A 57,671-nucleotide genomic window follows, 5' to 3' on the forward strand; every position below is an offset into this window, starting at 1 on the left:
TCGGCGTCGACGCTGTACCCGAGGACGCGACGCCGCAATTGATCTCGTTGCTCCGGCTCCTGGGTGGGCCGATGCTGGGCATCGCCGTGTTGAACTGGATGGCACGCCGAGCCGCGCCGACGGCCATCCGCGATACGGTCCTCCTGGCGAATCTCGTCGGATTCGGCGTGGTCGCCGCCAACGACGTCTGGGGCGTGGCCACCGGTGAGGCACGCGATCTCGCCAAACTCTTCCTCCTCGTACACCTGGCTTTCGTTGCCGCGTTCGGCACCGCGTGGGTGCGGGCGGGCCGCAACCGGCTCCCCGCCGTTCGCGGATAGGACCGCAGAATGTTGCCGAGTCGAGTGCCGATGCCGGGAAGACGTGCTCGGAGGGACGAAGTTCCCGCAGGTGACAAGCGATTCCCGGCTCTGGATGCGGCTAGTCTCGTACGCGTGCTGGTCGGTCGCGAGAAGGAACTGGCGGTGCTGACGGCCCTGCTGGAACAAGCCCGGGCCGGGCACGGTGCGGCCGTGGTCGTGCACGGGGAACCCGGTATCGGGAAGAGCGCGCTGCTGGACCACCTCGCCGCCGAGTCCATCGACCGGCGAGTGCTGCGCGCGACCGGTGTGGCACAGGAGAGCGAATTCGGTTACGCGACACTGCATCAGCTGCTGCTACCGATATTGGATGAGGTCGATCGGTTACCACAGCCGCTCGCGGCGGCCCTGCGAATCGTCTTCGGGCTTGCGGTCGGTCCCCCGCCGGGCCGGTTCCGTGTCGGTCTGGCGACGCTGTCGCTGCTGTCGGAGCTGGCCGGGGAGGGGCCCGTGCTGTGCCTGGTCGACGACGCACACTGGACCGACCGGCCCTCGCGGGAGGTACTGGAGTTCGTCGCGAGACGGCTCGACACGGAACCGATCGCGCTGGTGCTGACCTCGCGGACGGCCGAACACCCGCCGGGCGTGCTGGAACTGCCGTTGCGTGCCTTGGACCGGGAAGCGGCCACTCGGCTGCTGATCGAGCGGACTGGTTCGCGACTGTCCGCGGCCGAGCGGGACGCCGTCCTGGACGCGACGGCGGGAAATCCACTGGCGATCCTCGAACTTCCGGACGAGGTTGTCCGCGACGGCGTACCACCGTCCACGCCGCTACTCCTCGCCGAACGGTTGCGTGCCGTTTTCCGGGCGCGAGTCGAGCAGCTCACCGAGTCCCAGCAGCGGTTGCTGTTGCTGATCGCGACCGCCGGACAGCTCCGGCTCGACGTCCTGGCTCGCGCGGCTACCGAGTTCGATTCTGCGGCAGCAGAACTCGGCGCGTTGGACGAGTTCGTGGTCGAGACGGGCGCGGCGACCATCGCATTCCGGCACCCGCTGCTCTGCTCGGCCGTCTATCACGGCGCCAGCGCCGCGGGTCGCCGCGACGCGCACCGGGCGCTGGCGGTGGCGATGAGTACTGGCGCCGACGACATCGAGCGGCGCGCTTGGCATCTGGGCCAGTCGGTTGACGGACCGGACGAGGAACTGGCCGAGCAACTCGATCGAGCGGCCGAGGTGGCCGCACGGACCAGCTCGGTCACTTCCGCGGTGCTGTTCGCCCGCGCGGGTGAGCTGAGCACGGACGGATCGCGGCGCTCGCGGCGGTGCTACGAATCGGCGGCCGCGTGGTGGTACGCCGGGGACCTCGACCGTGCCGGGAAGATGCTCGACCTGATCGATCGGGAAGGCCCGCTCGACGATTCGTTACGCCGGGACGTGACATGGTTGCGGGCGTCGGTGGAGTTGCACACCGGTATGCCCGCGGACGCGGTCGCCATGCTCCGTCCGCTGATTCCGGCTGTGCTGGAAACCGAACCGCAGCAGGCGATTCCACTGTTGATGCTGTTCGGCGAGGCCGGCTACCACGCGAATCTGGCTGCCGCGTCGTCGGAGGTCGTGGAGATCGCGGAGCAGCTGCCGCTCACCGGGTCGAGTGCCCATGATGCGCTGCTCAGATTGTTCCGAGGAGCATTCCGGGTACGTGCGGGCAAGGCCGCCGGGTTGTCACCGGGGGATGTGGAGATCGTGGCGCAGCTGTCCGACCCAGCTCTGCTCTGCTGGGCCAGCGGAATTCTGTGGGGTCTGGGCGATCGAGCACGAGGGCGCGAGCTGAACCGGGCAGCCGTGCGGAACGCGCGACGAATCGGTGCGGTCGGCATACTGGTCTGGGCCTTGGAACGGGCAGTGAGTGACGACATCGCCGGTGGGCGCTTCCGTTCGGCGGAGGCGAGCGCGGAGGAGGGGTACCGGCTCGCCACCGAGATCGGGCAACTCAACGCGAGCTGCTGGCATCGCGGAGCCTTGGCCCTGCTAGCCGCGCTGCAGGGACAAGAAGAACGGGCGCGCGACCTCGCCTATGAGGTCCTGGCCGAAGCGGTGCCGCGGCGGCTGGTGCATATCATTCTCACCGCCAGGCGAGCGCTCGGCCTGATCGACCTCGCCGCTGGTCGAGCCGAGGCGGCACTGGCACATCTCCAGCCGCCGGGCGACCTCGTTCATCCGGGGGTCGTGGTGGCATTCACACCGGATCTGGTCGAGGCAGCCGCGCAAGCGGGCAAGACCGATCTGGCCGCCAGGGCGCTCGAACCGCTCGTCCGCCGGACGGCATCGGCGCATTCGTCCGAATTGCGCGCCGTGGCGGCGCGGTGCCAGGCATTACTGGCCGCGCCCGACGCCGCGGCGGACGAGTTCCGGCGCGCGCTCGCGCTGCACGAAAGTGCCGATCAGCCAATGGAATACGGCCGGACGCAACTGTTGTTCGGCGAGTTCCTGCGTCGTCGGCGGCGCAAGGCCGAGGCCCGGGACCCGCTGCGGGCCGCGTTCGAGATATTCCGCTCGCTCGGCGCTCACGCGTGGGCCGATCGTGCTCGCGCCGAGTTGCGCGCGGCGGGCGAGGCCGTCGAGACCGCGTCGGTATCGATCCGGACCGACAAACTGACGCCGCAGGAAATGCGGATAGTCGAGGCTGTCGCGGCCGGTTGCACCAATCGTGAGATCGCGGCTCAGATGTTCCTCAGCGCCCGGACGGTGGATTATCACCTGAGAAAGATCTTCGACAAGCTGAAAGTGCGATCGCGCGGCGAACTCATCCGCGTGGTCCTCACCGAGCACGAACTGCCGAGCTGATCGTCTGCGCGGCTAGGCTAGATTTCCGGCGATTCTACCGATCCGAAGTATGCGCAATCATCGCTACGTTACGAACACGGGACGAAAGGCCACGAGCCTGCCGATTCGCGTCCTGGAGTAACTGGTAGATCACCGAGGTATGCCATGGCCAGACAATCGCCGGTCGTTCGCCGCCTGAGCGACGGGAGCATAGCCGTCTACTTCACTGCCGTCGGCCCCGACGGGGATTTCAGCGCAGGGCGCCTGACGTTCGAGCCCGGACACGAGGATTTCGAATTCTGGGCATCGATGGCATCGCCGTGCGTTCGAGAATGATTCGGATGACATTCACGCTGTCGCACGACGTGTGTGGCGCCGATCTCTGCGCCACATAGCAGGAAATCGCGCCAGGGGGAAAGGTCGGCGGGCCCGTGACATCGCGGACCCTTCCGCCTTCTCCCGTCACCGCAGCAGGTCTGCCACGGGCCCCATCCGGTCCTCCCAGTCGCGGGGAGGCGGATTGTTTCCGGGCGGATGGAGGGCGTTCCATGGTGTGTGGTGTACTCCGGAAGCCCATTGGTCGGTGTCGGTGGCGGCGACGATCGCGGCTCTGGCGTCGCGTATGCGTTGTGGGTCGGTCGGGTCGGCCAGTAGCCGGTTGACACGTTGCTGGACCCGCATCGCGTGCTCGTTGCCGATCCAGGTCAGCATCCGGGCCGCGCCCCTTTGGTCGATCCCGGCGAGATTCATCCCGGTCGGTGGTGTCTCCCCGCTGGCCAACTTCTGCAAGGCCTTGATTTTCGGCAGCGTGGGGGTGGTCATGTAGTCGTCGACCCAGGCGCGTTGTGGGCCGCCGGGCAGTCCGCCGTCCAGCGTGACCCCGCCAGGATTGGCGCGGCGAAACCGGAAGGTCGAGGCTTGCAGCGTCGCCAGATCGGCGGCTGCCTCCGTCGCGTCTCCCCGGCCGCGCGCGACCAGGTTGGCGGAATGCTGCGCGCGCTCCATCGCGGCGACGACGTGACCGAGGTGTTTGTCGGCCAATGTTTCGTCCTCGGCGTTGGCGTCCACGATGCCCCAGGAGCGCAGGCCGTATTGGATGAGTTTCTGGTTGGTGAAGCCGGCTCCGAGTAGTGCGCCGCGGGCGTCGGCGAGTGTCCCACCGACATCTTGGATGCCTTGCAAGGCTGCGGCCACGCCTCGGGCGGTGTCGATGCCGCCGTAACGTTTCGCGGCCGTTCGCGCGGCTTCGGCGAATTGCTGGCGGTTGAGGTAGGACTGGCGGTACCAGCCCTGTGCTCCGCCGAAACCTGGACTGTTCCACACGTTCCAGCTGGCGAGCTGTGCTTTGCGTTCGGTCCGGGAGAAGGGGCGCAGCGGTGAGCGGGTCCGCCCGGCGAGCCATTCGGTGGCGGGTGAATTGCTGATCGTGCTCACCGCGGCGAGCCCAGCCAGCATGCCGGCCCCGAGTGATCCGTTCGCGCGTGTGGTGCCCATTCCCATCACGGCGCCGGTTACACCGGCGCCCGGCCGGTCCCCGAGCGCTGCTCCCGCTACTCGCTGCGATATCCACTCGTGCCCGCGGTCCATGCCTTTGCTCAGCTGTGCCAGCTGGAAGATCGCGACGACCATGACGACGGCGGCGATGAACATCACCGAGGTGACCTGTCCCGGCGCCTGCCGGAAGAGGTTGCCGATGAACAACGTGTAGATGCCGACGAACACGATATAGGCGAACATGCGCGCCGCGCCGATCAGCGCGTCGGTCACATCGCGAACGAGAGCGATCTGCGTGGGACCGTAGACGAAACCACCGAACGCGAATCCGAGGATGGCGCGGAACAGGTGATAGATGGTTCGCATCGTCGATCCGAAGACCTTCCCGGTCAGATACACCGAGAACCCCAGCAGAACGACCACGGAAACCAGCAGGATCAGTCCCGCGCCCACCTGTCCCATCCCGGGGTTCTTCGCATGCGCGTAGGCCTGCGCGTCACCGCACGCGTTCATCGCCTCGAGGACTCGGTCGCCGCTGCCCGACCGCACGCCCGCGGTCCATGCGGCGCCGCAGCCCGGCCGCTCGTCGATGACGTGCCCGAAGTTCCATACCTGCACCGGTTTCCGCGCGAAGTTGTCGGCGAGCGTCTCCTGCATCGTCGCCACCACCTGGTCCGGGTCCGGGTTGCTGTTACCGTTCACTCCGGCGGCGACCGCGATGCCGACATCTCGGGCCTGGGCGAAGAACCCGTCGGCCGACAGCACCTCGCCGAGTGGATCGGCGAGGAACACCGGACCCAGCACCGCCACGATGAACATCGTCACCACCTGCACCTTCGCCTTCGCGAAGTGGCCACGGATGACGAAGATGCCCACGATGAGCGCGCCTATGGTGACACCGGTGACGAGCGCGGCCGTCGTCGCGAGCTGTCCCGTCATCCCCTCGGCGACGCCCTCCAGGGCCACGCCCACCGTGCTCAACCAGCCGAGGCCGAGCACGAATCCGATCATCCAGATCGCGGAGGTCACCAGCGCCATATAGCCCACGAATTCCAGTTCCAGCAGGGCCGACACCACCGTCTTGCCCGGACTGAACAAGCTGTAATCGGTCACGATCAGATAATTCGACAGGGAGACGCCCGAAGAATCGCGCACCTCCATCCACGCCAGTTCCTGATTCGCGGACGCACCGGACTGAGCCGCGGCAACCGCGCCGATTATCCCCGGGAACACGAACAACGCGAATAAGACGAAATAGACAGTGACAGCCCGCCGACTCCACAAGATATGCAGCATGCCGATGCCGCCGGGCTCGAATATTGTAGATGCGGCCGTCGGCCCCGTTCTTTTCCGTGGGGAACGGCACGTCGATCTCATCGGTTTCTCGTACCTTGCTCGCTCGAAAAGCGGAACTGTGCTTATGACTTGATTGAGCGTCGACGAATGACGGGCGGCACCGACCGAAACTCGCTTCGTTACTACGACAAAGAGCTAGCGTGACCGTAGTCGCCTGGGTGGTATCCCGGACAGTTCACGTTCGGCGCAACGTTCCAGCAATACGGGAATGTAATCGCGTACGGCGGCTTTGGATAGACGATCATGAATTCGCTCAACGGTTGCCGCCACGGCCTCGAAAGGAGTCTCGGGGTGACTCGCGGCGAGTCGTGTGACAACAGATTTGATCTTCGAAGATTCGTTGTTACGCATGGCCGTCCTCGTGCCGGAATGGAAGCACTATACCGCTGACTAGCGGCTCGGTGGGTGGCGGCACATTGATTCGCGCGCTGTTCCGGGCGATACCGGTGATTTCGCCTATCCGACGCTTCCGTGGCCCGCGCCCGCCGGTTGAACTCGTCGGTGGCCGCTGGCGGCCGAAGACTGGCGATTCGCGTGGTGCGCGCGCTCGGCGAGACCTTCGACAATGTGGACGATGGTTCCGACCCTCCACGAGGGGTGTGCTGGCGGGAGTGCGTTGTGAGCGGGGCGATGTGGGTCGATCCGGAGGCTCTCCGGGTGCGGGGGGCGGCGTTTCGGGAGGTCGGCGAGGAGGTCCGGCAGGCGGTGTCGCAGCTGCGGGCCGTGGTGTCCGCGCAGGGCCGATGGTGGGGCGATGACGAGTCCGGCGCGGCATTCGGCCAGACCTACGCACCGGACGTGGAGAAGGCGATCGCCGCTCTGCACGAACTCGCCGCCGCGCTACAAGGTTTCGGTGCGCAGGTGTCCGGTGTGTCCGACCGGGTGGCGACTGTTGATCGAGCGCTCGGGCAGCAGATCCAGAACACCACGGCCGCAAGCCATTTCGATCGGCCATGGTCGAGTGCCGATCGGGTTCCCGGGGCGTCGGGAAACCAGTCCGCCGCCGCGACACCGGTTCTCACGCCCGATGACCCAGCGGGTCCGTCGAGCGCAGTCGCCGATCAGGGTTCGCCGGTGGACTCAGGAGGCATGGACCGCGTGCCGGTAGACGGCGGTCGCTCCGACCCTGTGGCACATCGCGACCGGTCCGCACCAGCGGAAGAGAAGTCCGACTCCGCGGGAGAGAGTCCCGGCGCAGCGCGTGCGAACCAGGCGGACGGACCGACCGACCTCGACGAGGCGGAGGGCGGTGGTGTCGGACCGACCCGTAGTGACCAGCCTGCGTGGGCACGGGGCCGCGGCCCGGAAGCCGGGGCACGGTCGGCTGGTGGACAGCCCGCTGGACAGGGCGGACCCGGATCCGCGCCCGACAGGAACACCGGCGCCGCTCCCGGTGGACCGCGCGCCGCTGCCCGGCCCCCTGCGGTCGCCGCCGCGGGTGACCGGACACCGCCGGGCACCCCTTGGTCCGGCAATCCCGACCCGTCTGCCCCGCCGCCTGGTCGCCCGTCGGCGCCTGCCCGGCGTGACGACGGCAAGCCCGTGGCGGACAACAGGTCCACGTCGCCGCGTAACCCGTCCGAAGGCCGGCCGCGGCCGGTCGCGGCCGGGTCGACCGCGGGCCCGCGTCCAGGCAGTGGACCGGCGCGGATCGCGCGCGGCCTGGCCGACCGGCACGGTGTCGTCGTGTCCGGTTTCGACAAACCCGGCCTCGACGAAGCAGTGGTGGGTGAGTTCCTCGCAGCGGTCGATGACGTGCTCACGAGATATCCGGTGATCGACCTTCGCAGCGTCGGGTGCGGCGAGGTGGACGGCGACAGCCCCGTCCGGGTGGGGCAACTCGAACGGGACCCCGCCGGTGAGCATTCGCCCTCGGAATGGGCCGTGGTCCTCGACGGCGAGCTGGCGGCGAATCCGGACGCGCTCGCCGAAATCCTTCGGCGGCAATGCCGTCCCGGTGCCGCTGTGCCGGGCACGGAGTCCCGAGCGGTGTATGCGGTGACGGTCCGGGAGTTCGGTCGTGCGATCGATCGTGCGGGCGATCGGCGCGCCCGCGGCGTTGCTCAGCGCACCCTGATCGCCGAGTACCTGAGCGGCGGCGCAGCCGACGAGATGAGCTTCGGTCAGGTCGTGGCCGGGTATCGGCGCTGGCGCGATCAGCTCAGCGGAAGCGGTTTCGACAGGGGTGTCCTCGCGCCCGCGGATGCGCTCGCGGATGCCTTCACCGACGTGATGCTCAACGACGGCAAGGCCAGCGAACCGGCGAAGACCTTGTGCCGCTTGCTCATCGACACCGCCGAGGCCGCGGCCCGGCCGCGGGCGGCGAGCGAGGGCGGGCACCGATAGGGCGCATGGATTGAAGAAATCGAGCACTCAGGGTTCGGACGACCGGGACGCGGCCACCGTAACGACGACGGAACCGGGCGCGCACCAGCGTGAGCTGGATCGGCTGGCGGAGCAGATCGGCGCGGCGATCTCGGCCACGGCACCGGACGAGTGGCGGTGGGACGCGGTGTTCGTACTGACGACAAGCGCGGAGACCGCGGAAATCGTGTGCGCCGAAGGCGATCAGGTCGTGCGCGTCGAGCCGCCGGAATCGGTCTGGGCGGCGGTGCGGCGGCACCGCGAGATATCGGCACGGCTCGAGCGCGGACCGTGGTGGCGGCTGCTGTTGTGGTCGGCTGAGGTCGGACCGGAGTTCCACTACGACTTCGGCGCGGAGCCGTTTCCGGAGGGACAGCTGTTCGCGCCGGAGGTCTATCGCGCGGATCTGCGGGCCTATCCGAGGTCCCGGTTGCCGGTGTGGCTGGCGGCGTACATCGGTCACCACGACCGGCAGGTCCGCTCGCCCCGGCAGGCCGTCGCGGCGGCCCGCGCCGATCGGGCGGCCGGCGCACAGCCGATTCGGCTGACGGACGAACTGCCGAACCTCCCGGTGCTGTGGGCGCGGTGGGCGGTGCTGTCGGCGGCGTTCGTGGCCGTGGGTTCGGACCGCGGCCCGCGTATCCTGCCGTCACTGGGGCGGTTCGAAAGCCCCCGGCGGCACGGCTCGACGCTGTATCTGCTACCGCCCGGGCGGGCGGTGCTGTCGGGCGGGGTGTGGGATTCGCCCATGTTGGACGCGGTGTACAACGACGGTGCCGAGATGCCGAAACTGTATGCCGGAGCGCCGGATTGGGTGACGGATCCCGTGCTGAACCGGCGAGCCGCGGTCGGGCTGCTGTCATTCTGCTACTGGTGGGACGGTGAGGCGTGGTACCGGGGGGAGTCGTCGTCGGAGCAGGCCGGCCCGGCCGTTCCCGGGGTGTGGAGTGCGGCGACGGTTGCCGAAATCGTCAAGAGTTTGCTTCCGGAAGTATCCGAGGTCTCGCTGCGTTCGGCGGTCGACACTCTCCTGGCCGCGGCGCAGGTGGGCGCGGCGTCTCATGACCATCTGGTCGCGATATTCGGTGATCCCGAGCGCTTCGATATCGATGGCGCCTTGTCGCAACTGACGTTGTCGGGTGCCGCGACCGCGACCCGGCGGCTACCGATGTCGGAGGCATTGGAGCGGGTCCGCGCCTACATTCTCGAGCGTGACTTGGATACGACGGACTATCCGCTGTCGCGACTGACCGCGACCCGGATCGGCGTCGGCTGGGCGGTGTCAGTACCGGCATCCACCGGTGAAATCGTCTTGGACCGAGCTGTTTTCTATGTGGCGGACGACGGCGTGGTGGAGCGTTCGTCCGCATCGATCGCCGCGGAGGAATACGCGCCCGGGTTCGAGCGGCGTTATCGGCAACGACTGGGGGTCTCGACCTGAACACACTGCGTGGTGCGCACGGTCGGGATGAGTCATGACGACGCCGTTTCAATTGCTGGCCGAGTTGCCGGAGCCGGTTCAGGTCGTGGTATTCGGCTCGGAGGTTCCGGCAGCGGATACCGGGAGTGGTGGCCGGGCCGCTGCGGCTCTCGAACAGACGGCCGCCGCGCTGGCCCGGGCGGTCGAGCGGATCGATGCGGAGATCGCGGCACTGCCGGACGGTGTGGGGGCGGAACTGCACGACCGAATCTCGGATGCCGCGCGCCGGTTGTCCGAGGCTACGGCCGGTTCCGGGGAGTTCTGCCGCCGGCTGGCCGAGAGCACCACGCAATTCAACGCCGACACCGAGAAAGAGGTGGCCTCGATGGCCGCCTTCGGTCTCATGACGGTCTACCAGATCATGGTCGCCGGAGGCTGGCACCCGATCCGAGCGTTCCAGATTCTGTCGGAGGCCAGGGCGAGGCATCTGGCCCGCTGGGCGGAATTCGTGGCGATGCGTGTCGGGAAGGGCGCCGCGGCGGCTGTCGAGCGGGCCGGTCTGCTGGCGACCCAGGTTGGTGGTTTCGCCGCGTTCGCCGGCGGGGTCGACGCCGGAATTCAGGCGTGGCAGGTGGGTGCGGGGCGACGCGACGGCATGGACTGGGAATCGGTCGCCGTGGCTACGGTCGCCGGTGCGGGCGCCGCGGCGGGTGGTGCGCTGGGTGCCGGGTTGGCCATGCCCGCGTTGCCGCGCATTCAGCGGTTGTTGCCCGGCACCGCCTCGCTGCTCGTGGGCGGGTCGGTGATCGCCGTGGCGGGTGGTCTCGGCGGCGCGATCGGTGGCGCGCTGGGTGGCTATGCGATGACCGGCCAGTTCCAGCTGACGTGGAACGAGGTCGGCAGCAACGTCCTGCTCGGTGTCGCCGAAGCCGCCGCGCATACGCGTACGCGTCTGGAAACGCCGGGGGGACTCGCCGCGTCGGCGAGCGACGACCTTCCGAAAATCCCTGGCGCCGAGGAGCTTTCGTCCGGTCTGCGGGTACAGCCGCCCGATCCGACGGTCTCCGGTCCCGTCGACTCGCGGCCCGGCGGTCTCCACGGACACCAGAACGGCGATCACTCGCCGCGTGGGGCAGGTGACAGCGGGTATCTCGCTCCCGCCGCGGATGGTGGCGACGACGCCCGGGCGCTACTCCAGGAAGCCACCGAGCCGGTCGCTACTTCTGTGCCCGCACAGCGACGGGGAGAGGCCGCGACCGCCACCGGGTCGACCGCCGAGGAACCCAGCGGTGTGCGGGCGGGTTCGGATGCGGCCACGATGGGAGACCGGGCCGTCCCTGTCGAGACGCGTCCATCGGATGCCGAACCCACGCCGGGTAGTGCGCCGACCGGAGCGACCACGCCCGCGCGGGGCGGTGACGGTGCGACACTGTCCGGCAGCAGTGCTGCTGTCGCGACGCCGGATACGTTCGGCGGCAGGGTGCAGGGCGGTGACGGTGCGGCGACGCCGGACGGGTCCGGTGGGAGAGCGCGCGGTGGCGGGCCGCGGGGTGGTGATGGTGCGGTGGCGCCGGATGGGTCGGGCGGCAGGGTGCGGGGTGGTGAGGGGGCGGTGGCGCCGGATGGGTCCGGCGGGAGAGTGCGGGGTGGTGAGGGGGCGGTGCTGCCGCCCAAGGTGCCCGGTTGGGTGCCGCGGGTCGGGGCGGGGGGTGGTGACGGTGCGACCGCGGCAGGGTCGTCCGGTACGGAAGGTGCGCCGAACGCGGGATCGACGACGGGGGTGGCGGAACCCGTTTCCGCGCCGCAAGGCGGTAGCGGGCGCCCGATCGACGGTGCGAGCGCACATGTTTCGCCGGTCGAGGGGAGCACGACTACCGAAGGCGAGTCCGCGCGCGAACCGGCGGCGGGAGAAGCGAACCGGATCGATCCCGACCAGTCGGCCGCCGACGGAACCTCGGACCCGGTGGCCGACGTTCGTCTCGCGGCAGCGGACCTGGCCGACAAGCTGGCGGATCTTCCGGTCGGGAATCCCGATGTGAAAGCGGATCTCACCCCCGAACAGCTCGCCCGGTTCGAAGCCGCGGCCAACGACGCGGTAGCACTGCATCGCCTCCGGGAGCGAGAGCTGGCCGCCGAGTCGTGGGAGCGGCGCAGGCACGTGATGGAGCACGGCGACGCGGTGGAGTCGCTGCTGCGTTTTCTCGACGCGATCCGGGCGGGCACCGGCTTGACCCCGCGATGGAATCAGGCGATGGCGTTCCTGCTCGGTGAACGCGGTCTCATGCGGCAGATGGGCACCGGACAGGGCAAATCGCTTGTCGGAGCGCTGGATTCGCTGTGGCAGCTGTCGCGTGGCGAGCCCGTCGAACTCGCGAGCGGGCAGTCGATGCGGATCCATCACGTGATCACCACGACCGAGACACTGGCCAACGACGGGTTGCGGCAATTCGAGCAGCTGGTTCGCAGTCTCGGGTACGACGTCGCCCGCTGGGATCCACAGCATCCGCCGGGCGAGCCGGACCGCCCGACCGTGTATTACATGACCTACGACGAGCGCGCGACAGCACAGTTGCACGACCAGCCCCCGCCGGGGAAGACCGCGACCATCGATGAGGCGGACGCGGTCCTCGCGCACAACGCCACCGTGCATTACCTGTCCGACGGACAGCGTGAGGAGGCGTCGGACGTCGAAGCCGCACAGGTGAATCAGGTGCGGAAATTCCTCGAGGTCGTGCTGCGGAGCCGGATCACGAACGCACCGAGGCTGGCCGAGCGTCTGGAAGAGCTCGGTGGCCGATCGTTCACCGCGGCGGAGCGGAAGGCAGCTCGATCGGTCACGTCGCGGTCGCTGCGTACGCAACCCGACCAGTGCCTCGAGACAGTGGCGGCCTTGTGGGAACGGCATACCGGCCGCACCTTCACGCGCGAAGAGACCGAGATGGCCCGTGCGTTCCTGGATGTCAAAGCGGGCCGGCTGAAACTGAATCGGGACTTCATCGTCTTCGACGGCAAGATCCAGATTCTGGACGAGTACGGGAAACCGCGCAGCGATCCGAAGACCAATACCGACAGTCGCTGGTTCGGTGGCCGCCACAAAATGCTGGAGGCGATGTTCGAGGTCGACATCTATACCGACGGCAAGGGCCTGAAACAGGTCACGGTGGAAGACGTGGCCGCTCAGTACGATCGGCTGCTGCTGATGTCGGGCACGCTGGAACGGACAGCTCCGGAAATCAAGCAGAACTTCCCGGTGCAGGGCGGATTGGCGGCGGTGCCGGACTTCGCTCCGTCGAAGCGGGTGGCGGAACCCGATCGGATATTCCTCACCGAGGCCGAGAAGCTGAAGGACGCGGTCCGGCGGGTCGAACAGCTGCGGGCCGAGGGGCGTCCGGTGCTGGTGATCTGTCCCTTCAACGATGTGGCGCAGAAGTTCTCGCTGATGCTGGACAAGGCCGGGGTCGAACACGAGTCGATCGACGGCCGATGGTTCGCCGGACACCGCGACAACAATGCGGCCGAGGAACACCTGCTGGAGGTCAAGGACGGCGCCGGCGCCAACCACATGCTGCTGGACAAGGACGGCAATCCCGTCCTCGACAAGCGGGGCAACCCGGTACGTCTGGGCGCGGTGACCGTCGGCACCGGCATGCTGGGGCGAGGTTTCGATGTGTCGATCACCGACGACGTCGACGCCTTGGGCGGACTGCACGCCCATATGCTGGGGCGCTCGCCGACCAATCCCGACGAGGATCACCAATGGTCCTCGCGTCCGGGCCGCAACGGCCGCAACGGCAGCTTCTGCTTCAACGTGGCCGCGGGCGACGACCTGTACGCCAAGACCCACCACCACGGCGCGCAGATCGCGGTCGTCCACTACCGGGCCGCGGCAACCGCACACGCCGAAGCCGTCGCCGAGCAACACGCGACCCGCACGGCCGCGACCCGGGACGTGCCGCGGTCGGCCCCGGCCGAGGACGCGGCCGCCGCGAAGGTCGCCGCGGCCGCCGCCGATCTCGCCGCCGCCGAGCGGGAACTACGCAGCGTGACACCCTGGGTGCAGGACGAGGCGGCCGAACGGGCATATCTGGAGCGGGTGATGCGGCGCGTCTCCCAGGGGCATGCGGCACCGGTCGCCGACAACGCCGCAGAGGAACGCCGCGCCGATCGACTCGTCGAAGTGAGCGCAAGCGAAACAGTCGCTCCGGCAACGCAACCCGCCGATCCGACGCAGAGTCACGCCGACGGCGCGATCGACCGGCACCAGCCGCGGTTGTCCCCGGGCCGAGACCCGGAGCCGAATCGGGACGATTCCCGGCGCGACGCCGGGCCTGGTTCCGACGCCCGATCGACGGACGCGCTTCACGCTCCGTCCGATTCCCGGCTGGAGCCACCGAACGTCGCCGGGGCATCCGGTGACCGTATCGCGGCGCAGGCGACCGCCGGTGGCCGCGCGTTGGTGGCCGAGGGTGGCGGTGAGTCGGCGCCCGCGACCGGCTTCGAGCCCGAATACGCGGTACGCGAGCACGATTCCGGTGCACCGCCCATCGCACCGGAGACGACGCCCGCGCATGAGGGAATCGAAACGGGCGAAGCGCAGCCCACCCGAGCGACCGCACCGATGGACAACGCCGTCGACTCCGATAGGTCCGTAGTTCCGGCGCAGGCCGGCGACCTGTCGGACGAGGGCGGGCGAACGCCGGACATCGCGCAGCCGGACTGGATCGACCGGATGATCGCTGACGGCCGGACGGCCGACCCGGCGGCCTCGTCGGGGGAAACGCCGAGCATCATCGACCGGCTGGCCGACCACGCCGACCGAGGCAGGCGTGCTCCGTCCCGGCGCACGACACCGAAACGAGGTGACACCGCTACACCGGTGGTGCCGACCGGTTCCGCAGACGACCGCCAATCGGGGCGGGACGATGCGGAAAGCGCTGTGCCGCAATCGATCTCGACCCGGCGGAGAAGCAGTGGCCCGCGTCTTTCGAATGGCCCGGACGGGAGTGCGCCGACAGCGGCGGACGACCGGACGGCGGTCTCCGTGCCCGGAGCACCGGCGACCACCACCGACGCGAGTGCGCCATCGCCCGGCACGCGGAGGAGATCGTCGGGGCACCGCCTCGCCCGGGTGGCCGGGTGGTTGGGGATCGCGGCGCAGGCGGTGGCCGCGCTCGAGGCCGAACTCGGTGACAACGACGAGGAACGCGCCAAGGGTGAGCTGAACGACCTGCTCGTGAGTGCGGGACTCACCCCGGCGGCTGTGGCGGCGTTGAACGATCATCTCGACAACGCGCCGCCGGTCTCGTTGGTGGAGGACACGCTGCTGTCCGACGAGCGTGCGCTCGAACTGCTGACACAACGCCGGGACGCCCTGCTGGCCGCGCTGACCAACAATGAGAACCACTCCGATGACAAGGGCGGTTCCGGCGACCGGGACGATTTCGAGGGTGCGGAGGGAATCCGTACGGTCGGCAGGGCGCACGCGAGAGCGCGGGGGGAACTGGCGAAGGCGTTGGGGATCGACTCGACCGAGGTGACCGCCGAGACGGCCAGGACGGAACTGTCCGCTGCCCTCGCGCGGCGCGCGTCGTCCGGCACCACCCGCCCGGAGACGGGCGCGCTCGTCGCGGCGGCATCGGAGTATCTCGCTACGACGGCGCTGCGTGAGGTAGTCATCGCCATGCACCGGCGGACTCCGCACGGTTGTGTCAACAACGGCGTGACAGTACGCCGCGTGCTGTACGGCGCCGACAATCCAGCCCTGACGGATTGGATGCCCGACTACACCCCGCTGGCGGGACACGACAATTCGACCGTCGAACTGGCCTCGGGCGGAGGCAGTTTCCGCAATTTCGGCAACCTCGACGAGGTGGCCGACTCCCTGGTGGACCGGCCCGGCGGTAGCGCCTGGGTCGTCACCTACCGGGCCGCGGTCGACGCCGCGCCATCGCATGCCGACCGTCTCTACGCCCGGCGAATGCTGGACCACCACCACGCCGCGCGGCGGCTCGGCGCCGCCGAGCATAGGAGCCGTGCCGAGCGCGTCCGGGACGCCACCCGGATCGCGGACCTGATCTCGACGCTGTCCGGCCTGCCCCGGGTGGCGGATCAGAATGCCGCTCCGTGGATTCAGGGCCACCTGGTCACGGTCTACAACAACAGCACCGATCGCGACCGACCGAACCTGGTCGTACTGGACATCGCCGCCGGCCCTCGGCGTCTGGTGACCACGCCCGAAAACCTCGAGAGCCGGACCGCGCTGCTCGACACGGCCATCGATTTCGTCACCTGGAAGGCCACCAAGCAAACACAGCTCGACCAACTCAACGAACCCGACCGCTACGTCCCCGCCCTGGAATTCGACGGCGAGGGGCGAGCGCTGAAATGTGCTCCGGAATACCAGGTCCAGTACGCGCTTGCGGGACAGCGTTCCGCTGACGACATCCCCGAGCCGAGCGGGCATCAGGATCCTCCTGACACGAGTCGTCCGGTATCGCCCGCGGCCGATTCCGGCGTGTATCCGGGCCGGCACCTGGCCCGGATACACGCCGAGGCCCGTGCGGGGCTCGCTCAGCACGGTGCCGAGGCCGACGATGTGACGCTTCGGCAGCGCGTCGAGCGGATCGACGCGCTGGGCACAGCACTCGAGGACGCGCGGACACAGCGTCGACAGGCGGAATCCAATCTGAACGCGCGTATCGCCGAGTGCCGCGATCTGACCGGATCGGGCGCGCAACCGGGTTCCGACGAGCTGAAAGGCGTACTCGCACTGCGCGACCGAGTCCGGACGGCGCTCGCGGAGCGATTTCGCCGCGAGGAACTGGCCGCAGACCGCGAGGATCCAGGATTGGGGACCCTGCTGCAGCGATTGCGAGAGCTCGAGGCGGTAATCCTCGCTACCGAACTGTTCGAGTACCACGACCAATGGTTCAACAGTCTGGTCGAGCGGGCCCACGGACTCGAGGAGAACGCTCGACACGTGAATCAACCGACCGGTTCGCCCGAGCGTAACGACACTGCGCGTCGCCTCCTGGACTATCGGCTGGGATTTGTGGCTCGTGAGATCGATGATCATGACAACGCCGGGCTGGGGACGGCCTTGCACAGCTTCCGGGATGCCGCCGAAATCGAGTCCGTACGACTGCAGAAGCTACTGTCCGGGTTCGCGCTGAGATGGGGGTTCGATCAGAAGGAGTTGCTGCGCAAGGGTTCTCCTACCGAAGTCGAATGGACGGAGAACCTGGACGCCGCGTGCCGAGCGATGGCGCGGAAGCTGGACATCCCCGTCGAGAGTTTCTCGAATCTCGAGAAGATACGGACGAGGCTGGAGATGTTGGCGCGCCGCCTCGACAAGTATGGATTGCGGCCCGAGCTGCAAGGACCTTACCACCGGCTCTACGCGGTCTACTCGGTGATGGAAACAGTCGACGCGATTCATCGAATGGACCAGCGGGTCAATCGCATCGAGGCATTCGAAGCGGCACTACGCGATGTCCATTCCTGGCGGCGACAAGCGAGGGCACGGAACGAGCCGACCGGTGAGATCGCGGCGATGCACCGGCGACTGGCCGCTACGGCGCATCGGCTCGAGGAGATCGCACAGGGCTATCAAGAGTGGACGAACGTACGGGAGCGGTCGGAAGCGAACAACCGGTATTTCCAAGCTTTGGCCGAAAGTCACGGCCTGGATTTCCGGCGGCTGCGGCCAGGATCGCTCGAATACGAGAAGTTGGACCACAAACTCCGCTGGGCGAGTGATTGGGTGCGGTCGAAGCTCTCACCGCTCACCGACAGGCAGTTCGAACGTCTGGTGCGTGACGATGCCAGGCTCCCGCAAGAGGAAGACGGGACACCCGCGGTCTCCTATGCCGGGCGGGATGAGCTCGAAAAGGTGTGGCAGCCCGCACAGGACCTCGCCGAACTACAGGCGCTGGCGGATGCGGCCGCGTTCGTCGAGGGAAATCGTGCGGCGGCCGAGGAGTTGGACCGCCGGCTTGCGGGCGTGGCACGCGAATTCGCGTGCGCGGAATCGTCTTTCGGAGACTCGCGCGATCCGGCACGTCTACTGAATGTGGGCCCGGAACTGGTCGTGCTGCGCGAGCAGGCCGCCGAGGCGCGTGCGGCCGCGCGCCGAGACTTCGCCCGGCCCGGCGCAGCGGTCCACGACCAGTCGGTGTGGACGATCCGCCCCGGCTCCGGTCCACGGGCGAGGCTGGAAACGGAACGTCGAAATCTGGCCGAGTGGATCGCACGGAAATGGGCGTCCGATCCGGCAGCGGTGACCGTCGAGCGGGCCGAGCAGCGGATCGCCGAACTCGAGGATGCACCCGAGGCAGCGGATGAGATCGGTGTCCTCGAGGAGTTCCGAAATATCGCATCGTCGCTCGACAACGCGCGCCGATTCCACCGGTACGACTCCTGGGTTCGCGCGATCGATGTGCTGGACGAGGCGATCGACGACGCACGGCTGTTGGAGGCGGAGACCCGTTTGCGGTTGGCGGATCTGCGAACGCGGGCCGCCCGCGCCGGTACCGCCGAGGACCGCCGCCGCGCGCAGCGGGACCTGGGCAGGGCTGCGGCAGAGCATCGCGAGCTGGCGTCGTGGTCGACCGATCTGGCCGACGAAGTGCGTGCCCTCGGCGAACGGGCGGCGGCATTGCGGAACCTGACCACCGAATCCGAGTCGTCGAACAGTGAGCTGGACGAGATGCTCGCCGCAGTGGCGTCCCGTATCGCGGTACGGAAGGCGAGGGCCGCCGCTGGCCTGGGGGTGTCCATTCCCGGCACCGACGTGCCGGGGAGCACGCCGGACGACGCGGCGGGGGACGGGAGCGCGCCGATCGGTCAGCGATCGGACGAAGGCGGACCGGGCGAACGGGCGCCGGAAGCAGCCCGCATCGTCGTGGTCGGCTCGCCTGCCTTCCACTGCACGATCGAGACGAACGAGTTGCCGGGGCCTGGGGCGGCCGCTCGGGTCAGGGCGATGCGGGTGATTCCCGGTGGGGCGGCGTTGTGGCAAGGGGTCGCGTTGGCGCGGTCCGGTGCGGAGGTTTCCGTCATCGGTGCGGTCGGTGACGACGGGTTCGGGCAGGGTGCGCAGGCCGTTCTGGAGCACGAAAGCGGTTCCGGCGCAGTACGAATCGCGCAGGGTGAGCCGTCCGCCGGTGTCGTGCGCATTGTCCGGCCGGACGGTGCGGAATCCGTACTTCGGTACGCGCCGCCCGCGCTCGATGTCACGGTCGAGGATGTCGAGCGGAATCTGGCGACGCTGCGGGCCGCCGATGCGGTACTGATCGCGCCGGAGGTGTCGGACGACGTTGTCCGGGCGATCGACGCGGCTGTCGAGACGAGTGAGCGCGCTGTCGTGATCAACCGGCTGCCGTCACAGGAAGGTTCGGACCTTCCGGACTCGGCCGAGACAGCGGCTCTGCTCTCGGCCCTGTTGCCGGGGCGGGCAGCCGATGATGCCGTAGCCGACGCGGCCGATCCGCCTCGTCCGCTGGGGTTCCTGAGCGAAATCCCCGACCGTGCGGCGGACCGGGCCGCGGCGGAGACGAGCCCACCCGCCGACCATTGGACGACGAGCGGTCCGCGCGTCGTCGTATTGGGCAGTGCCGTGGCCGATCTCATCATCGGCTACGACCGTTTCCCCGGCGCTGGTGAATCGGCGGACGCCGGTTCCGTGCGGATGAACCCCGGAGGCAAGGGACTGAGTCTGGCAACTCAGTCGGCACGCCTGGGTGCCGAGGTGCAGCTGGTGACGGCCATCGGCCGCGATGTTCCGGGCGCGCAGGTCGAGGAGGTGCTGGCGCGCGAGGACATCGGTTCGAGGTGGACGCGGATCGAGGAGCAAGCACCCACCGAGACCGTCGTCTGCCTGCTGGATACCGCGGCCGGGGACGCGTCGTTCCTCGAACACACCTCGCCCGGTGTCAAATTGACCGCCGCCGATGTCGAGCGGACCGCCGAGCTGATCGGCTCCGCCGATGTCGCGGTGATCACGTACGAAGTGCCTGACGATGTGATCGCCGAGATTTGCGAGGTGGCCCGCCGCGACGGTACGAAGATCGTGCTGCAGCCCGCTCCCGCGCCCGAACGCTTCTCCGTCGACACCGTGCGCATGGCGGATGTATTGGTACCCAACGAGATCGAGGCGCGAACGCTGCTGGCGGCCGTGGACCCGGACAGCGCGACGATCCCGGCGGAACGGTTGGCCGCGCGCCTGTCCCGGGAGTTCGCTGTCCGGACGGTCGTCGTCACCCTCGGCGCGGCGGGATGCGCGGTGTGTCACGACGGAAATACGCGGTTGTATCCGGCGGACCCGGTGGATTCCGTGGTGGAGACGATCGGGGCGAGTGACTCTTTCACCGCGACCCTGGCCGTGCGCCTGGAATGCGGTGATTCGATCGATTCCGCCGTCCGGACCGCACTGTCGGCCGCGGCGCACACGATCGCGCGGCCGGGCGGCTACGCCTCGATGCCGTATCACCACGATCTGGGTCTGCGTCGTGCGGTTGGTGACGGTACGTCCGCCGAGAACAGCGATGCGACCGCAGAAGACTCGGCATTCGAACGGACGCGAGACGAAATCTGGTCGGCCCACGGGCATTATGTCGGCGCGGCGATCGGCCGCGTGTTGCGCACGATGACACGGGCGGAATGGGAACGAGGTCTTGCTCGTCTCGGCTCGATGAAGAGCGAATACCTGGCCGCGCGTTTCGAGCGGGGCTGGTCGGACGAGCGGACGGCTGCCGAGCTGGGCCAGCCCGTGGAATATGTTCAGGCACTCGAGCGGTTCGCGGTGCGCGAGCTGGCCGGGTACGTCCGAAGAGAGCGTGCTGTATCCGGCGCGGGTGCGACGACGGTAGATGCCGGTGAGGACGATTCGGACGCGGAGCCGGTAGCAGACATACCCCGCCGGACGCCCTCGGCAGGGGGGATGATTTTCAACGCCGGTCGGGTCTGGCTGGATCCGGCGACGCGCAGGGTCTGGGTCGACCGCAGCGAGACCGACTTCGATGAGAACGAGCTGGACGAAATCTCATTGAGCGACAACGAGTTCGCGCTGCTCGACATCCTGACGCTGCACCAGGGGCGCGTGGTCGGCACAAGTGTCATCGAGCAGGCGGTGTGGGGTGAGCCGCTCGTCGACGACAACGCGCTCCGTGTGCTCGTCCACAGGCTCAGGGGCAAATTGGACGTCGAGGGAGCGATCGTGCCGGTGTCCGGCGCCGGCTACCGATTCGATTCCGGAATGCGCACCGCATGGGACGCTATTCGAAGGGGGCGGGTCGAGCTGTGGCCGGAGTCCCGGCAGGTGTGGGTCGACCAGACCGAGGTCCGGGTGACCGGAAAATTGCTCGAACTGCTGGAGTATTTCATGCGGCGGGCCGGGGACACCGTATCGCTGGAAGAACTGCGACAAGATATCTGGCGCAATACTATCGAGCCGGAATCGGTCAGTGGCTATGTGTCGACCCTGCGCGGACGTTTGGGGGACCCGGGATTTATTGTGCGGGTGGCCGGGGGCTGGCGTTTCGGGGGCAATGCGTCACGACCGGGCGCGGGAAACGGTCCACTGATCGGTACCCGGTCCGACGATGCGGACGGCGGTGACCGGTCCGGTGCTGACACCGCGGGCCCGCGCGGTTCGGCGTCCGGGCCGGAAGAGGGGATCTCCTTCCGGTACGTGACCGGGCGTGACCTCGCCGAGTTGCGGGATTCGGTGGTCGAGTTGAACGAGACCAGCTGGGATGGTGATGCGACCCGGCTCGGCCTGGACTGGTGGACGGATCCGCGAGCCGTGCCGGGAGCGGTCGTCGCCGAGGTCGGTGGTCCGGGCGGGCAACTCGTGGGATTCTGCCTGGCCCAGCAGAATCAAGACCTGAGTGGGTCACTCCATCTGGACACACGCACGTCCGGGGAGCGCGGCGAGAATCCGGACGTATTGGATCCCCGGTTCGCCGAGAGCAATGTCCACATCACCACGATGCTGGTCGACCGGAGTATGCGTGGCCGCCGGATAGCGGATGCGATGCTCTACACATTGCTGCTGCACCGGCGCGAGTCCTCGTTCAGCCTGTATGTGCGCCCGGAGAACGAGACTGCGGTCAAGGTGTACGAGCGGGTGGCCGGAACAGACCATGGGCCGATCGGGCTCCGACTCGGTACCGATAACAACGACCTGCTCTATCGGGCGCCCAAAGACACTCTGGAGTTGCTTCGCAGACGACGGCAATTGGAACAGTGGGGATACCGTAGCGCGGGTGCCGCGGTGGTGTGGGAGCAGCGTGCGGAAACCGCCGAGGAGCCCGAACCGGAAATCGCGGCGATTCCTCAGGATTGGGATCCTTGGGCCGGTGCGGAACCGGACGTGGTCGCGCTTCGGCGGTCGGCCGGTATGCTCCCCGGCAATATCTCTTTCCGATATGTGCAGGGCCAGGAACTGGTCGACCTCGCGGGTTCCGTGGAAAGACTGAACGGCAGCAGCGGGGACGGTGACCCGACCGGATCGGGCGTCGAATGGTGGGGGGATCCGGCGGTCGCACCGGGCGCGATCGTGGCCGAGCTGGACGGTCCGGGTGGGCAGCTCGTCGGGTTCTGTATCGGTCGCCGGCAGCAGGATCTGAGTGATTCGATGCATCTGGACGCACGGGTACCGCCCGGGGGGACTCGGAACATGATTCCCTTGGAACCCCGGTTCGACGAGCCGAACGTTCATATCGAATCGATGCTGGTGGACCGGAGTGTGCGCGGTTTCCGTATCGCCGACGCGATGATGTACGCGTTTCTCCGGAATCGAACAGAGACTTCGTTCAGTTTGCATGTGCTCCCCGAGAATGCGGCGGCCATCAGGGCGTCCGAGCGGGTGGGCGGCCCCTCTTTCCGTCCGCTCGGATTCCGGCACGGCGATAATGCCGTGCTCTACCAGGGGGAGAGCTCGAATGCGCAATTGGACTACGTGCGGCAGCGATTGGAGGAGTGGGGCTATACCGGCGATGATCGGAATCTGCTGCTCGAGGGACAGGAGCCGACACCGAGCGCGCCTCCGGAGGAGGTCGAGCGCCGGCGTTCGCTCGATGTTCTGCCGGGCGATGTCGCGTTCCGGTATGTGACCGGCGCCGAACTCGCCGACCTCGCGGACGCCATGGTCGAGCTGAACGCGACCGGCTGGGACGGTAATGCCGACCGGCTCCGGCTCGATCAGTGGGCGGATCCGGACCGGCAATGGGGGGCGATCGTCGCCGAGGTAGGTGGTCCGGGTGGGCGGCTCGTCGGATTCTGTCTCGCGCAACAGCGTCGGGATTTCAGCGGATCGACATATCTGGATGCTCGGAGAGAGGTGCCGTCGGGGCAGGACATGCGTTTGCTGGATCCTCGGATCGAGGAGCCCAATGTTCATATCGAATCGATGCTGGTGGATCGGAGCCTGCGTGGCTTCCGCATGGCGGATGCGATGGTCTACACGTTGCTGCGGCACCGGCCCGAGTCCTCGTTCAGCACGCATGTGCTCCCCGAGAACGAAACGGCGATAAGGGCTTTCGAACGAGTAGGCGGGCCGGATTTCAGTCCGCTCGGACTCCGGCTCGGCAGATCCGTCGGCGCGCAGGACGTGCTCTATCAGGGGCCCAAGTCGGACGAGCAGTTGCGCGCTGTGCAGCGGCAATTGGAGGAGTGGGGTTTCACCGGCGACGGCCCGGAACTGGTGCTGCGGCGGGTGACTCAGGGGCAGCGCCGGGAGGCCATCGCCCGGCTGCATCCACACGCTCACAGCTCGGCCGCGATGTGGGCGCGCAATGTTCGCCAGCTGCTCGGTATGAGTCCCGGACGGATGGATTACCTCATCAACGCGCCGGATGGCACATGGCGCGAGGCGGAGAGCGGGGCCGACCTGACCATCGGTCAGGTCCGAGCGCTGCTGCGGCGTGTTCCGGGTGCCGGTGCCTGGTATCCCGCTCTCGCGGAAGGCTTCTTCCCGGATCTGGGGAGCGCGCCGTCGCGGGCCGGCTCGCGAGTGCGGTCGATCCGGGAGCGGGTGAATGTCCGGCCCGAGCAGCTCGCGGTGCGGCTGGGGGTGTCGGTGACGACACTCGACGAGTGGGAGGCAACGGCGAGCTGGCCGGAGTCGCGACATGAATTGTCTTGGTATCTGCAAGGATTGGCTTCCTTGCTGCCGGCTGCGGCGGTGTCGCAGGCAGGTGCCGGAATAGGGCTTTGCCTGGGGGCATTGCGCGCTCATGTGGGGCTGGATTCGAGAGTTCTCGCCGAGCGGGCGGAGGTGGAACCGGCGGATGTTCCCCTGATAGAAGCCGGGTTCATCGAGCCCCTGGACAGCGTGGTCGAGGCGTACCTGCGGGCATTGCTGCCTGCTACGCCGTGTTATCCCGAGGGATACCGCAACGAACTCGGTAGGTACCTGAAGTATCTCCGCCAGGGTTCCGGCAGGACGCTCGTCGAAGCGGCGAATGCGGTGGGCGGGGGGATGACCACGGCCGGGCTCGAGGACTACGAGTCGGGCCGCGCCGTGCCCTCGGTGCGTACGGTGGGCATCTACTTGGACGAATACTCCGACGGCAGCGTCAGTATCGACGAATGTGTCGAAGCGTTTCCCGAACTCGGGACCTCGGCGGCACGGCGCACCGCCGAAAGAGAACGGGCCGCAGCGCGTGCCGAGGACGCGAACTCGCAGCTGCCCGAACCGGCCGCGAAGCCAACGGTGGCATCGATGGTGGCGCCGGATGCGGGTTCGCCGGGCGGTGTCCGGCTGCACGGTACCGCGGGCCTGTCCGATGCCGACGATCTGGTACAGGCGATCGTCGCGAGTGCGGATGTCTTCGCGGCCACGAACCGGTCCGCGGGGCGGATATTGCGCCGCTTCCCGGACTGGGAAGAGGTGACATCCGACGTCGATCGCGCAAGCGGCGTGCGGTCTTTCGCGTTCCGGGTCTTCGAGCGCGGACCCGACCGGACGGTGGCGGCCTCCGAGACCGAACCCCGGACGGCGATGGGGCGCTGGTGGCGGACGGTGGCGGCACGTCGGCGGCCGAAGGTCACCGAAGTCGTTGTCCGACTCGCTGAGCCGACATCCGCCGAGGAGTGGGTCGGCGTGGCCGAGGTCTCCACCAGGCGGGACCCGACGCTGTGGCGCGCGGCGCGGTTGCCGGAGGCCTCCCCGGACCCGGTGAAGGCGCGGCGGCTCATCGGCGCGGGGGTGCCTGTGGCGGCCGACGCGTTGCGCTGTCTGGACGTCTCGACTGTCGTCGCCGATTACGGACCCGCGGCGGAAAGTGCGAAGGCCGCGGTCCGTACCGCCGAGGGGACGCGGATGGTCGCGGTCGACGACGAGACCACGTGCCGTTCGGTCACCGTGATGTTCACCGACCGGACCACGGCCCGGTTCGACGTCGATGTCGATCGGTTCAGCCGCCGCCTGGTGGTGCGTTCCTCGGACGGACGGCTGGTCCGTCACGAGCCGATCCGCGCGCCGCGTGCCGCGCCGCCGCTGGAATTGGCGCACGCGGTGGCGATGGCCCTCACGCTGGCGCTCGGCCACGTCGTGACTGTCCACCGCACGCACGAGAAGGTGACCGCGGACGATCCCCGATACGAGCGGGACCGGACGGGGAGACTGCGGGCGACTCGGGCAGCTCGTTCGGATGCCGTTGCGGTGCTGGCGGCCGACCGATTGCTGAGCATGGAACCGCGGACGCGGCGGCAACGGCGGTATCTGTTCGAACTCCGGCGCGGGTATCTCCGACGGCTGGAATTCGCCAGGGGCTCACGAGCCGAGCAACGCGAGCACCTCGCGGCGCTGCGCGCGATATCGGCACGGCTCGAATACCCGATACGACGGCACTGGGGACCGCTGAAAATACGCAAGCCCGTCCTGCTGCACCCCGAAGACGCGCCGCCGCTCTCCGTGCACTTTCTGCTTTCTCTGATCGCGGCGGGATCGAATGTTATACCCGCTGCCGTCTCCGGTAATGCCGGTCAGGTGTCGCGCTATTCTGTCGGCAGCGTGACCGGTTCCCTGTACATCGCTTTCGGCAGACACCTCACCTACAGTGATTTCGCGCGCCGACGTGCGGATACGGCTCCGCGCCACTGGATTTACGAGGTCAAGAACAACAAGTATTTCTGGGCCAACGTTTCGGGCGCGTCGATGGATGTCACCGGGAGAATCGGCGCAAGTCTGATGCTGATGAATTTCGGCATCCCCGTCGATACCGCGCTGCTCGCGCAGATTTTCGCCAAGCGCATGTCGCACGGAATATTTCTGGGCATGAAGTCGCGCCGCCTGAAGCCGATGTACCGGGCTCCGGTCGATCTGGCCGAGCAGACTTTGGCCGCGGCCGCTCGCCACGAGATCTTCGACGAATACGCCGAACTGCGTAAAGAATCGCTGCTGTTACTACGGCTGCTGCTGCGGCGCATCGATGCGGGAAGTGCGCCGAACGGGGAAGAGGCGGACGAGTTCTTCGGCCTCCTCCATGACCTGATCGGCGAAATGCGAGAAATAGCGGAGCGGATAGACCGTTACGGTCTCGCCCCGGCCACCTTGCGCACCAAGGCATCACCGGTGCGCTCGCCCACCAGGTCGCGAATACTCAAGATGAACTGGTTGCCGGAGGCTGGTTCGGCGTCGATCGGTCTCGGAGCCGCGACGCTGGCAGGCAATCCCTGGGTGGGGCTCGTGCTGGGAGCGGCTCCGGTGTTCTCGGCGTTCATCGAGAGCACGTTGAACGATCTCAGCGAACGGCTGCGGGCCGCCGAGCGAGCCACCCGTGTACAGCGGAACAATGCGTATCACGAGAAGCAGTGGGACAACGCGCTGCGGGAGGTCGTCTTCGCACTCGCCCGGCTACTCGACGTGGAGCCGGACCTACCGCAACCGCGGCCCGACGCGAAGCAGAAGCAGGCCGGTCTCTATCCGCATCTACACAGCGGGGTCATCCTCGGGGGCGCGGTCGCGCCGTTGACCGTTCCGGGTTTCTGGGTGCCGGGTATGGGTCAGAGTCTGACGGTGGCGCTGCTGCTCGCCCGATTCTTTTCCCCGGTCGCCAACAAACTGAGGGATTGGGTCGAGGAAATATTGGACGACCGAATCTCACGTAGAACCGACAAAGCCGATGCCGCGATAGCGTTGGAGGACGCTCCGGTCGATGTCCGCGAAATAAAACCACGACTTTCCGGGTTCGTGGCTCGTGCGGAGAAACTGGTGCAGCGCGCCGACGATACCTTTGTCGCGGAAAACTTTCCGGACGCGGCCGGTGTGGTTTCGCCGAGAGCCGTATTTCGCGAGTTGATGAAAACGGCTGAAGACGAGAAGAACTCCTGGGTTGCGGTGGAGCGATTCCGGAAGCTCGTAGCGGAGAAGAAAACTCCGGAATTGTTCGACGCATTCCTGTCGGAAATCTCCGCGGGAATCGAGGATATCGAGCCGGAGAAGCGTGCCGGAAAAGCGGCGAGCGACTTCCTGTATTGGCACGAAGGGCGAGTCGCGGCGATCGGCAAACTCGAAATGGTGTTTCGCTACATGTCCGAGCACCTGCCGCCAGAGTTGCAGCTCGAGGCTTTGTTCTCGGAGGCTGAACGCTCACCGCTGCACCCGGAGTATGTCGAATTCGCAGAGCTGTTCGCGAAACTGCCTTTCGTGGGCGCGACCCCGGACGCCAAGGAGATAGTGGACCACACCGGTAGACTCGGTGCCGTCGCCCTGCTCGCCGCGGTCCGTAGCGGGGAGTATACAGCCGACCAGGTGAATGCCGGGGCGCCGCAGCTCGACAAAGCCGTTCTGGGCAGGCTGTTGACCACCGGGGCGGAATTGATCGAGCGGGATATTCGGCGACTCGCGCACGACTGGAACCTGGACGCCCTGCTCTTCGATATACCGTCGTCGAGAGGGACGCTGGATACGAAGTCCGAGCCCCGGCAGGATCAGCAGCGGGCCAGGAACCTGCTTCGTATCGCGTTGGGTGAACCGCGTTTCCGGGCACAGTATGTCGACCGGCTGACTCGATGGCTGGCAGACACCACGCAGCCGATCGCCGAGGATCTCGGGCGCGGAGTCGCTGATCCCGAGCCGATCGCGCTGTGGCGCGGGACTGCGAAACTTCGAGGCCCGCTGATCGGTACTCGGTCCGACGACGACGCGGAAGCGCCGAAGACCCCATTGCCGGAACCGGGAGGACGCCACAGTGGGACAGTTCCGGCCCGGCGTTCGCTCGACGAGCTTCCGGGCGATGTCGTCTTCCGTTATGTGACGGGTGCCGAACTCGTCGGGTTGGCGGACTCCCTGGTCGATCTGGAACGGGACAACTGGGACGGCCCGGCCCGGCTCGGAACGCAGGAGTGGTCCGATCCGGAAGGCGAGTGGGGGGCCGTGGTGGCCGAATCGGTCGAGCCGGACGGGTCTCGTCTCGTCGGATTCTGCCTCGGGCAACGGCGGCAGGATCTCGGTGTGGTGCATTCGAGTTCGCGGCGCAGCCGCACCGGGAGCTCGCTTCCGTTTGACGCCCGCTTCGAGGAGCCCAATGTTCACATCACCGCGATGGTGGTGGATCAGAGTATGCGTCGCTTCGGTATGGCCGATGCGATGTTGAACGAATTCCTGCTCAATCGGACCGAAACATCCCTGTTCAGTGTGTATGTGCGTCCAGAGGACAAGCCGGCCTTGAAAGTGGTCGAGCGCGTGGGCGTCACGGACTTCGGGCAGCTCGGGCGCCAGGACCCGAACCGGGACTCGCCCTACACGTTCTGGCTCTATCAGGGAACGCGCTCTGTCGATGAGCTGCTCGAGCGGCGGCGGCAGCTGGAAGAACGCGGATTCGGCCTCGCGGACGGGAATCTGGTGTTGCGGAAGCCGGTGCGGACCGAGCCGGAACCGACTGCGACCGGGCCGCGCCGCTCGCTCGACGAGCTGCCCGACGATGTCGTTCTTCGGTACGTGACCGGGCCGGAACTTACCGGAATGGCGCTGTCACTGGTCGGATTGAACCGGGACAGCTGGGACGGTGATCCGGCGCGACTCCACCTCGACGAATTGGCGGATCCGGTGGGCCGCTGGGGAGCGGTGGTCGCCGAATTGGGTGGCCCGGGCGGGCGGCTCGTCGGATTCTGTGCCGGGCAACGCAAACAGGAATTCAACGGATTCTCCGATGCGCGCACAGCCCGTGCTCCCGGAAGCTATCCGAATGCCGTGGCGACCCGGCCCGAGCCCAACGTTCATATCACGACGATGCTGGTGGACCAGGGTTTGCGTGGATTCGGCATCGCGGAGGCGATGCTGAGCACGTTCCTGCTGCACCGAACCGAACCTCGGTTCAGCATGCAGGCGGACCCGGAGGAGGACAAGGCCGCGATCGACGTAGCGGAGCGGGTAGGCGGCCTGAACTTCCGTCCGGTCGGGCTGGCGTTCGAAGGCGACGGTGTGCTCTACGAGGGGCCACGCTCGACAACGGGCTTGCTCGGCAGGCGGCGCCGATTGGAACAGCGCGGATTCAGTGGCGCGGGCGGGGATCTGGTGTTGCGGCGGGGGGTGTCGACCGCGGAGCAGAGCGGGGCTACCGCGTCTCATTCCCACCCGCAGGCGTCCGGTTCCGTCGCGAATTGGGCGCGGCGTGTCCGCGGTTCCCGGACCTTCGAACGCATGGACGCTGTCATCGCCGCGCCCGAGGGCACGTGGGAGGAGGCGGAAGGCGGGGCGGTGTTGACGATCACGCAGGTGCGGGCTCTCCTGCGCCGTATCCCCGGTGCCCGGCAATGGTATTCGGCGCTCGCGGCGCACTTCTTCCCCGGCCTGGCGGTCGCGTCGCCGCGGGTCGGTTCGATGCTGCGGTCGCTCAGAGAGCGAGCCCGCGTGGGAGCCGAGCAACTCGCGGTGCGGTTGGGACTGTCGGTGGCAGAACTCGATGGGTGGGAGACCGGGTGGGAGACTCGGACCGGGCACAAGACGCAGCAGCAGGTGATGCTCTCGCCGGAGAACGTGACCTGGTATCTGCGGGGTCTGGCGTCGTTGCTGCCGCTGTCGGCAGTGTCGCAGGCGCGGATGGGCGTGGCGGCTCGCGGGGGTGACGGTGGCGGCGTGGGGGTGTGTCTTGCCGCGCTGCGCGTCGACGCCGGACTGGAGCCGCGGTTCGTCGCCGAGAAGTCCGGGCTGGCACCGGAGGTGATGCAGCGGATCGAGACGGGGATGATGGAGCCCGCAGCGGAGGAGATCCAGGCGTATCTGCGAGCCTTGGCACCCGGAATACCGTGCTATCCGGAGGGATACCGCAGCGTCGGTGAATACCTGAGGCATCTTCGGCAGGGCGCCACCGACTCGCTGGTGGATGCGGCGTCGGCGGCGAAAACGACCAGCACGATGCTGAACGACTGTGAGTGGGGACGTGTCGTGCCGTCGGTGGAGACGGTGGGTTTCTATCTGGATAGATACGCCGACGGCACCGTGAGCATCGATGAGTGCACGGAGGCGTTTCCCGAACTCGAGGCCGCGGCGGCGCGGCGTGCCGCCGACCTCGCCGGTCTCGGGCCCGAACCCGCGTGGGGGGTCCATCATACGGTGACGAAGGGTCCGGCGGCCTCGTTGGTGACGGACCCGGTCGCACCGGACGTGGTGCGGTTGCACGATACGGCCGGGTTGTCCGATGCGGATGATCTCGTGCGGGCCGTTGTCGCCGGTGCCGATGTATTCGCGGAACTCGACCAGCGGGTGGCGCCGATCTTGCGCCGGTTCCCGGACTGGGAAGAGGTGACTTCCGACCGCGATCGGGAAGACGGCGTACGGTCTTTCGCGTTCCGGGTCTTCGTGCGTCGGCCCGACCGGTTGGTCGACGACAAACCCGACTCGCCTGTCGAGGGCGAACCTGACGCCACGGTGGGGTACGAGCCCGACCCGACGGTGGTGGGACGGCGTCAGCCGAAGTTCACCGAGGTCGTCGTCCGGTTGGCGAAGCCGGCGGCCCGGGGCGATTGGGTCGGTGCGGTCGCGGACGTCTCCACCCGGCGCGATCCGGCGTTGTGGAAATTGTCGCGATTGCCCGAAGCCGCCCCGAATCCGGAGAAGGCCCAGCGGCTGATCGGAGCCGGGGTAGGTGTGGCGGCCGATGCGCTGCGGTTGCTCGATGTCACGACTGTCGCCGCCGAGTACGGTGCCGTCGACCATGGTGCGACGGTGCTGGTGCGCACCGCGGACGGGGTGCGGGAAATCCCGGTCGGCGACGACAATACGTGTCGAAGGGTGACCCTGACATTCCGCGACGGAAACAAGGCACAGTTCGACGTCCGGGTCGACCCCATTCATCGCAGGCTCGTGGTGAGTTCGCCGAATGGCGGATTGGTGCGCACCGAGCAGATCCGGGCGTCGGGCGCGGCGTCCACGCTGGAGCTCGGGCATGCGGTGACGGTGGCGCTCACCCAGGCGCTCGCGCAGGCTGTGCATCAGCACCGCGGGTACGGGAAGGTGCGGCCGCAGGATCCGCGCTACGTGCGGGAGGGCGGGACATTGGTCGCCACCCGGGCCGCACGGGTGGACGCGGTGTTGTTGCTGGCGCTCGACGAGTTGCTGGCGTTGAAACCGCGGACCGACCGGCAATGGCGTTACCTCTTCGACCTCCGCCGCGAGGTGCTGCGGCGGCTGGAATTCGCCCGTGGTCCGCGATCGCTACAGCAGGAGCGCCGCGCGGCTCTGCTCGCCCTGTCGGCCCGGTTGGAAGCACCGATACGACAGCACTGGGGTCCGCTGCGGATACGGAAACCACGCGTACTGCACCCGGAAGCCGCGCCACCGTTCGCCCTGCATTACGGATTGTCCCTGATCGCCGCCGGATCGAACGGATTTACCTACTTCTTGGCCGACGATCCGAGCTACAAACTACGGGGCGCGACCGGAACTCTGACCGGGTCGATATACCTCGCGGGCAGTCGGTACGGGGTCTACGTCGAGTATGTGCGCAGTAGGCGCGCGGACAACGCTCCTCGGCATTTCATCTACCAGGTCGACGGTAGAAAGTACTTCTACCATCATTTTGTCGGGAAGTTGTTGGACGGCGCCGCGCGGGTGGGCGGCAGTCTGGTCCTCGCCGGCGTCGGCGGCGCTCCGATTGCTCCGGCGCTGCTCGGTGGATTATTCGCGCGAAAAGCCGCGGAGGGATTTTTCGGCGGCCTGCGGTCTGCGAGCCTGAAGCCCTTGTACTCGGCACCCGAAGACCTGGTGGATCAGACGATGGCCGTGGCCGTCCGCGGCGAGGTGTTCAACGAGTACATCCGATTGCGCGAGGATTCGCTGCGTCTGGCTCGGCAACTGCGGAAATATCTGGCCGAGCAGAAGGCGCCGGACAAGAGCAAGCTGATCGAACTCGTCGGCCGTCTCGAACGGCTGTATACCGAAATGCGTGAGCTGGCCGACCTGATCGAACGGTACGGGTTGGCGCCGGCAGCTTTGCGCACCAAAGCGGCGCCGGTGAATTCGCCGAGCCCCAACGTGATGCTCGCCACGGGAGCGGTGGCGCCGGTCGGCTCTGCGGGTGCCGGCGCCTTGGTCACGTGGGCATTGGGGGACCCTTGGCTGGGCCTGCTGGGCACCGTAGGAGTGTACTGGCACATTGTCTCGTCTCGAGTGACTGGCATAACCGACCGATTCACGGCCGCGGAACGGGCTGTTCGGACACAGCGAAACCTCGCTTATGAGGAGAAGCAATGGGATGATGCCGTCCGGGAGCCACTTACCAGGATCGCCGAGTTGCTCGATCGAGGACTGACGCTGCCGGATCCGCTGCCCGATGCGAAACGAAAGTGGGTAGGCCCCGCTCCGTACACCTTGAAGGGACTGGGCCAAGCGATCGCGGAATCGCCCTTCACCGTCGTGGGGTCCTTCCTGCTCGGGCCGGGTGCAGCGCTGGCATATATCTTCGAAAGGTTCCTGTCACCGATCACCAACGGGCTTCGTTCCTTTGCCGAGGAAATATTCGATCAGGTCACAGCTATCAGGAACAAGGAGATCGAGGGCAAGAAAGCGCTGGAAGAGGGACCGGACAGGCTGAGTGAAATTGTCGGGGGAATATCCGAGATAACTGTCGGCGCGTATCGTCTGCGCCGCAGTACCGGGGAGACGTTCGATCCGGCGAATTACCCTGACTTCGCCGGTGCGGTGTCACCCGCGGCGGTGTTCGAGGAGTTGATGAAGAAGGGGCAGTCCAAGAAGAACTCATCGAATGCACTCGAGCGGTTCAAGCAGCTGGTGGCGGAGAAGGATACGCCGGAGTTGTTCGACTCCTTCATCGCCTCGATCACCACGGGATTTGACGACCTCGAACCGCAGGAGCGGGCGAGCAAGGCGGCGGCGGCCTTCCTGGAATGGCATGAGACCCGGGTGGCGGCGATCGGCAAGCTGGAAATGGTGGATCGCTACATCGCCGAGTATCTACCGCCGGAGTTGCGCGTGACCGGGTTGTTCCCGGAGGGGAGGCGTACGCCGCTGAACCCGCAGTATTACGAGTACGCGCGGGCAGTGGCCGAACTGCCGATCGTGGCCGAGACGCCGAAGTCGCACAAGATTCTGGACTACACCGGTCTGCTCGTCAGCACAGTGGTGCTCGCCGCAGCCCGAAACGGGGTGTACTTGGCCGATCCCGATCATCCTGAGGCTCGTCGGCTGGACACCGTGACGCTGGGATATCTCTTGACCGCCGGGGCGAAGCTGATGGAGCGCGACTTCCTGCGGCTCGTGCACGAACCGAGGCCGGACGAGTTGCTCACTGATGCGCGTCCGTTGCGTGCGGGTGAATCGGTCGATACGCGGCAGGGTGTGGGTGTTGTCGCGGAGGGTGCGGTGGGCGCCGCCGCATACAGTTTGCGGCTCGATGCCGTCGAGAAAAGGCTCGACGAAACCAAGGAGACGTCGCAGGCGCAGTTGGATGCGGCAAGAAGCCTGCTTCGCGGTGCTCTGCGAAACCCGCAATTCCGTGCCGCATACATCGACCGGCTCGCCTGGTCCCTGGCCGATACCCAGGCGCCCGTCGCCGAGGACACCGGGCGGGTGTACGGCGAGCCCGAACCGATCGTGCTGTGGCGTGACAACACCGGTGTGCGAGGCCCGCTGATCGGTTCCCGGGACGACTCGCCGGGGAATGCGCGGTCGGTCTCGACGCCATGGTCGGCGAAACAGGCGGGGAGTATGGACGGTTCCCCGGTGGGGCAGCCTGAGATCATTCTGTCCGTCGGTAGAGTCCGCCACGATCCCCGCACCCGCACAGCCTCCGTCGATGGCAGATCGGTCACGCTGCGTCCGACCGAGTCCAGGCTGCTGCATTACCTGATGTGGCAATCCGGCCGGGTCGTTTCCAGGGCGGAGATAGAACGCGCACTGTGGGACAAGGCGCCCGTGCACGACAACGCGGTCGACGGCTACATATTCGCCCTTCGACGCCAGTTGGGCGCACCGGACCTGATAGCCGCGGTGTCTTCCGCCGGATACCGCTTCGACGGTGGCGCACGATTCGCGGTCGAGCCATTGGGCGTGCGGGAGCGCACGATCGTTGTCGGCCGGATCCGATTGTCCCCGGCCGCGCACACGGTAGCGGTCGACGGCGAGGACATTCAGTTGCGGCCACGTGAATTCCATCTACTGCGGCTGCTGTTGCAGCACGCCGGATTCGTCGTATCCCACAGCGATATCGAGGAATCAGCGTGGCAGGACACGGTTTCTGCGGTCGCCATCCGCACCTCCGTCACGAGGTTGCGAGACAAACTCGGTGACCGAGGGTGTATCACGGCTCTCGACAACATCGGGTGGCGTTTCGACGGCCTGCCGGGCGACCGGGCTCTCGTGGACGAGATCGTCGCGAACGATTCCCGAACCATCGAGCTCGGTGGAATTAGACAGTCACCTGTCGCGCGCCGGGTCTGGCGCCAGGGCGTCGAGGTATTCCTGACAGCCAAAGAGTTCGGAATTCTGTATTGCCTGCTGCAGAAGGCCGGCCAGGTCGTGCGCAGAGACAAGATAGAGCTGGCGGTGTGGGGCGACCGCTCATCGAACCCGAAGCGCTTCACCACGCAGGTGTGGAGCCTGCGAACCAAGCTCGGTGACACTGGCGGCCGCCTGATCGAAACCATCAGTCCAGGTCTGCGTTTCAACCCGGATGCCGACTCCCTGCCGGACGACCGACGGCCGGAGCGCGATCCCGTCCCCGATCAGGCACCGCGGCGCACGCCATGGGCCGAGCGCGACGGGGCCGCTCCGCAGGTCACGGTGACGGACTCTCCGCCCCCCGGCGAAGCGTCTGCTGCCGATTCGCGCCCCGCGCGTATTCGGCCGGAGAATTTCCGATCCCTTCGCGGAAGGTAACCACCACGGACCGGTATTCGCCGGAATATCAGAACGCGATCGAGCAGGCGTCGAAGTATCGCGAAATGATTCGGCGGCGAGTGATACTACCGTCGGGCCACCGATGCCGGGGTGGCCACTGGAATGGGAGATCCATACGCGGACGATTTGCGTGAGCGGATGCGGCAGGCTTGCGAGTTTCGTGACTGGATGGCGGATGTGGCGAATGCTGAACTGGACCGCCTATTCTCTTTGGGGAGAATGCTGACACCGGGTGACTATCTCGAGACGTTCCAGCGCTTGCAAGAGTCCCGTAGCCGGGCCCCCTCTCGCTGACCGGTGTGAAACGCTCGGTCATGCGAGAACTGGTCGACGATTCATCGCCAACCGGTTATCGATTCTTCGAGATGTCCCTTTTCCGCGATGGGCCGGCGTGGTGGGATAACAACAAGGGGAGATGGGTAGGTGGCCACCCGACACCTTTGTCACGGGTCTGGGGTGAGGCGCGCCGGAGAGGTCTGCAGCTGTTTGTGGGCGACCATGAGACCGACGGTGTGCTCGACCTCATGGTCCGGTTGACGGATGGGTCGGAGTTGCCAGGGTTCCGCGTCGCGAGGGGAGCGACCGCCCAACAGATATGGCATTCGATGTACAAAGCGGCGATCGAGTGCGGAAGGCAGGAAGGCCATGGCGTCGTGTGCGTCGCAGATTGCGGAAAGTAGTTCCTGATGACATTCAGGTCAGTACCGGAAGCAAGGCGAACCGTCAGCGAATTGTCGAGGCCCTGCGGATGCCTCCTCTGTCCGACGCGGACCGGGCACTCGCCAAATCCTTGCTGCGTAGTTTCGGACCCGTTTCGGACAATCGGCCGATCGCCGGGCCCACGCCCGCCGAGGTTGCAAGCCTGCGCGGTGAGGACGGCCGCCTCGGCGAACGCCTCCTCGAACGCGCATCCCCACGGATGGTCAGACTCACACCGCTCGCCGGAAGAGACCCGTCGCCGAACCCGTTCACACGCGGATACGCAGCCTGCGGACCTGTCGAAGTTGCCCGCGCTACCGGACCTGCTGTCGCCGGCCGCACGGAACGGCGATTGTTGTTCTGGGAACTCACCTCGTTGAACGGGCAATATGGGCCGTTCCAGTTCGCCTTGGCCAGCGCGCGCTATATCACTCCGGAACGCCCGATCCACTGGAAATTCCGAGGCGAGCTGGTAGACGGCATTTATGTCACGTTCCATGTGCTCAGATACCGGGAGGAATACCAGTCGGATTCCCTGGTGATCCGATTCGACAGCGCCGGGCGAATCGTCGTGTATGCCAGCTTCGACGACGCTCGAATTTACACCTCGGTCTGGACGAGTTTGGATAACTACTTCAGTCGGTAGGCCGAGCGAACCGAATTCTTCGCCCGGGCCGAGGCGAGTCCCTGGTTGCTGCCGGAGCACGCACGAAGTGGTATCGCGATTCGCCTCGCGCTATCGAGATATCGACCGAAAATCTATATCTGGGAGCAGCTGCTGTCTTCGGCCTCGATCTCGTCGGTCCTGCCGACCGTCGGCTGGTGACCGAGATGTTGAATCGGTTCGACGATCCCACCAAGGATGACTCCGCCCCGGCGGATCTCGCCGGCCTGCGGGGAGACTACCCGGACCTCGGTGCCGCGCCGCCACCCGGTCTACTCCTCGACGTGGTGGAGCCGGACAATGCACTTCTCCGCGATGTACTCGCTGGGCCACGCCAATACGGTCGGTACCGTGCGGACCTCACAGCCAAGTATCTGGCTGTCTGGGACGTTGTGCGGGATCCCGAAACCGGTATCCGCCGGTTCGTGGTAACCGTTCAAGGAATCAGGGTGCAGGGGGGCGTCTACGACCACGAGGGTCGCGACGTCGGCTTTTTCACGCACGATATCAAGCGCGATGAGGACGGCCGGATCATTGTCGAGGACGAGAACTACCTGACGTTGGGTGAGGACCAGACCGATCCGGAAACGCGTCTCGGCGCAGATTTCGACGATTACTATCGCCGCAGCGGAGATGTGGCGGAAGTTCGTGTCTACACCAGCGGTGCGCAGGCAGCCGCGACCGCAGCCGCAGGTTATGCGTGGAACCTCGATGCGATTTCCGGGATTGTCGCTTCGCTCGACGCAGCGGCCGAACAGTTGTACCGAACCTTACTCGGTCCGACCGGCAACGGATCGCGGCCTTACTGGAACGGTTCAAAGGCTCACCGGCCGACTGGCCTTCGCTGGCCGCGGTAGCGAGCCTCCGTGGGGGCACCGGCGATGACCTCGGCATCCGGTGGATGAGCAAAGTGCCATTCGACGGCATCCTGGAACTGCCGACCGAATCGGAGAGCTGAGGGGCCGTGGGCCTCACACTGTGACGGATACCGTTGCCCGCCTGGCGAATCGGGCACGCAGTCCGTCCGGCAGGAGCAGTGCGCGGGCGACCATCGGCGGCGCGGGATCGGCCACGGTGATGTCGTACTCACGGGCCAGGGTCCGTACCGCGACGGTGAGCTGACGCAGGCCGATGTGGTTGCCCGGACATATCCGCGGGCCGGCTCCGAACGGAAAGTACGCGTATCGCGTGTGTGGTGGGTTCGGGGTGAGCCATCGCCTGGGATCGAACTTTTCGGGTTCGTCCCACCAGCGGGAATCACGGTGCACCAGATAGGTGCAGAACATGACCTGCTCGCCGGGCCGGATCGCGATGCCGCCGACAGTGGTGGGCTCCCATACCTCGCGGCCCATCAGCCAGGTCGGCGGGTACATGCGCAGTAGTTCTCTGACGAACGCTTCCGCGTAGTCGTCGGAGTCCGTGGCCAGGCGGTGGGTGAGGTCGGGCCGCTGGGCGAGCGTGAGGACGGCCCAGGTGAGTGTCACACCCGGCTGGCCGAAGGAGGCCCGCAAGACCGCTTCGGCCATGGTGGTGGCTTCCCGCGGATTCGAGCCATCGGTCAGCAGCTTGCCGAGAAGGTCGTCTGTTCCCTTGGGCGACAGCGTCATTCGGCGCGCCGCGATCCGGTCGGCGAGCAGTTTCCGCAGCCGCGCGTCCACCCGGCGCAGTCGTCGCACCTTCGGTATCGGAAACCATGGCGGCACCCTGAGCGAACTGTCCATGAACACCTCGGACACCGCGACAGCGTCGGAAATCGCTTCGCCCAGGTCCGGGCCGATGGGGCCGAGGCAATAGTCGGCCAGGCTGCGGCCGGTGAATTCCTTCATGACCTGCCGCACGTCGACCTCGCGGCCCTCGGTCCGCGCGAGTGTCTGCCGGAGCATGTCGATCAGTCGCGGCTCGTAGGCGCGAAAGGCGTTGGGCGACAGGGCTCGCTTGGCACTCCTGCGTACCGCCATTCGGCCCGTCGTGTCGATACGGCGCGGCGGCCCGCCGAGCAGTCGCCCTTCGATGCCGAACTCGCGATTCGTACGGACGAAAAGTTCGTGAATGAGTGTCGGATCCAGGACGACGGTCGCCGTATCGCTGAACCTGAATACATCACCGTGCTCGTGTTGGCACTGGCGGAGAAATCCGATGCGGTCGCGCTCATAAGCCAGTCGGTTGCGCAGCGATGCCGACACCAGTCCTCCATTGCGAGACAAGGCATCCGGCGACCGTGAGTGGTCGCCGGACACTCGACGGTTCCGGTTACAGCCAGGTCCACCTGCCGCCCATGCGGCCGTCGTCCATGCGCAGCAGCCGAGCGGCCGCGGCGACAATGATCTTCGCCAATCCCATCACCTCCCACATGCGTCGATCGGGTTGCTGAGCCAGCGGATTCGGATCGTATCCCGCGCGAACCGCACTCCGGGTCGCTGCGGCCGGAGACGGTCGAAGACCGGCGATTCGACTGATACCGCAGGTGGTCTCGGCGGCGCACACTGGGCACGCCGGATACCGACTGATCGGTTGCTCGAGTCGGATCACAGGTTCGGCCAGATAACTCACAGTTAGATGAGGAATTCCGAAATGGAATGTGCGCATCCGAAATCCGCGCTCGTGGCGCGTCCCTTCGATTCGGCGGCCGTGGTCGGGCGTCAGGGTCAAATTCTCACCCCGTGCATCACGCACGATCGGTGTGGTACGACGAATATATCCGCAGGGCTGGTCAACATGCCGCCGGGGAAATCATCCAAGGCGCACTACCATGCGCGCTCGGAAATTATCGTCGTATGCACGGAGGGATATGCGGCGACTTTGATCGGACCCGACCTGATTCCGTACTTCCACGGTCCCGGTGAGTTCATGTACATCCCCGAAGGCGTCATCCACGTCGCCGTGAACCTCAGTCCGACAGCCTCCTTGGTCGCCGTGGAGATGCGGACGGATCCGGAATTCGACGACGACGTCGTGTTGTCGCCGGAATACGATATTCGCGCGCAGTCGGTGGCGAACGAGCTTCGTCACTCTCGTTTCGCGGCGGTGTAGGAGATGTCACCCGCCAGCTACAGCCGGGCCGCGGCGGCGGCCCGGAGTGGGCCGATCGATGAGATCTTCGCGATGCTGGCCCACCGGCCCGACATCATCTCCTTCGCGGTCGGATCGCCGGATACCGATCTGCTGCCGGTCGATCTGATGCCCGAACTCGTGCGAAGAGCGACTGCGAAGTACGGGCCCGCGATCCTTCAGTACGGTATGACCCAGGGGTTCGACCCGCTACTCGGACATGCCCGAGAACTCCTCGGGACACGCGGTATTTCCTGCCCCGGCAGAGCGATACATATCGCGACAGGCGGGTCGGGCGCCCTGCACAACCTCTGTATGGCATTGCTCGACGAGGGTGATGTGGTCCTGGTGGAATCGCCGACCTACGGGCCCGCCGTCAAGGGTTTCCGAAGCCACGGCGCGACTGTGCGCGAGGTGGCGTGCGACGAGTTCGGCATCGTGCCCGAAGCGCTGGCGGAGGCCCTGTCACCCGAGGTCGCCTTCCTGTATATGCTGCCGACCTTTCAGAATCCGACCGGTCGCACCGTACCGGCCGCGCGGCGGCAGCAACTCGCGGAGGTCGTGCTTCGCCGCGGCGCGCTGGTGATCGAAGACGACGTATACGCGGACCTGCGGTACCACGGTGATCCGGTACCCGCACTATGGTCGTACGCCCCGGAGAATACCGTCTACCTCACGTCGTTGTCGAAGACCTTCGCACCGGCCGTGCGGATCGGGATCGTCGTGCTGCCCGAGCGGCTGTCGGACCGCACGCTGGCGCTCAAACAGAATATCGATATGCAGACCTCGACATTCTGTCAGGCCGTGGCGACGGAATTTCTCGAGAGCGGTCATGCCCAAGCGCATCTGGCACGAATCATCGACACCTACTCGTCGCGGCTCGATACGCTCGTCACCGCGCTGGATCGGTATTTCTCACCCGAGTTCCGGTGGCGGAAGCCGGACGGCGGCATGTTCCTGTGGCTGGAGGGGCCACCGGGGTTCGACGCGGATATCGCTGTGCGTTCCGCGCTCGAACAGGGCGTCGCCTACCTGCCCGGCAGCGTCTTCTATGCCGAAGACGGCCTTCGCCATCGCGACACGATTCGCCTGAGCTTCGCCAACGTGGCCGATCGTGACATCGATCGTGGCATCAAGCGACTGATGGCGGTGTTCGAGGATCGCGGATGATCGCGGATCGGATCATCGACCTGCGATCGGACACCGTGACCAAGCCGACCGACGCGATGCGCCGGGCGATGGCTCGCGCTGAGGTCGGAGACGATTGGTACGGGGACGACCCGACGGTGAACCGGCTGCAGGATCGGGTCGCCGAACTCACCGGCAAGCCCGCGGCGGCGTTCCTGCCCACCGGAACCCTGTGTAATCAGATCGCCATGCACGCCTTCGTCCGCTCGGGGCATTTCGTCGTGTGCGAGGCGCGGTCTCATGTCTGCGGTATGGAATCGCATTCGTCCGCAGCGCTGTCCGGTATCGCCTTCCGGCGGGTCGAGGCGCGCAGTCACGGACAGCTCACGGCCGCCGATCTCGACCGCTCACTGGCACCGGATCCCTACGACGTGGGCGTTGTCGACCTGGTGGTGCTCGAGAACACCCACCAGCTCGGCGGCGGGTGGCCGATGCCGGTGGACGCGGTGGCCGCACTCGCCTCGGTGGCCGCCGCCCATCGCGTTCCGCTCTACCTCGATGGCGCTCGCCTGTTCAATGCCTGCGTGGCGACCGGCGCGACGGTCGCGGAGTACGCCGCACACGCCGACGCGCTGATGCTCAGCCTCTCCAAGGGCATGGGCGCGCCGATCGGCTCGGTGCTCGTCGGAGACACCGAATTCATTCGCGAGGTCCGCAGGCTGAAGATCCTGTTCGGAGCGGCCTGGCGGCAGGCGGGACTCGTTGCGGCCGCCGGGCTCGTCGCGCTGGACGAGGGCTACGACAGACTGGTTTCCGATCACGAGAATGCCGGGCGGTTGGCGTCGGGTATCGCCGAAATCCTTCCCGGCGCGGTCGATCCGACGGAGGTTCCGACGAATATCGTGTTCGCCGATGTCTCCGGTACCGAGTGGACGCCGCGGCAGTGGGTGGAGAACCTCGGATCCCACGGGATCCTGGCGACCTCGGTGCCGGGCCGGGTGCGCATGCTCACGCACCGCGACGTCACGACCACACAGATCGACTTCGTGCTCGCTACCTGGGAGCGACTGTTGTCCGGAGCGGGTACGGCGATCGAGGCGGTGCGGTCCGCGGATCGATGACCGAACCCGCGTCGACGATGCTCATCGTGGAGACTCGCTCATCGCTCGCATCGCCTCCGCGGTGCGGTCGTCGGCGGGGTTGAGCACATGGAGAAGGTGCAGCGGAGCGTCGACCGGACGAAATCGAACCGAATCGAACTTCAGTATTCCGTATTCCGGCAGCCGCATTCGTATTCCGCGCGTTGCGGCCGGTTCCGCGGTGTCGTGGCGCTCCCAGAGCGTTCGAAATTCGGGGCTGGAGGTGATGAGCGCATCCAGGAGGCTCTCGAAATAATGGTCTCCCATGAGTTTGACATGTGTGACCCGTAGCATCGCCGGCCACGTCGGTGCCAAAGTCTCCCAATCCGGATATTTGCTGCGGCGAACCGGATCCATGAAGAAGCGCCAGATATGGTTCCGGGCGAACCGGCCCTCGTATGCGTCGAATTCGAATACGCTCGCGGCCGGCTGATTGTATGCCTCGACATCCCAGTAGGGATCGAGGAGGATCGCGGGACCCGCACTGAAACCGTTGACGGTGTCCCGTATGGTCCGGTTGGCAACACGCGATGTTCCGGTCTCGTCGCTCGTCGGCAGATCGGCAAGGGAGAAAAGATAAGCCGTGTCGCTCGGTGTGAGACGCAGCGCCTTGGCGATCCGCCCCAGCGTATCCGGCGAGACACGAATATCACGGCCTTGCTCGAGCCAGGTGTACCAGGTGACTCCGACCCCGGCCAGCGCTGCCAATTCTTCGCGCCGCAATCCTGCGGTCCGCCTGCGCTGACCACCCGGCAGGCCGACCTCGTCGGGTGAAATCGCACCACGACGCGCCATGAGAAATCGGCGTATCTCACGACGCCTGGCGAGACCATCGTCTTCCGTGGCGTTCACCCGCACCTCTCCACTCGGCAATGCATCGATTACCTGAGCAGGGTAGCGGCTACGTAAGCCGAGGTCGGGCCGCGCCGATCGCCCGCGGTACGCCTGGTGCGACCGACAGGCGGGCACACAACCACCTTCTCCTCGGTGTTTGCCCGGCGCATCGCGGACTCGCGCGCGGCGTCCGGAGCGAACAAGACTAGCGATCCTACTGATTCGGCTACGGGCGACGGATCGGCGCCACCGTTGTAGGTTGTCCGTAACCATTGGCATCATCAACCGGAACTTATGCTGGTGTTATCACTACCAGCATAAGTTACTGACTTGTTCCGCTGTCCGCTGTTCCGCGAGGATCAGCTCAGGTATGGACTCGAGCAAGGAATATCATTTCGCCGAACCACCGATCACCCGCATGAATCGGGCTGATCGGCTCTTCTGCGTCCGGGTTCGCTCGCGGCCGGAGAACAATTCGTTTGCAGTCGGTGCGGTGGTGACCTGAATATCTTCTCTCGATCGATGAAGAACAGCTTTTCAGAATTTGCGTTTTCGAGCCCGATGACCGATACGGCCATTTCCTCCCCCGGCAAACTGTACGGACGCGACCGGGAGCGCGCGGCGTTGGCGGCCTTGGTCGGCCGTGCCCGCGCCGGCGAGGGCGGCTCGGCGATCGTCTCGGGAGAACCGGGAATCGGTAAGAGTGCGCTGCTCGACGACGCCGGAGACAACGCGGCGGGCATGCGAGTGATCCGGGTGCATTGTGCCGTGTCCGAAGCCGATATGGCATTCGCGACGCTCCACCAGCTACTCCTGCCCGGACTCGACCTGCTGCACTTTCTGCCCGAGCCACTGTCGGACGCGTTGCGTGCGGTGTTCGGACTGTCGGACGGCCGGGCACCGAACCCGCGCCCGGTCGGTTCGGCGACGTTGTCGCTGCTGTCGAGAATGGCGGGTGAGCGGCCACTGCTCATCCTGGTCGATGATGCGCACCGGGCCGACAGCGCCTCGATCGAGATCCTCGAGTTCGTGGTACGCCGTGTGCGGGCCGCGCCCATCGCGATGGTGTTCGCTGTGTGCCCGGAGGACGGCGGCCGATCCGTCCGCGGCGGCGAGGTGGAAGTGCGGCTGCGCGGGCTGGACCGGCCATCGGCTCGCGAACTGCTCCTGGACCGCCTCGGCCGGAGACCGACCCCGGCGCAAGAGCATGAGGTGTTGACAGCCGCGGGCGGAAACCCGCTGGCTATCAAGGGGTTTCCGGTGGTGCGGCCGCTCATGGGCCGGCCGCTGCCGATCGCGGAAAGGTTGCGACTGGCGTTCGCGCGCCGCGTCGCACGCCATCGCGAACCGCTGCGGCAGCTGTTGCTGTTGATCGCGGCGGAAGGTGAATGCTGCTGGAACGTACTATGTTGCGCGGCAACCTTGTTCGAGCCGGATCTCCGACCACAGCAGGACTGGCTCGTGACGCTCGACGATCTGATCGTGGTGGACGGCTCGACGGTGGGTTTCCGCCACCCGCTCGTTCGCTCGGCCGTCTACTACGGTGCCGCGCCTTCGGCTCGCAAGCGCGCACACCGGGCGCTCGCGGCTGCCGACGGCGCCGATGTCGTGCGTCGAGCCCGGCACCTCGGGCAGTTCGTGGAGGGACGCGACGAGGCCGCCGCCGAGGAGTGTGAGCGAGCGGCCCGCATCGCCGCCTGTTCGAGTCCCCTCACCGCTGCCGTGCTGTCGGACCGTGCGGTGGAACTCGGCGAACTACGGGCGGCGCGGCCCCGGCGGCTCGTCGCGTCCGCGACCGCGTGGTGGCGCGTCGGGGACTTCGACCGGGTGGAGTCGGCGCTGGCGTGCATCGACGGCGCCGATCTCCGCGACGGGACCACGCGCCTGCGGGTGATGTGGTTACGCGCGGCGATGGAACTGCGGTTCGGCCGACCGGCCGATGCTGTCGCGATGGTCCGCACAGTTCTGGACACCGCGGTGAAAGCTCCTTTGCAGCAATCGATTCCACTGCTGCTCCTGCTGCAGGAGGCGTGTTCCGCGACGGTCGGGCGGGACGAGTTGTCCGACGTGATGGATCGGCTGCCGCTCGCCGGCTCCGGCGAAGCCGACCTCCTCGGCCGGATGGTGCGCGGCTGCTGCCGGGTCCGGGAAGGCAAGGATCCCGGATTGCATCCCGGTGATGTGGCGGCAGTCGAACAGTTGACCGATCCCGGCCTGTTGTCCTGGGCGACCGGGGCGGTGTGGGAGTTGGGGCACCGGGCGCGGGCGCGGCGCCTGAGTCGATCGGCGATGCGGCAGGCGCGGCGCCTCATGACGCCGGTCTACCTGGTGTCGGCATTGCGCCACGCGGTCGACCACGAGTCGGCGAGCGGGCATTTCGACGCCGCCGAGGCACTCGCCGAGGAAGGTCTTCAGGTGGCAGAGGCGACCGGGCAGCGCAACGCGATTCTCGGCTTTCGCGGCTGCCTCGTTGTGCTGGCGGCGCTCCGTGGTCGAGAGTCGCAAGCCTTGCCGTTGGCGCGCGAGCTGATCGCCGATGCGCTCAGCCAAGGCGTCCCCGATGCCGTCATCGCGGCCCGGCGCGCCTTGGGCCTGCTCGACCTGGCCGCCGGACGACCGGAGCAGGCGCTGGTGCACTTCGGTCCGCTCGTCGACGGTGCCTACCGCGCTCCGGCCATGGCCGATGTGCCCGATCTGATCGAGGCGGCGGTGCAACTGGACCGGCCCGACCTGGCTACCGAGCCGCTGGCGCTGTTCACCCGCTGGGCGAAGGCCACTGCGGCGCCGGAGTCGCAGGCTCTGGCCGCTCGGTGCCGTGCGTTGCTCAGTCCTGCCGATGTCGCGACGACCGAGTTCCTCCGGGCCGTGGCACTGCACGAACGCGGAGACCAACCGCTGGAGACGGCGAGAACCCTGCTGCTGTTCGGCAGGCATCTGCGGCGCAGACGTCGCCGCTCGCAGGCTCGCACGCCCCTGCGAGCGGCTCTGGCGGGTTTTCACAGCCTGGGCGCGACGCTGTGGGCCGAGCGCGCCCGAGACGAATTGCGTGCCATGGGGGAAACCGTGAACTCCCGTGCCGCCGGGCGTATGTCGGCGCTGACTCCACAGGAGTTGAGAATCGCCACCGCCGTCTCGCAAGGTAGCACCAACCGCGATATCGCGGCACAGCTGTTTCTGAGCCATCGCACGGTCGACCACCATCTGCGGAAGATCTTCCGGAAGACCGGCGTCGGCTCTCGCGCGGAACTCACCCGGCTGGTGCTGACCGACAATGACGGCGATGCGAACTCCGAGAGCCGAGAACCATAACCGGTCGACGCACCGGCGGCGAGACACTGTACGGCCGGACGTGAGGGGGCTCGCCGATAGCTACCTGCAGGCAACAAGTTCTCGTGCTGGTTTTGCTGAAGATGTTGTACTGCAACGTCTTCCGGTATGGTCCCCTGGCGTGCCCACACAACGAATGTCAGGCCGTCCGGTCGCGGGCGGGGAGGGACACGGCGCGGCGTCGCACGCGGGGGGTACGCGTTGAGCGAAACAGATTCGGGTGTGCGGGGCGAATCGGCCGCGCACGGGTTCCCGGTCTCGGCGACCGGCACGCGTGTTCGGCTGGATACGCCCGCGTTCGCGGCGGATCCGCACCGCGTCTACGCGGACATGCGGCGTCACGGCCCGCTGGTACCGGTCGAGCTCTCCCCGGATGTGCCGGCGACGCTGGTGATCGGTTACCAGGTGGCCGTGCAAATCCTCAACGACGAGCAGCATTTCCCCGCCGATTCCCGCCGTTGGGAGAACAACGCCGCACCGGGCTGTCCGTTGCTGCCGATGCTGGGTTATCGCCAGAACGCGCTGCGCACCGCCGGCGCCGAGCACGAGCGGTACCGGCGCACCGTCATCGCGGCGTTGGAAACCGTTGACCTGCACAAGGTTCACGACGCGGTCGCGCGCGCCGCCGAGGCCCTGATCAACGGCTTCTGCGAGCGCGGCGCCGCCGATCTGCGGATGGACTACGCGTTTCCGCTGACCTTCCGGGTCCTCGGTGAGCTGATGGATTTCCCCGAAGACGCCGCGGCCGCGGCGTACGAGGGGATGGCCGCGATGCTGGAGGGCGTGGGTGCCGAGGAGGGGCAGCAGCGTTTCGTGCAGGCTCTGATCGGAGTGGTCCAGCAGAAGCAGGCCGAGCCGGGCGACGATCTGACCTCACAGCTGCTGAAGCATCCGGACGGTCTCGATCTCATGGAGATGGTCAATCAGGCCGCGCTGCTGTTCTCGATGGGCACGGAGCCGACCTGCAATCTCATCCTCAACGCATTGCTGCTGTTGATGACCGATGAGCAATACGGCGGAGAGGTCCTCAGCGGCGCCATGGCCACCCGGGACGCCATCGATGCCGTGCTGTTCGAAGACCCGCCGCTGGCGAACTGGTGTGTGAGCTACCCCAGACAGCCCCAGCTCGTGGGCGATACCTGGCTACCGGCCGATGAACCGGTGGTCATCAGCCTGGCCGCGTGCAACAACGATCCCGTCGTCGCGGGTGGTGACCGCAGAGGTAACCGGTCACACCTGGCGTGGGGCGCCGGTCCGCATGCCTGTCCGGCCCAGCCCCTCGCCCTGACGATCGCCTCGCAGGGCATCGACCTGCTGCTCGACGCGCTGCCGGATATTCGCCCGCAATTCCCTGCGCGACAACCGGATTGGCGGCCGGGGCAGTTCCACCGCGCCTTGGCGGCGCTACCCGTCCGATTTCCGCCGTGCCCGCCGATGCGCCTCGTGTGATCGATGAGGTAGGACAACCGGCCCCGCGCGGGATGTCCGTCGAGTGACCGCACGGTCGCTGAACGACGAACGCGCGCAACGGTATTCCGCTAATCTGCAATTCGCGGCGGCCTGGACGGCCGTAGCGTGCGCCGATTCGATGAAAGGCAGGTCCACGATGACAATGACCTCGGAGCAGTCCGCGTTCGCGAGCGGGCAGGAGGCTCGCGAGATCGACGCGGTCGTTGTCGGAGCTGGATTCGCCGGGCTGCACATGCTGCACAAGTTGCGTGAACTCGGATTCTCGGTGCGGGTGTACGAGGCCGGCGGCGGACTCGGCGGCACGTGGTACTGGAACCGCTACCCGGGCGCGCGTGTCGACGTGAAGAGCATGTACTACAACTACTCCTTCGATCCGGAGCTCGAGCAGGAGTGGGAGTGGACGGAGAAATTGCCGCCGCAGCCGGAGTTGCTCCGCTACATCGATCACGTGGCGGATCGTTTCGATCTGCGCAAGGACGTGCGGTTGCACACCCGGGTCACCGCCGCGGTCTACGACGAATCCGCGGCGCGGTGGCGGATCACGACCGATCGGGGCGAGGTCGTCTCGGCGCGGTTCGCGATCATGGCGACCGGCTGTCTGTCGGTGCCGAAGCGGGTGGAAGTTCCGGGCATCGAGACATTCCGGGGCCGCAGTTTCCACACCGGCGAATGGCCCGAGCACGACGTGGATTTCACTGGTCGGCGGGTAGCGGTGATCGGCACCGGTTCCTCTGGGGTGCAAATTGTTCCGCTGGTCGCCGCGGCCGCCGAGCAGCTCACCGTGTTCCAGCGGACCGCGAACTATGTTCTGCCCGCCGGTAATCACCCGATCGATCCCGAATACCAACGCGAGATCAAGTCTCGCTACCGCGAGGTGCGCACGGCGAACCGGGAATCGTCGTTCGGCATCGCGCAGCCCGAGCCCACCAAGGGGGCGCTCGAGGTGAGCGAGGAGGAGCGAAACGCCTTCTACCGCAAGGTGTGGGAGGACAAGGACAGCGAATTGGTCAGCATGCTGGTCGGATTCACGGACCTGCTCGCCGATGAGGCCGCCAACGAGACCGCCGCCCAGTTCATTCGCGACCGGATCGCGGAGATCGTGACGGATCCGGCTGTCGCCCGGCTACTTCAGCCCTCCGGTCTGTTCGGCGTCAAGCGCCCGGTGCTCGGGACGAACTATTACGAAACCTTCAATCGTCCCAATGTCCGGCTCGTGGACGTGCGCGCGACCCCGCTCACACAGGTGACCGCCTCCGGCCTCGAGACGACGGCGGAGAGTTTCGAGTTCGACGACATCATCTACGCCACCGGATTCGACGCGATGACCGGTGCGCTGGCCGCGATCGACATTCGCGGCCGGGATGGTGTGTCGTTGCGGGAGAAGTGGGCCGCCGGTCCTGTCACCTATCTCGGTCTCGCCGTGGCGGGTTTCCCGAATCTCTTCACGCTCGCGGGCTCGGGCAGCCCCTCGGTCCTGTCGAACATGATGGTGTCCATCGAGCAGCACGTCGACTGGGTGGCCGACGCGATCGTCTCGATGCGGTCCAGAGGCATCACGACCATGGAGGCCCGAGTCGACGCCGAGCAGGGCTGGACCCGGCATGTCGGCGAAGTAGGCGATATGACGCTCTATCCGAAAGTCGACTCCTGGTACGTCGGATCGAATGTGCCCGGCAAACCGAGGGTGATGTACGCCTATATCGGCGGCGTCGGAGCATACCGGGAGAAATGCGACCAGGTCGCCGCCGCCGACTACGAAGGTTTCACCCTGACACAGTGACCGAACCGCCGCCGCCAAGTCCACTCCTCTGGGTTCGGGGGATTCGCGGTTGATGTCGCTTCTGCCCCGGCCGAACCGAGTTCGGCCGGGGGCAGGGCTACGCGGGGTTGGCCGGGGAGAGTTCGGGTGGGCTCCAGCGGAGCGGGCCGGCGTGGGGGATCGCTATCACCTCGGTGATGTCGAACTCGATGGCGCATTGCGCTCCGGGTGCGGAACCTGTTTCCGTCCAGAGGATTTCGGCTGTGCCGGTGAGTTGCAGGGTGGCTCCGGTGCGCCAGTCGGGGATCAGCAGGCCGCAGCGCGGGTCGGTGAGTATGTTGCCGAGGGTCATGAACATGGAGTTGCCTCGGTAGTCCGGCCAGCGCAACCGGGACGGTGAAAGCACCTGCAGGAAACCGGGATTGCCGCCGCGATGCGAGGCGTCGGCGTTGCCTTCGGCATCGACGGTTCCGATGAAGAACGTGTCGGTGACCGACAGCGCCTGCTGCTGCGCGGTGTCGAGTGTCGCGGAGTGCCGGGCCGGGCCGGGAACGGTCGGCTGGAACTCTGTGATCGACCGCCGGGAGATGTATTTCGGGCAGTTCGAATACACCTGGTCGGTCGCGATTCGAATCCCGGCGGCCGTCGGTTCGGCGGTGCCGTTCACTCGCATTCGTCGGCGGCGCTGCGGTTGCAGCGCGATCAATCCCACCTTGCGCCGGCCGCGCAGCGGTTCGGCCAATGGGTCTCCCGGGACCGGATGCGCGTCCACGGACACCGTGCGCGCGTCCTCGGCGTGTGCGAAACCCGGGAGACCGACTATCTGGCTGGTCCAGATCCGGCCCGCGTCGTCGGCCGCCGCCAGGACGACCATCGGCTGTTCGGCCAGGAACGCCGCTGCCGCGCCGGGGATTTCGGGACTGATGATGCGTCCTACCCGGCCGGCGCTGTCGGCCTGGCCCATGCGCCGCTGCACGGCCAGCTCACCGGCGTGGAATACAGAGGTCACCACGACTCCGGATCAGAAGAAGCCACAGGTCGGCGCCGCACCGCTCGGCGCGGGGGCCGATTCGGCGCCACCGGGCGCGTAGACCTCGAGCCGGATGCCGTCGGGATCGCTGAAGAAGATGCCGCCGGAGGCCGCGCCCTCACCGTGCGCGACGACGCCATCGTGCGCGAATGTCACCGCGAGGTCCTTCAGCACCGCCTCCACCTCGCGCACCTGCTCGATGGTATCGACCTGAAACGAGAGATGATGCAGCCCAGGAGTTTTCGCCGAGAACTCACCGTCGCTCTGCTGCCACAGGGTCAGCTGGAGCCGTCCGTCGGCGCCCAGGAAAGCGAAGCGGTGCGCGCCGTCGCCACCGCCGAGCTGCTCGAAACCCAATGCGCGCCGGTAGAACTCGACGGACCGATCCAGATCGGTGACGTTCAGGCCGATGTGGCCGGTGGCGAGCTGCGGTGTGGTCATGGCGATCCTCCGTAGATGTAACCGTCAAAGTTGATTTTGACAGTTATGAAGCTACGGCCACCCGCACTGTCCGTCAACCCCCGAAACTGATTTAGAGGGTTAGTATGTACCGGTGGCACCGTGCACGGAAGGAGATGGTTAACCTCAGGCATGCGCGACCCACGCCCGCACGTCGGCGAACCGCTCGCCGTCGACCTGCTGAACACGCGGTGGATGTCGGCGGACGGTCCGCGGGACCTCCTGATCGACTGTGATGGCCTGCGCTGCTGGCTGACCGCGAACGATCTCGCCGATCGTTGCGTGCCCGACGAGCGCACCCGGCAGGCGCTGTTGTCCGCCCGCGACGCGATTCTGCGCACGGTGTGCGAGGACGATGCCGAGGAGCTGAACCGGATCCTCGACCACGGCCGCATCCGTCGCGTACTCACCGATACCGGGCCTGCCGAACACCCCGACGTGCCGCGGCCCGAATGGCTGGCCGCCTGGCTGGCCGCGGACAACCTGCTACACCTGCTGCGCGAGCGTCCCGGTCGCATCAAACAGTGCGCGCATCCGCAGTGCGTCCTGTTCTTCTACGACACCTCGAAGAACGGCACCCGCCGCTGGCATTCGATGGCTGCCTGCGGCAACCGAGCCAAGGCCGCCCGTCACTACGCCAAGAAGTCCTGAGCTCGGCTGGCGAATTCGCAGCGAAAAGTTAAGTGCCACAGGCTACCCGGTGGCTGGAGCCTCGTGGTCGGGAAGCTTGATCGCGGAGACGTACATCTCGAGAATCGGCCGGTAGAGGTCGAGGGTATCGAGTTGGCTGGCCAATTCGACGGCGTCGGTGGTGGCGATGAGGACGTGGGCGAAGGTGAGCGGCGGGATCGAGAGCGTGGCGCCGATGCGGTCGAGTCCTTCGGCGACGAAGTTCGCCAGGGCCTGCGCCACCTCGGATCGCTTGGCCGCCACTCGTTGTCGGGCTTCGGGGTTGCGAAGTAGATACAGCGTGAACTCGTGGCCCAGAGCGGCCTGGCCGGCCCCGCGTTCGTCGCTGAGCCGGCGCCAGCGCCGGGCGATCTCGTCGAGTTCGCGCGCCCCGACCTCGGTCGCCGCGGAGATCACCTCGGAGAAGGTGTCGAAGTAGCGGCGCCAGTAGCGATCGTTCACGGCCAGGAAGAGGTCTTCCTTGGCGGTGAAGTGCTTGTAGATGGCGCCCTTCGTGTAGCCGGCCGTGCGGGCGATGTCGTCGAGAGTCGCTGACATGAAGCCTTTTTCGGCGAAGACCGCCTCGGCGGCATCCAGCAGCAACGATCGGGTGTGCTCGAGGCGCCGCTCCACAGTCCACCGCTCAACCATGCCCGGAGTCTACCAACAGAATCCGAGCGACCCATTGGATGCTGAGATACCCATTGGTATATTGGCGTGAGCCGTGCTGCGACGATCGAGAAGGAGACGGTGTCATGAGTGGACCGTCGGACAGCAAGACCGCGACCCAGTCGGCGGGTGACGTGGCCGCATTGGGCACCCAGGTTCGATCGCGGAGCAAGCCGGTGCGCATCTGGGCGGCGCTCGGTGGCCTGATCCTGGCCTTCCAGCTGTACGTGTGGATTCGATGGGTCACGGGCCCGTATTTCGAGCGGGTGCCGGCCGGACCGAGCGATCCGCCGACCTTCATGAAGGCGATCCTGACCACGTGGACGGCGGTGATCATCGTCGGTCTGCCGGTGGGGATCTATTACTTCATCGTCCGGCCCTGGCGGCGGGAGCGGCGCATCACGCTCGACGGAATGCTGCTGGTGGCGTGTGGTCTGCTGTGGTTTCAGGATCCGCTGCTGAACTACTTCAACACGTGGAGCACATACAACACGTGGATGTGGAATATGGGCTCGTGGGTGCTGCACGTCCCGGGCTGGCGGTCCTACGGGGAACCCGGTCACATGATGGCCGAGCCCATTCTGATGAACGCGCCGGGCTATTCCTACGGGGTGCTGCTGTGCACGATCCTGGGCTGCTGGATCATGCGGCGCGCCAAGGCGCGCTGGCCGCGGATCAACAACTACGGATTGATCGGCGTGCTGATCGCGTGGACCTTCGTCTTCGATTTCGTCATCGAGGGCCTGTTCCTGATGCCGATGGGGTTGTTCACCTATCCCGGCGCCATCAAATCGCTGTCGATCAACGCCGGCACCTATTACCAGTGGCCGCTGTACGAGGGACTGATGTGGGGCGGTGTGCAGGCGGGGCTGTGCGCGTTGCGCTATTTCACCGACGACCGGGGACGGACGTTCGTCGAGCGCGGGCTGGAGCGGATCCAGGGCGGATTCGTCAAGCAGCAGCTCACCCGGTTCCTCGCGATCTTCGCGGCGTGCAGCGTGTTCTTCTTCGTGTTCTACAACCTGCCCGCGCAATGGTTCGGCATGCACGCCGAGTCCTGGCCCGAGGACATCCAGAAGCGCTCGTATTTCGACATGGGTATCTGCGGTGAAGGGACGGATCGGCTGTGTCCGGATCCGGTGCTCCCGATACCCGGCAACGACACCGGCTACATCGATCCCAACGGCCGACTCGTCCTGCCCGAAGGCGAAGAGCTGCCGAAAATCGTTCCGTTCGACCGGGAGAACTGACCATGCTGACCAATAACCTTGCCGCGCGACCTGTTTCGACGGCGCCGTTCTACAAGGCCGTCGGTGACGAGGTGGAGGTGTTCCGCGCGGCGGCCGGTCGCGGTCTGCCGGTGTTGTTGAAAGGCCCCACCGGATGCGGGAAGACGCGATTCGTGGAGGCGATGGCCGCCGAGATCGGGCGCGAGCTGATCACCGTCGCCGGACACGAGGACATGACGTCGGCGGATCTGGTGGGCCGGTTTCTGCTGAAGGGCGGCGAAACCGTCTGGGTGGACGGGCCTTTGACGCGAGCGGTGCGCGAGGGCGCCATCTTCTATCTGGACGAGGTGGTGGAGGCGCGTCAGGACACCACCGTGGTGATCCACCCACTGGCCGATCATCGTCGTGAACTGCCGGTCGACCGGCTCGGCACGACGCTGTCCGCGGCGCCGGGCTTCCAACTGATGATCTCCTACAACCCCGGCTATCAGAGCGTCCTGAAGAACCTCAAGGAGTCGACGCGGCAGCGGTTCGTCGCCATCGAACTCGGGTTCCCGCCGCCGGAGATCGAGATCGAGGTGGTCGCCCACGAAGCCCGGGTCGACGCCGACACGGCCCGCCTACTGGTGACCCTGGGCAACGCCATCCGCAACCTGGACGGCTCACCGCTGCGGGAAGTGTCGTCCACGCGAATGCTGATCCTCGCCGGTGGCCTCGTCGCCGAGGGGCTGAGCCTGCGCAGTGCCGTCCAGTCGGCGATCGTGCAAGCGTTGTCGGACGATCGCGAGGTCGTCCGCGCGCTCGGCGAACTCGTCGACGCTCTCCTGCCGCGATCATGATCACCGATCCGGACAGCGTCGACCGGTTCCGGCTGCTCGCCACCTTCGTGGCGGGTCGGTCGGTCGACGTCGCGCCGACACCGGCCGGTACTCCCGCGCACACCAACGGCCGGACCATTTTCGTCACCGCGGGCGGGACCGGCGCCGGGCAGCGGCGCGAGCTCCTGGTGCAGGCGGCGCTGCTCGCCGCGGGCAGCCTGGACCAGCGGCTGGTGAAGTCGCTGCGCGGACGTCCCGCCCTGGCCCGCCGCTACCTGTCTCTCGAAGGTCAGCGGGCCCTCGCCCGACTCGCCCCCCGCCTGCCCCTCGCCGCCGACCTGTACCTCATCGCGACAGGGAGAACCGACACCGCGGCCGATTCGGAGGTCGGTGGGGCAGGGAGTGTCAGCACCGCAGCCGATTCGGATGTCGGTGCGGCAGGGAGCGTCAGCACCGCGGCCGACTCGCACATCGGCGGGGCGGTGGATACCGGCAATGCTGCGGAATCGCTGGCCGCGGCTCGTGGGCGCGGGGCGGTCGCCGATCCGCCGGAATGGTTCGGTGTTATCAGGCCCTCGCTCTTGCTGGGGCCGACCGCGGGGCCGGGGGCGCGGCCCGGCGACAGGGAGTTGCGCTTGGAGTTCGATCGGCTGGACCTGCCCGAGGCCGACGACGATGACGACACCGCGGACTCGGGGGAGAGCAAGATCGCGAAGCTGTTCGAGAATCCACTGTTCAGCTCGCGGACGCTGCTGGACTTCATGCGAAAGCAGCTGGGCGGCAAGCGTTCTCCGGGCAACGGGCCCGCGGGCGCGGAGGCGCCGGTGCGTGCGGTCCGGCGGGCGCGAACGGTCGGAGCGCACGCTCGCCCGCTCCCGACGCGAATCCATTTCACCGACGACGACAAGCCCGGCGCGGCGGTCGGGGTGGGCGGCGCCCTGTACCCGGAATGGGATGTCCACCACCACCGGTACCGGCCCGAGTGGTGCCGGGTGATCGACTTCCCGTTCACGGCCGACGCCGATATCGCCGCCGCCGGCGTCCCGTCCGACGACGTGCTGCGGCGACGCCTGGCCCGGGTCGGATTGGGCCCCAAGGTTCTTCGTGGCCGCCCGGACGGGGACGAACTCGACCTCGAGGCGCTCATCGACCTGTTCGTCGACCTGCGCTCGGGTCACTCGCCACCCGAGAACGTCTATCGGGAACACCGCAAGCTGGCCCGCGATCTCGGTGTCCTCATCCTGCTTGACGCCTCCGGATCGGCCACCGACACCGATCCCGACGGCCTCGCCGTCCACGACCACCAGCGCCGGGCCGCCGCCACGCTCGCCGTCACCCTCGAGGAGCTCGGCGATCGAGTCGCGGTCTACGCCTTCCGATCCCAGGGCCGCCACGCCGTCCATCTCCCGGCGATCAAAACCTTCGGACAGCGTTTCAGCGCCGTCGGGCGGGCCCGGCTCAACCAGCTCGAGCCCGCCAGTTACACGCGGCTCGGCGCGGGGATCCGCGGTGCGGGCGAGATCCTGAAAACCCAAGCGGGAACACGGAATCGGCTACTGCTCGTCCTGTCCGACGGGTTTCCCTACGACGACGGGTACGAGGGCCGCTACGCCGAGGCCGACGCCCGCAAGGCGCTGGAGGAACTCCGCGCCGACGGGGTCGGATGCCTGTGCCTGTCCCTCGGCGCCGATACCGACACCGAAGCGCTGGAACGCGTGTTCGGTGCCGCGGGCTACGCCGGCGCGACCACACTGGCCGAGTTGAGCCCCCGCATGGACGAACTGTTCCTCGCCTCCCTGCGGGAACTCAGCGCGCCGAAGGCGGTGCGCGCATGAGTCCGGAGCCCACACGAAACGACCGTCCCCGCTACGATTTCGACCGGCACACCCCGGAATATCGTTTCCGATTCCGCGAGATCACCGACGAGATGCACGGCGGCTGCCCACTGGCCTGGAGCGAGACCTACGGCGGCCACTGGGTCGCCGCGGGCAATCGCGAAGTCTTCGAACTCGCCCGCTCGCCGCACGTTTCCAATGATCGCGACGTCCACGGCCGACGTCGCGGATATCAGGGCATCACCATCCCGACCGGAACCCAGGCGATTCCGATGCGCAGCGGCATTCTGGAGATGGACGACCCCGAGCACCGGTTGTTCCGGTCGGTGCTCAACCCGTATCTGTCGCCCAAGGCGGTGCACCGGTGGCTGCCGTTCGTGGACGAACTCGTCCGCGCCTGCCTGGACGAGAAGATCGAGTCCGGGCGCATCGATTTCGTCGACGATCTCGCCAATATCGTGCCCGCCGTCCTCACCCTCGCCATGCTCGGCATTCCGCTGGTGAAATGGTCGGTCTACAACGAGCCCGCGCACGCCTCGGTCTACACCCCGCCCGATTCCCCCGACATGGACCGGGTGACGGAGATGAACCTGGCGATGGGCATGGACCTGCTGGCCAACCTGCACGAGATTCGTGAGAATCCCCGTCCGGGGCTGATCGACGCGCTGGCCACCATGCGGATCGACGGCGTGCCACCCGACGATATCGATTTGCTCGGCGTGCTGTCGTTGCTCATCGGCGGCGGGTTCGACACCACCACCGCGCTCACCGCGCACGCCCTGGAGTGGCTCTCGCAGCACCCCGATGACCGCGCGACACTCAGCCGCGAGCGAGACGCGCTACTGGATTCGGCGACCGAGGAGTTCCTGCGCTTCTTCACCCCCGCGCCCGGCGACGGCCGGACGATATCCGCCGACTGCGAAGTCGCGGGCCGGTCCCTCGCGGAGGGGGAGCGGCTGTGGTTGTCGTGGGCGATGGCCAACCGCGACGCCACCGTCTTCCCCGACCCGCACACCGTCATCCTCGACCGAAAACGTAACCGCCACTTCAGTTTCGGACTCGGGATCCACCGCTGCATCGGTTCCAACGTGGCGCGCGTCGTCTTCAAACGCATGCTCGTCGCGGTCCTGGACCGCATGCCCGATTACACCTGCGACCCCGCGGGCACCGTGCACTACGACACCATCGGCATCATCCAGGGCATGCGGAAGCTGCCCGCCACCTTCACTCCGGGCCCGCGCCTGGGCCCGGGATTGGACGACACCCTCGACACCCTGCAGCGCCGGTGTGACGAGCAGCGGCTCGCCGCGCCGGCGACTGCGGAACCGTAACCGGCGGGCGGGGGCCTCGGCGCGTGGCGCACGCATTGATACCCTGCGTTCCAGGAGGTGGCCGGGCCGTGGATACGAGGGTGGCGCAGGCGAGACTGGAGCGTCGGCGCGCGGTCGTTGCCGCCGCGGCGGGATTGTTCGCCGCGTGCGGCTATCGGGCGGCGAGCATGGACGAGATCGCCTGCCGGTCCGGGATCAGCAAACCGGTGCTGTACAAGTCGTTCTCGAGCAAGCTCGAACTGTATCTGGCCGTGCTGCACGACGCGGCGGAGGTGCTGCGTGAGACGCTCGCCGCCGCGCTCGCGCCCGGCCTGGACATGCGCGCGATCGTGACGGCGACGGTGGCCGCGATCTTCGACTTCGCCGACAATCATCCGCGCAGTGCCGCCCTGCTGTCCGGCGCCGCCGTCGCCGAGGAACCCGCGGCGCAGCGCATGGCGCACC

The 57,671-nt window shown here is 67.0% G+C and carries 26 protein-coding genes (2 of these 26 only partly in view); 19 read left to right on the plus strand and 7 right to left on the minus strand.

Annotated elements, in window-relative coordinates; all coding sequences use genetic code 11:
• A protein-coding gene (locus NWFMUON74_RS08800) for a hypothetical protein (protein WP_187687341.1) crosses the window boundary here: on the plus strand, positions 1–320 show its 3' portion. Its footprint begins 79 nt before the window's first position; only the last 320 of its 399 coding nucleotides appear in the window; the start codon falls outside the window, past its left edge; it ends in the stop codon at positions 318–320.
• A gap of 114 nt (positions 321–434) precedes the next feature.
• A complete protein-coding gene (locus NWFMUON74_RS08805) occupies positions 435–3,143 on the plus strand; it encodes an ATP-binding protein (RefSeq protein ID WP_187687342.1) in 2,709 nt (902 codons plus the stop codon).
• A gap of 441 nt (positions 3,144–3,584) precedes the next feature.
• Here NWFMUON74_RS08805 and NWFMUON74_RS08810 read toward each other — a convergent pair whose 3' ends face one another.
• Positions 3,585–5,912, minus strand: coding sequence for a hypothetical protein (locus NWFMUON74_RS08810; RefSeq protein ID WP_187687343.1), 2,328 nt, complete (start codon positions 5,910–5,912; stop codon positions 3,585–3,587).
• Between the two features lie 195 nt (positions 5,913–6,107).
• A complete protein-coding gene (locus NWFMUON74_RS36850; RefSeq protein WP_425343083.1) occupies positions 6,108–6,323 on the minus strand; it encodes a three-helix bundle dimerization domain-containing protein in 216 nt (71 codons plus the stop codon).
• 267 nt (positions 6,324–6,590) lie between these two features.
• Here NWFMUON74_RS36850 and NWFMUON74_RS08815 point away from each other — a divergent pair, with 267 nt between their 5' ends.
• The 5 genes from NWFMUON74_RS08815 to NWFMUON74_RS08835 all read left to right on the plus strand — a co-directional run bounded on the left by NWFMUON74_RS08815 (position 6,591) and on the right by NWFMUON74_RS08835 (position 37,339).
• Positions 6,591–8,318 carry a hypothetical protein gene (locus NWFMUON74_RS08815; RefSeq protein WP_187687344.1) on the plus strand — a complete coding sequence of 576 codons (1,728 nt, stop codon included), beginning with the start codon at positions 6,591–6,593 and terminating at the stop codon, positions 8,316–8,318.
• 10 nt (positions 8,319–8,328) lie between these two features.
• Positions 8,329–9,777 (plus strand): hypothetical protein, encoded by a 1,449-nt coding sequence (locus NWFMUON74_RS08820; RefSeq protein WP_187687345.1) that lies wholly within the window; start codon positions 8,329–8,331, stop codon positions 9,775–9,777.
• A 34-nt stretch (positions 9,778–9,811) separates the two neighbouring features.
• On the plus strand, positions 9,812–35,098 hold the full coding sequence (locus tag NWFMUON74_RS08825) for a PfkB family carbohydrate kinase (protein WP_187687346.1): 25,287 nt from the start codon (positions 9,812–9,814) through the stop codon (positions 35,096–35,098).
• Between the two features lie 769 nt (positions 35,099–35,867).
• Positions 35,868–36,464 (plus strand): hypothetical protein, encoded by a 597-nt coding sequence (locus NWFMUON74_RS08830; protein WP_187687347.1) that lies wholly within the window; start codon positions 35,868–35,870, stop codon positions 36,462–36,464.
• Between the two features lie 176 nt (positions 36,465–36,640).
• The gene (locus NWFMUON74_RS08835) at positions 36,641–37,339 is read left to right on the plus strand and encodes a hypothetical protein (protein ID WP_187687348.1); all 699 of its coding nucleotides are present in this window, start codon (positions 36,641–36,643) and stop codon (positions 37,337–37,339) included.
• A 114-nt stretch (positions 37,340–37,453) separates the two neighbouring features.
• Here the strand turns inward: NWFMUON74_RS08835 and NWFMUON74_RS08840 are convergent, their stop codons facing one another.
• The gene (locus NWFMUON74_RS08840) at positions 37,454–38,665 is read right to left on the minus strand and encodes a cytochrome P450 (RefSeq protein WP_187687349.1); all 1,212 of its coding nucleotides are present in this window, start codon (positions 38,663–38,665) and stop codon (positions 37,454–37,456) included.
• A gap of 388 nt (positions 38,666–39,053) precedes the next feature.
• On the opposite strand from NWFMUON74_RS08840, the gene NWFMUON74_RS08845 reads away from it, so the two are divergent.
• From NWFMUON74_RS08845 to NWFMUON74_RS08855, 3 genes are read left to right on the plus strand one after another with little or no spacing between them, the layout of a single operon-like run.
• Entirely contained in the window at positions 39,054–39,512 is a 459-nt protein-coding gene (locus NWFMUON74_RS08845) for a cupin domain-containing protein (RefSeq protein ID WP_187687351.1), read from the plus strand.
• Positions 39,513–39,515: 3 nt separating this feature from the next.
• Positions 39,516–40,700, plus strand: a complete 1,185-nt coding sequence (locus NWFMUON74_RS08850; RefSeq protein WP_187687352.1) for an aminotransferase-like domain-containing protein — start codon at positions 39,516–39,518, stop codon at positions 40,698–40,700.
• A complete protein-coding gene (locus NWFMUON74_RS08855) occupies positions 40,697–41,779 on the plus strand; it encodes a threonine aldolase family protein (protein WP_197986991.1) in 1,083 nt (360 codons plus the stop codon). The genes NWFMUON74_RS08850 and NWFMUON74_RS08855 overlap by 4 nt, the downstream gene beginning before the upstream one ends.
• Before the next feature lie 21 nt (positions 41,780–41,800).
• Here the strand turns inward: NWFMUON74_RS08855 and NWFMUON74_RS08860 are convergent, their stop codons facing one another.
• Positions 41,801–42,649, minus strand: a complete 849-nt coding sequence (locus NWFMUON74_RS08860) for a helix-turn-helix transcriptional regulator (RefSeq protein WP_187687353.1) — start codon at positions 42,647–42,649, stop codon at positions 41,801–41,803.
• A 543-nt stretch (positions 42,650–43,192) separates the two neighbouring features.
• Between NWFMUON74_RS08860 and NWFMUON74_RS08865 the strand changes: the two genes are divergently transcribed.
• From NWFMUON74_RS08865 to NWFMUON74_RS08875, 3 genes are all read left to right on the plus strand, one after another.
• Complete coding sequence (locus NWFMUON74_RS08865; RefSeq protein WP_187687354.1) at positions 43,193–45,940, plus strand: AAA family ATPase; 2,748 nt, start codon at positions 43,193–43,195, stop codon at positions 45,938–45,940.
• Between the two features lie 219 nt (positions 45,941–46,159).
• Positions 46,160–47,407, plus strand: coding sequence for a cytochrome P450 (locus tag NWFMUON74_RS08870; protein WP_187687355.1), 1,248 nt, complete (start codon positions 46,160–46,162; stop codon positions 47,405–47,407).
• Between the two features lie 157 nt (positions 47,408–47,564).
• A complete protein-coding gene (locus NWFMUON74_RS08875; RefSeq protein WP_342213539.1) occupies positions 47,565–49,208 on the plus strand; it encodes a flavin-containing monooxygenase in 1,644 nt (547 codons plus the stop codon).
• A gap of 97 nt (positions 49,209–49,305) precedes the next feature.
• On the opposite strand, the gene NWFMUON74_RS08880 is transcribed toward NWFMUON74_RS08875, so the two are convergent.
• Together NWFMUON74_RS08880 and NWFMUON74_RS08885 are read right to left on the minus strand one after the other, a co-directional pair.
• Positions 49,306–50,151, minus strand: a complete 846-nt coding sequence (locus tag NWFMUON74_RS08880; protein WP_187689025.1) for a pyridoxamine 5'-phosphate oxidase family protein — start codon at positions 50,149–50,151, stop codon at positions 49,306–49,308.
• A gap of 57 nt (positions 50,152–50,208) precedes the next feature.
• Positions 50,209–50,658 carry a VOC family protein gene (locus NWFMUON74_RS08885; protein ID WP_187687356.1) on the minus strand — a complete coding sequence of 150 codons (450 nt, stop codon included), beginning with the start codon at positions 50,656–50,658 and terminating at the stop codon, positions 50,209–50,211.
• Between the two features lie 150 nt (positions 50,659–50,808).
• Here NWFMUON74_RS08885 and NWFMUON74_RS08890 point away from each other — a divergent pair, with 150 nt between their 5' ends.
• The gene (locus NWFMUON74_RS08890) at positions 50,809–51,327 is read left to right on the plus strand and encodes a CGNR zinc finger domain-containing protein (protein ID WP_187687357.1); all 519 of its coding nucleotides are present in this window, start codon (positions 50,809–50,811) and stop codon (positions 51,325–51,327) included.
• Between the two features lie 42 nt (positions 51,328–51,369).
• On the opposite strand, the gene NWFMUON74_RS08895 is transcribed toward NWFMUON74_RS08890, so the two are convergent.
• Positions 51,370–51,996 (minus strand): TetR/AcrR family transcriptional regulator, encoded by a 627-nt coding sequence (locus NWFMUON74_RS08895; RefSeq protein WP_187687358.1) that lies wholly within the window; start codon positions 51,994–51,996, stop codon positions 51,370–51,372.
• A 104-nt stretch (positions 51,997–52,100) separates the two neighbouring features.
• Between NWFMUON74_RS08895 and NWFMUON74_RS08900 the strand changes: the two genes are divergently transcribed.
• The 5 genes from NWFMUON74_RS08900 to NWFMUON74_RS08920 form a co-directional block, all read left to right on the plus strand.
• A complete protein-coding gene (locus NWFMUON74_RS08900; RefSeq protein ID WP_187687359.1) occupies positions 52,101–53,264 on the plus strand; it encodes a spirocyclase AveC family protein in 1,164 nt (387 codons plus the stop codon).
• Between the two features lie 2 nt (positions 53,265–53,266).
• Entirely contained in the window at positions 53,267–54,082 is an 816-nt protein-coding gene (locus NWFMUON74_RS08905) for a CbbQ/NirQ/NorQ/GpvN family protein (protein WP_187687360.1), read from the plus strand.
• Positions 54,079–55,896, plus strand: a complete 1,818-nt coding sequence (locus NWFMUON74_RS08910) for a nitric oxide reductase activation protein NorD (RefSeq protein ID WP_232110918.1) — start codon at positions 54,079–54,081, stop codon at positions 55,894–55,896. Before NWFMUON74_RS08905 ends, NWFMUON74_RS08910 begins: the two co-directional genes overlap by 4 nt.
• Complete coding sequence (locus tag NWFMUON74_RS08915) at positions 55,893–57,227, plus strand: cytochrome P450 (RefSeq protein WP_187687361.1); 1,335 nt, start codon at positions 55,893–55,895, stop codon at positions 57,225–57,227. The genes NWFMUON74_RS08910 and NWFMUON74_RS08915 overlap by 4 nt, the downstream gene beginning before the upstream one ends.
• A gap of 68 nt (positions 57,228–57,295) precedes the next feature.
• Positions 57,296–57,671, plus strand: partial view of a TetR/AcrR family transcriptional regulator gene (locus NWFMUON74_RS08920; RefSeq protein WP_187687362.1) — the 5' portion only. 248 nt of this gene lie beyond the right edge of the window; 376 of the gene's 624 nt are visible here — the first part of the coding sequence; it begins with the start codon at positions 57,296–57,298; the stop codon falls past the right edge of the window.

Source organism: Nocardia wallacei, from assembly GCF_014466955.1.
Lineage (GTDB): Bacteria > Actinomycetota > Actinomycetes > Mycobacteriales > Mycobacteriaceae > Nocardia > Nocardia wallacei.

Excerpts from the sequence above, each read along its gene's own strand:
- NWFMUON74_RS08890 (WP_187687357.1), top strand. The coding sequence starts at position 50,809 with ATGCGCGACCCACGCCCGCACGTCGGCGAACCGCTCGCCGTCGACCTG.
- NWFMUON74_RS08885 (WP_187687356.1), bottom strand. The coding sequence starts at position 50,658 with ATGACCACACCGCAGCTCGCCACCGGCCACATCGGCCTGAACGTCACC.
- NWFMUON74_RS08880 (WP_187689025.1), bottom strand. The coding sequence starts at position 50,151 with ATGGGCCAGGCCGACAGCGCCGGCCGGGTAGGACGCATCATCAGTCCC.
- NWFMUON74_RS08855 (WP_197986991.1), top strand. The coding sequence starts at position 40,697 with ATGATCGCGGATCGGATCATCGACCTGCGATCGGACACCGTGACCAAG.
- NWFMUON74_RS08905 (WP_187687360.1), top strand. The coding sequence starts at position 53,267 with ATGCTGACCAATAACCTTGCCGCGCGACCTGTTTCGACGGCGCCGTTC.
- NWFMUON74_RS08900 (WP_187687359.1), top strand. The coding sequence starts at position 52,101 with ATGAGTGGACCGTCGGACAGCAAGACCGCGACCCAGTCGGCGGGTGAC.
- NWFMUON74_RS08915 (WP_187687361.1), top strand. The coding sequence starts at position 55,893 with ATGAGTCCGGAGCCCACACGAAACGACCGTCCCCGCTACGATTTCGAC.
- NWFMUON74_RS08875 (WP_342213539.1), top strand. The coding sequence starts at position 47,565 with ATGACAATGACCTCGGAGCAGTCCGCGTTCGCGAGCGGGCAGGAGGCT.
- NWFMUON74_RS08850 (WP_187687352.1), top strand. The coding sequence starts at position 39,516 with ATGTCACCCGCCAGCTACAGCCGGGCCGCGGCGGCGGCCCGGAGTGGG.
- NWFMUON74_RS08830 (WP_187687347.1), top strand. The coding sequence starts at position 35,868 with ATGCCTCCTCTGTCCGACGCGGACCGGGCACTCGCCAAATCCTTGCTG.
- NWFMUON74_RS08845 (WP_187687351.1), top strand. The coding sequence starts at position 39,054 with ATGGAATGTGCGCATCCGAAATCCGCGCTCGTGGCGCGTCCCTTCGAT.
- NWFMUON74_RS08910 (WP_232110918.1), top strand. The coding sequence starts at position 54,079 with ATGATCACCGATCCGGACAGCGTCGACCGGTTCCGGCTGCTCGCCACC.
- NWFMUON74_RS36850 (WP_425343083.1), bottom strand. The coding sequence starts at position 6,323 with ATGCGTAACAACGAATCTTCGAAGATCAAATCTGTTGTCACACGACTC.
- NWFMUON74_RS08825 (WP_187687346.1), top strand. The coding sequence starts at position 9,812 with ATGACGACGCCGTTTCAATTGCTGGCCGAGTTGCCGGAGCCGGTTCAG.
- NWFMUON74_RS08895 (WP_187687358.1), bottom strand. The coding sequence starts at position 51,996 with ATGGTTGAGCGGTGGACTGTGGAGCGGCGCCTCGAGCACACCCGATCG.
- NWFMUON74_RS08810 (WP_187687343.1), bottom strand. The coding sequence starts at position 5,912 with ATGCTGCATATCTTGTGGAGTCGGCGGGCTGTCACTGTCTATTTCGTC.
- NWFMUON74_RS08865 (WP_187687354.1), top strand. The coding sequence starts at position 43,193 with ATGACCGATACGGCCATTTCCTCCCCCGGCAAACTGTACGGACGCGAC.